Source organism: Veillonella montpellierensis, assembly GCF_947090115.1.
In the GTDB taxonomy this organism is placed as follows: domain Bacteria; phylum Bacillota; class Negativicutes; order Veillonellales; family Veillonellaceae; genus Veillonella; species Veillonella montpellierensis.
On the sequence record NZ_CAMUMS010000001.1, the window covers coordinates 1 to 57,671 of the forward strand.

At 35.4% G+C, this 57,671-nt stretch carries 52 protein-coding genes and 2 riboswitches (1 of these 54 running past the window's edge); of the genes, 48 read left to right on the forward strand and 4 right to left on the reverse strand.

What is annotated here, in order from left to right; all coding sequences use genetic code 11:
• The 28 genes from P6940_RS00005 to P6940_RS00140 form a co-directional block, all read left to right on the forward strand.
• Nucleotides 1-1,439: YadA-like family protein (locus tag P6940_RS00005; protein ID WP_277292810.1), on the forward strand; the 1,439-nt coding region annotated here is incomplete at its 5' end.
• Between the two features lie 36 nt (nucleotides 1,440-1,475).
• On the forward strand, nucleotides 1,476-2,189 hold the full coding sequence (locus tag P6940_RS00010; protein WP_244869377.1) for a YadA C-terminal domain-containing protein: 714 nt from the start codon (nucleotides 1,476-1,478) through the stop codon (nucleotides 2,187-2,189).
• Between the two features lie 230 nt (nucleotides 2,190-2,419).
• Nucleotides 2,420-5,047, forward strand: coding sequence for a DNA mismatch repair protein MutS (mutS, locus tag P6940_RS00015; RefSeq protein ID WP_277292811.1), 2,628 nt, complete (start codon nucleotides 2,420-2,422; stop codon nucleotides 5,045-5,047).
• Nucleotides 5,047-7,104: a DNA mismatch repair endonuclease MutL gene (gene mutL, locus P6940_RS00020; RefSeq protein WP_277292812.1), complete on the forward strand. Its 2,058-nt coding sequence runs from the start codon at nucleotides 5,047-5,049 to the stop codon at nucleotides 7,102-7,104. The genes mutS and mutL overlap by 1 nt, the downstream gene beginning before the upstream one ends.
• A gap of 88 nt (nucleotides 7,105-7,192) precedes the next feature.
• A complete protein-coding gene (locus tag P6940_RS00025) occupies nucleotides 7,193-8,002 on the forward strand; it encodes a protein-L-IsoD(D-D) O-methyltransferase (RefSeq protein ID WP_277292813.1) in 810 nt (269 codons plus the stop codon).
• 122 nt (nucleotides 8,003-8,124) lie between these two features.
• Nucleotides 8,125-9,036 (forward strand): tRNA (adenosine(37)-N6)-dimethylallyltransferase MiaA, encoded by a 912-nt coding sequence (miaA, locus tag P6940_RS00030; RefSeq protein ID WP_277292814.1) that lies wholly within the window; start codon nucleotides 8,125-8,127, stop codon nucleotides 9,034-9,036.
• Between the two features lie 69 nt (nucleotides 9,037-9,105).
• A complete protein-coding gene (locus tag P6940_RS00035; protein WP_038151578.1) occupies nucleotides 9,106-10,350 on the forward strand; it encodes an aminotransferase class I/II-fold pyridoxal phosphate-dependent enzyme in 1,245 nt (414 codons plus the stop codon).
• 232 nt (nucleotides 10,351-10,582) lie between these two features.
• Nucleotides 10,583-11,644, forward strand: coding sequence for a tRNA 2-thiouridine(34) synthase MnmA (mnmA, locus tag P6940_RS00040; RefSeq protein ID WP_038151576.1), 1,062 nt, complete (start codon nucleotides 10,583-10,585; stop codon nucleotides 11,642-11,644).
• A gap of 13 nt (nucleotides 11,645-11,657) precedes the next feature.
• Nucleotides 11,658-13,457 carry a translation elongation factor 4 gene (gene lepA / locus P6940_RS00045; protein WP_028257660.1) on the forward strand — a complete coding sequence of 600 codons (1,800 nt, stop codon included), beginning with the start codon at nucleotides 11,658-11,660 and terminating at the stop codon, nucleotides 13,455-13,457.
• A gap of 1 nt (nucleotide 13,458) precedes the next feature.
• Nucleotides 13,459-14,625: a radical SAM family heme chaperone HemW gene (gene hemW / locus P6940_RS00050; protein WP_277292815.1), complete on the forward strand. Its 1,167-nt coding sequence runs from the start codon at nucleotides 13,459-13,461 to the stop codon at nucleotides 14,623-14,625.
• A gap of 357 nt (nucleotides 14,626-14,982) precedes the next feature.
• Nucleotides 14,983-15,585 carry a nitrate/sulfite reductase gene (locus P6940_RS00055; protein ID WP_028257662.1) on the forward strand — a complete coding sequence of 201 codons (603 nt, stop codon included), beginning with the start codon at nucleotides 14,983-14,985 and terminating at the stop codon, nucleotides 15,583-15,585.
• Between the two features lie 154 nt (nucleotides 15,586-15,739).
• Nucleotides 15,740-16,771: a heat-inducible transcriptional repressor HrcA gene (hrcA, locus tag P6940_RS00060; protein ID WP_277292816.1), complete on the forward strand. Its 1,032-nt coding sequence runs from the start codon at nucleotides 15,740-15,742 to the stop codon at nucleotides 16,769-16,771.
• A 2-nt stretch (nucleotides 16,772-16,773) separates the two neighbouring features.
• Nucleotides 16,774-17,313 (forward strand): nucleotide exchange factor GrpE, encoded by a 540-nt coding sequence (grpE, locus tag P6940_RS00065; RefSeq protein WP_277292817.1) that lies wholly within the window; start codon nucleotides 16,774-16,776, stop codon nucleotides 17,311-17,313.
• An 89-nt stretch (nucleotides 17,314-17,402) separates the two neighbouring features.
• Complete coding sequence (gene dnaK / locus P6940_RS00070; RefSeq protein ID WP_277292818.1) at nucleotides 17,403-19,232, forward strand: molecular chaperone DnaK; 1,830 nt, start codon at nucleotides 17,403-17,405, stop codon at nucleotides 19,230-19,232.
• A gap of 19 nt (nucleotides 19,233-19,251) precedes the next feature.
• On the forward strand, nucleotides 19,252-20,406 hold the full coding sequence (dnaJ, locus tag P6940_RS00075) for a molecular chaperone DnaJ (protein WP_028257666.1): 1,155 nt from the start codon (nucleotides 19,252-19,254) through the stop codon (nucleotides 20,404-20,406).
• Nucleotides 20,407-20,491: 85 nt separating this feature from the next.
• Nucleotides 20,492-21,349, forward strand: coding sequence for a 50S ribosomal protein L11 methyltransferase (locus P6940_RS00080; RefSeq protein ID WP_277292819.1), 858 nt, complete (start codon nucleotides 20,492-20,494; stop codon nucleotides 21,347-21,349).
• 11 nt (nucleotides 21,350-21,360) lie between these two features.
• Nucleotides 21,361-22,095, forward strand: coding sequence for an RsmE family RNA methyltransferase (locus P6940_RS00085; protein ID WP_277292820.1), 735 nt, complete (start codon nucleotides 21,361-21,363; stop codon nucleotides 22,093-22,095).
• Nucleotides 22,096-22,143: 48 nt separating this feature from the next.
• Nucleotides 22,144-23,445, forward strand: a complete 1,302-nt coding sequence (gene mtaB, locus P6940_RS00090; protein ID WP_277292821.1) for a tRNA (N(6)-L-threonylcarbamoyladenosine(37)-C(2))-methylthiotransferase MtaB — start codon at nucleotides 22,144-22,146, stop codon at nucleotides 23,443-23,445.
• Nucleotides 23,446-23,459: 14 nt separating this feature from the next.
• On the forward strand, nucleotides 23,460-23,816 hold the full coding sequence (locus P6940_RS00095) for a histidine triad nucleotide-binding protein (protein WP_277292822.1): 357 nt from the start codon (nucleotides 23,460-23,462) through the stop codon (nucleotides 23,814-23,816).
• Nucleotides 23,817-23,947: 131 nt separating this feature from the next.
• Nucleotides 23,948-24,127, forward strand: coding sequence for a 30S ribosomal protein S21 (gene rpsU, locus P6940_RS00100; protein ID WP_004695751.1), 180 nt, complete (start codon nucleotides 23,948-23,950; stop codon nucleotides 24,125-24,127).
• Between the two features lie 13 nt (nucleotides 24,128-24,140).
• Complete coding sequence (locus tag P6940_RS00105) at nucleotides 24,141-24,587, forward strand: GatB/YqeY domain-containing protein (protein WP_028257671.1); 447 nt, start codon at nucleotides 24,141-24,143, stop codon at nucleotides 24,585-24,587.
• Between the two features lie 144 nt (nucleotides 24,588-24,731).
• Nucleotides 24,732-26,633 carry a glutamine synthetase gene (locus P6940_RS00110; protein ID WP_277292823.1) on the forward strand — a complete coding sequence of 634 codons (1,902 nt, stop codon included), beginning with the start codon at nucleotides 24,732-24,734 and terminating at the stop codon, nucleotides 26,631-26,633.
• Nucleotides 26,634-26,823: 190 nt separating this feature from the next.
• Nucleotides 26,824-27,318, forward strand: a complete 495-nt coding sequence (locus tag P6940_RS00115) for an ECF transporter S component (RefSeq protein ID WP_277292824.1) — start codon at nucleotides 26,824-26,826, stop codon at nucleotides 27,316-27,318.
• 104 nt (nucleotides 27,319-27,422) lie between these two features.
• Complete coding sequence (locus P6940_RS00120; protein WP_277292825.1) at nucleotides 27,423-28,166, forward strand: AIR synthase related protein; 744 nt, start codon at nucleotides 27,423-27,425, stop codon at nucleotides 28,164-28,166.
• Nucleotides 28,167-28,525: 359 nt separating this feature from the next.
• Nucleotides 28,526-30,778 (forward strand): formate C-acetyltransferase, encoded by a 2,253-nt coding sequence (gene pflB, locus P6940_RS00125; RefSeq protein WP_277292826.1) that lies wholly within the window; start codon nucleotides 28,526-28,528, stop codon nucleotides 30,776-30,778.
• A gap of 137 nt (nucleotides 30,779-30,915) precedes the next feature.
• Nucleotides 30,916-31,680, forward strand: a complete 765-nt coding sequence (gene pflA / locus P6940_RS00130; protein ID WP_277292827.1) for a pyruvate formate-lyase-activating protein — start codon at nucleotides 30,916-30,918, stop codon at nucleotides 31,678-31,680.
• 77 nt (nucleotides 31,681-31,757) lie between these two features.
• Nucleotides 31,758-31,865, forward strand: a riboswitch (TPP riboswitch).
• A 94-nt stretch (nucleotides 31,866-31,959) separates the two neighbouring features.
• Complete coding sequence (gene thiC / locus P6940_RS00135; RefSeq protein ID WP_277288513.1) at nucleotides 31,960-33,270, forward strand: phosphomethylpyrimidine synthase ThiC; 1,311 nt, start codon at nucleotides 31,960-31,962, stop codon at nucleotides 33,268-33,270.
• Between the two features lie 60 nt (nucleotides 33,271-33,330).
• Nucleotides 33,331-33,837, forward strand: coding sequence for a DUF456 domain-containing protein (locus P6940_RS00140; RefSeq protein ID WP_038151557.1), 507 nt, complete (start codon nucleotides 33,331-33,333; stop codon nucleotides 33,835-33,837).
• Nucleotides 33,838-33,917: 80 nt separating this feature from the next.
• Here P6940_RS00140 and P6940_RS00145 read toward each other — a convergent pair whose 3' ends face one another.
• Complete coding sequence (locus P6940_RS00145; protein WP_052076830.1) at nucleotides 33,918-34,724, reverse strand: basic amino acid ABC transporter substrate-binding protein; 807 nt, start codon at nucleotides 34,722-34,724, stop codon at nucleotides 33,918-33,920.
• A 682-nt stretch (nucleotides 34,725-35,406) separates the two neighbouring features.
• Nucleotides 35,407-35,691 carry a glutaredoxin gene (locus P6940_RS00150; protein ID WP_028257680.1) on the reverse strand — a complete coding sequence of 95 codons (285 nt, stop codon included), beginning with the start codon at nucleotides 35,689-35,691 and terminating at the stop codon, nucleotides 35,407-35,409.
• A gap of 490 nt (nucleotides 35,692-36,181) precedes the next feature.
• On the opposite strand from P6940_RS00150, the gene ilvB reads away from it, so the two are divergent.
• The 3 genes from ilvB (at nucleotide 36,182) to metK (ending at nucleotide 40,131) form a co-directional block, all read left to right on the forward strand.
• Nucleotides 36,182-37,900 (forward strand): biosynthetic-type acetolactate synthase large subunit, encoded by a 1,719-nt coding sequence (ilvB, locus tag P6940_RS00155; protein ID WP_277292828.1) that lies wholly within the window; start codon nucleotides 36,182-36,184, stop codon nucleotides 37,898-37,900.
• Between the two features lie 15 nt (nucleotides 37,901-37,915).
• Entirely contained in the window at nucleotides 37,916-38,422 is a 507-nt protein-coding gene (gene ilvN / locus P6940_RS00160) for an acetolactate synthase small subunit (protein ID WP_028257682.1), read from the forward strand.
• A gap of 366 nt (nucleotides 38,423-38,788) precedes the next feature.
• A riboswitch (SAM riboswitch) is annotated at nucleotides 38,789-38,891 on the forward strand.
• 49 nt (nucleotides 38,892-38,940) lie between these two features.
• Nucleotides 38,941-40,131, forward strand: a complete 1,191-nt coding sequence (gene metK, locus P6940_RS00165; protein WP_277292829.1) for a methionine adenosyltransferase — start codon at nucleotides 38,941-38,943, stop codon at nucleotides 40,129-40,131.
• A 603-nt stretch (nucleotides 40,132-40,734) separates the two neighbouring features.
• Here metK and tpx read toward each other — a convergent pair.
• On the reverse strand, nucleotides 40,735-41,250 hold the full coding sequence (gene tpx / locus P6940_RS00170) for a thiol peroxidase (RefSeq protein WP_277292830.1): 516 nt from the start codon (nucleotides 41,248-41,250) through the stop codon (nucleotides 40,735-40,737).
• A gap of 308 nt (nucleotides 41,251-41,558) precedes the next feature.
• Between tpx and P6940_RS00175 the strand changes: the two genes are divergently transcribed.
• The 13 genes from P6940_RS00175 to P6940_RS00235 all read left to right on the forward strand — a co-directional run bounded on the left by P6940_RS00175 (nucleotide 41,559) and on the right by P6940_RS00235 (nucleotide 53,831).
• Nucleotides 41,559-43,289 carry an ABC transporter ATP-binding protein gene (locus tag P6940_RS00175; protein WP_277292831.1) on the forward strand — a complete coding sequence of 577 codons (1,731 nt, stop codon included), beginning with the start codon at nucleotides 41,559-41,561 and terminating at the stop codon, nucleotides 43,287-43,289.
• The gene (locus P6940_RS00180; RefSeq protein ID WP_277292832.1) at nucleotides 43,282-45,057 is read left to right on the forward strand and encodes an ABC transporter ATP-binding protein; all 1,776 of its coding nucleotides are present in this window, start codon (nucleotides 43,282-43,284) and stop codon (nucleotides 45,055-45,057) included. Before P6940_RS00175 ends, P6940_RS00180 begins: the two co-directional genes overlap by 8 nt.
• Nucleotides 45,058-45,250: 193 nt before the next feature.
• A complete protein-coding gene (locus P6940_RS00185; RefSeq protein WP_277292833.1) occupies nucleotides 45,251-46,066 on the forward strand; it encodes a TrmH family RNA methyltransferase in 816 nt (271 codons plus the stop codon).
• A complete protein-coding gene (larB, locus tag P6940_RS00190; protein ID WP_277292834.1) occupies nucleotides 46,041-46,718 on the forward strand; it encodes a nickel pincer cofactor biosynthesis protein LarB in 678 nt (225 codons plus the stop codon). The genes P6940_RS00185 and larB overlap by 26 nt, the downstream gene beginning before the upstream one ends.
• A gap of 6 nt (nucleotides 46,719-46,724) precedes the next feature.
• A complete protein-coding gene (gene larC / locus P6940_RS00195; RefSeq protein WP_038113618.1) occupies nucleotides 46,725-47,162 on the forward strand; it encodes a nickel insertion protein in 438 nt (145 codons plus the stop codon).
• A 126-nt stretch (nucleotides 47,163-47,288) separates the two neighbouring features.
• Nucleotides 47,289-48,140, forward strand: coding sequence for a ChbG/HpnK family deacetylase (locus P6940_RS00200; protein ID WP_277292835.1), 852 nt, complete (start codon nucleotides 47,289-47,291; stop codon nucleotides 48,138-48,140).
• Nucleotides 48,140-49,141, forward strand: coding sequence for a lysylphosphatidylglycerol synthase transmembrane domain-containing protein (locus P6940_RS00205; protein WP_277292836.1), 1,002 nt, complete (start codon nucleotides 48,140-48,142; stop codon nucleotides 49,139-49,141). The genes P6940_RS00200 and P6940_RS00205 overlap by 1 nt, the downstream gene beginning before the upstream one ends.
• Nucleotides 49,142-49,156: 15 nt before the next feature.
• On the forward strand, nucleotides 49,157-49,606 hold the full coding sequence (locus P6940_RS00210) for an ACT domain-containing protein (protein ID WP_038151539.1): 450 nt from the start codon (nucleotides 49,157-49,159) through the stop codon (nucleotides 49,604-49,606).
• A gap of 40 nt (nucleotides 49,607-49,646) precedes the next feature.
• Nucleotides 49,647-50,936: a homoserine dehydrogenase gene (locus P6940_RS00215; RefSeq protein WP_277292837.1), complete on the forward strand. Its 1,290-nt coding sequence runs from the start codon at nucleotides 49,647-49,649 to the stop codon at nucleotides 50,934-50,936.
• 2 nt (nucleotides 50,937-50,938) lie between these two features.
• A complete protein-coding gene (gene thrB / locus P6940_RS00220) occupies nucleotides 50,939-51,865 on the forward strand; it encodes a homoserine kinase (protein ID WP_277292838.1) in 927 nt (308 codons plus the stop codon).
• 153 nt (nucleotides 51,866-52,018) lie between these two features.
• Nucleotides 52,019-52,873, forward strand: coding sequence for a zinc metalloprotease HtpX (htpX, locus tag P6940_RS00225; protein ID WP_277292839.1), 855 nt, complete (start codon nucleotides 52,019-52,021; stop codon nucleotides 52,871-52,873).
• An 11-nt stretch (nucleotides 52,874-52,884) separates the two neighbouring features.
• On the forward strand, nucleotides 52,885-53,295 hold the full coding sequence (gene ndk, locus P6940_RS00230; protein WP_277292840.1) for a nucleoside-diphosphate kinase: 411 nt from the start codon (nucleotides 52,885-52,887) through the stop codon (nucleotides 53,293-53,295).
• A 35-nt stretch (nucleotides 53,296-53,330) separates the two neighbouring features.
• Entirely contained in the window at nucleotides 53,331-53,831 is a 501-nt protein-coding gene (locus P6940_RS00235; RefSeq protein WP_277292841.1) for a cob(I)yrinic acid a,c-diamide adenosyltransferase, read from the forward strand.
• A 127-nt stretch (nucleotides 53,832-53,958) separates the two neighbouring features.
• Here P6940_RS00235 and P6940_RS00240 read toward each other — a convergent pair whose 3' ends face one another.
• Entirely contained in the window at nucleotides 53,959-54,288 is a 330-nt protein-coding gene (locus tag P6940_RS00240) for a hypothetical protein (RefSeq protein ID WP_277292842.1), read from the reverse strand.
• Nucleotides 54,289-54,356: 68 nt separating this feature from the next.
• Between P6940_RS00240 and cobU the strand changes: the two genes are divergently transcribed.
• The 4 genes in view from cobU to cobS are tightly spaced (each overlapping or abutting the next) and all read left to right on the forward strand, a layout consistent with a single transcriptional unit that may run on beyond the window.
• On the forward strand, nucleotides 54,357-54,932 hold the full coding sequence (gene cobU, locus P6940_RS00245; RefSeq protein ID WP_277292843.1) for a bifunctional adenosylcobinamide kinase/adenosylcobinamide-phosphate guanylyltransferase: 576 nt from the start codon (nucleotides 54,357-54,359) through the stop codon (nucleotides 54,930-54,932).
• A complete protein-coding gene (locus P6940_RS00250) occupies nucleotides 54,925-56,448 on the forward strand; it encodes a cobyric acid synthase (protein ID WP_277292844.1) in 1,524 nt (507 codons plus the stop codon). The genes cobU and P6940_RS00250 overlap by 8 nt, the downstream gene beginning before the upstream one ends.
• Nucleotides 56,448-57,473 (forward strand): adenosylcobinamide-phosphate synthase CbiB, encoded by a 1,026-nt coding sequence (gene cbiB, locus P6940_RS00255; protein ID WP_081658406.1) that lies wholly within the window; start codon nucleotides 56,448-56,450, stop codon nucleotides 57,471-57,473. Before P6940_RS00250 ends, cbiB begins: the two co-directional genes overlap by 1 nt.
• Nucleotides 57,470-57,671 carry the 5' portion of an adenosylcobinamide-GDP ribazoletransferase gene (cobS, locus tag P6940_RS00260; RefSeq protein ID WP_028257702.1) on the forward strand. The gene runs 542 nt beyond the window's last position, so 202 of the gene's 744 nt are visible here — the first part of the coding sequence; it begins with the start codon at nucleotides 57,470-57,472; its stop codon lies beyond the right edge, outside the window. Before cbiB ends, cobS begins: the two co-directional genes overlap by 4 nt.

A 57,671-nucleotide genomic window follows, 5' to 3' on the forward strand; every position in this document is an offset into this window, starting at 1 on the left:
ACGGCACGCACGTAACCATGATCGGTTCTGAAAATACGGCAACCGACAGTGAATCTACTTTGGTCATGGGCGACAAGCAAAAAGTGACTAAGGTCAAACACGGTGTATTGCTAGGTTCGCAAGATGCGGAAAAAGAAACGACCGTAGCCGATATCGTTGCTATCGGTCATAATGCGCATGTGGAAAAAGAAGGCGGCATAGCGTTGGGCAGTTATTCCATAGCTTCGATAGATAAAGGCATAATCGGGTATGATCCGCTTACCGGAAAAGCAAGTACGGAAACTTCCGCAATTTGGAAAGCAACAAAGGCGGCACTTTCTGTCGGAAGTACTGTAGATAAAAATAATTTAATAACTCGCCAGATTACGGGAGTTGCCGCCGGTACGGAAGACACCGATGCGGTCAACGTAGCGCAGCTCAAAGCTTTGGAAAAGAAATTGTCTAAAGGTGGTTCAAATGTAGAAGTTGTCGGCGATCAAAATACGGGTATAGTTGTAGAAAAGGATCCGAAAGAAAATACATCAACACCGTCAACGGGCGGAACGACACCGTCAACGGGTGGAACAACACCGTCAACGGGTGGAACAACACCGTCAACCGGCGGAACGACACCGTCAACGGGTGGAATAACACCATCAACGGGCGGAACGACACCGTCAACGGGTGGAACAACACCGTCAACCGGCGGAACGACACCGTCAACGGGTGGAACGACAACTACTCCGGCAGCTGAAAGCAAGACCGTTTATAAAGTAAAACTCGACAAGAAAGTTGACGTGGGAAATATTTCCATAAACGGTACTGAAAATAAAGAAACCATTACAATCGGTAAAGGCGACAACAATGTTATTGTAAATAATACTGGACTTACAATTGCAAAAGGTCCTTCTGTTACAAATACCGGTATCAATGCCGGAAATAAAAAGATTACGAACGTTGCAGATGCTACCGAAGACAGCGATGCAGTTAACTACAAGCAGTTGAAGCAAGCAACTCAAGGAATGAATGAAATGTTCGGAGAAATCAATCGTGTAGGTGCACACTCTGCAGCACTTGCGGCACTTCAAACGCTCGACTTCGATCCCTACAACAGAAGTCAAATTATGGCAGGAGTTTCAACTTACAAAGGGCAACAGGCGATTGCACTTGGAGTTGCACACTACTCAAATGAAAACACACTTGTGCATGCCGGTTTATCCTATGCAGGAGAAAGCGATCTCATGGCAAATGTAGGTATTTCCTATAAATTCGGTTCAGAAGAAGATAAAAAATATCTTCACGAAAGAAATAAAAAATTGTCGCAATATAAAGATGGTCCGATAAGTTCAGTATACATATTGCAAGACGAAGTAAAACAATTGCTTGAAGAAAATAACGGAATGAGAAAAGAAATAGAAGAACTGAAAGCCGTAATAAAAGAAATACAAAACAAAGCATAGAATCAACCGAATAAAGATAAGACAGAAAAAGAATTCTTGGATAGCTTGAAAGGTAAGGATGGTAAAGGTACGGGGGTATCTGTCGATATACAAGGAGATCCTACAGGTATTCAGGTTACATCTAAGACTAACAACGATAAGACAACATATACGGTGAAACTAGACAAGAAAATCAATGCTGGTAAGATTAGCATTGATGGATCTGACACAAATGGTACTATTACAGGACTTTCCAATACGACATGGGATGTGAAACTAGTACAACAGGATCGTGCTGCGACAGAAGGTCAGTTACAACAAGTATCACAATCTATGCAAAATAGCCTAGCGAATATGGGACAACGTATGAATCGTGCAGGTGCTAGTAATGCGGCACTCGCTGCCTTACATCCATTAGATTTTGATGCGCAGGATAAATGGAATTTTGCGGCCGGCTTTGGCAACTATATGGGGGCCAATGCATTAGCACTTGGTGCTTTCTATCGTCCAAATGAAACAACACAATTCTCGATAGGTGGATCGTTTGGTAACGGAGAAAATATGATTAACGCTGGTGTATCATTGAAAGTGGGTAAAGGGTCTTTACCAATTTCCTCAAAGGTGGAAATGGCACGTCAATTAACGGCGCAAGCACAGGAAATTGAAAGATTGCAACAAAAAGATAAAGAACGTGATATGGAAATGGCGGCTATGAAAGAACGAGAAGCACAATTATGGAAGGAATTGCAAAATTTAAAACATAATCATTAAGCCATACCTATTGATAGAAAAGAAGATATGAACCTAGTCGTTCATATCTTCTTTTTGTGTAGTATATGTGTTATATCATACCATTCATATAGTTCTTTATGATATAATATAAAGTAAACATTAATACTAGTATACAGAATGATATTGTTGGTACGTGAGAAAAATTAGATATATAGTCAGGTGTACTACATAGATTATACTTATTTATGGTAGTTTGTAGAGGTGATATAATGGCTAAAAAAGTGACTCCTATGATGACGCAATACAATGAAATTAAATCTAAGTATTCGGAGGAGTTATTATTTTTTCGTTTAGGCGATTTTTATGAATTATTTTTTGAAGATGCATATATTGCATCACGCGAGCTAAATATTACGTTAACTGGGCGTGGTACGGGAGAGGATACAAAAACACCTATGTGTGGTGTACCCTATCATGCAGCAGAATCATATATTGATACATTGGTGAAAAAAGGCTATAAGGTTGCTATTTGTGAGCAAATGGAAGATCCTAAATTAGTGAAAGGGATTGTTAAACGTGACGTTATCCGTGTTATTACACCAGGCACGGTGATGTCTGAAAGTGGAACTGAGTCCAGTAGTAATAATTTTCTAAGTCTTTTTTATAAAACCTTAACTAGTTGGATTATTTTGTTTTGTGATATCACAACGGGAGAACTTATTTGGGAACGTATGACATTAGAAACGCATCATACTGAGATGTATGATGCGTTATCTATGTATAGACCAAGCGAAATTGTGTTAGCTGATTCTGTAGAATTACCATCGAACGTTTTTAATTTTATACAAAATAATTTTCGTCATGTTACATTATCTCCCTATAAAACGGATAAAAATCATAATGAATTAATTCAAGAGGCTTGCTCACAGTTTACTGATATAGGATTAATGGAAGAAGATGTATTGCAAGCCTTAGGATATTTGTTAGTGTATCTACAAGATGTGATTAAAACAGAAACATCACATATTAACTATGTTCATCGGTTAAGTGTGGGAGATCGATTAATTTTAGATACCGCTTCCTTGCGCCATTTAGAAATTACTCATAATTTACGAGATGGGGGACGTAAAGGAACTTTGTTATCCGTACTGGATAGAACATTGACACCTATGGGGGCTAGATTATTAAAACAATGGTTAGAGACTCCTTTAGTAGATATTTCACATATTAGCCGACGTCAAGCTGCTATTACAGAATTAATTAGTCGCCATGAGGAACGGGAGCAAATTCGTCAGTATTTAACATCTATATTTGATTTCGAACGAATTGCAAGTCGTATTGAAACAGGCAGCGTATCGCCTAGAGATTTTACGTCTCTTAGAGAATCACTTAGCACGTTGCCAACGATTAAACACATCATAAGTAATTGCCAAAGCTTATCGTTACAGATGATTAATGAGCAATTGCATGAACACGATGATATCTTTCAGCTGTTATCTAAGGCCATTGCCGAAGAACCGGCGTTAACGTTAAAAGAGGGTCGTGTAATTAGAGATGGATATAATGTTGAACTGGATGAATTACGATCATTGGCGAATGACAGTCAATCCTGGCTCCTACAACTGGAAGATGAGATTCGGAAAAAAACAGGAATTAAACTTAAAACGGGATATAACAAGGTATTTGGGTATTACTTTGAAGTAACTCATGCACATACATCGAATGTGCCTGATTACTTTATTCGCAAACAAACCTTAACGAATGGAGAACGGTATATTACACCGGAACTTAAAGAGTTTGAAATCAAGGTATTAAGTGCAAAAGAAAAAATGATTGCCTTAGAGCATGAGCTATATCAAGAGTTACGCGTACAGGTGAAAGAGGCCATTAAATCCATTCAAGAAACAGCACGAGCTTTAGCACAACTTGATGTGCTGATTAGTTTGGCTTTGGTAGCTTATGAAGAAAAGTATATTTGCCCATCCTTATCAATGAACGGTCAAATTACGATTCGTGATGGTAGGCATCCCGTCATTGAAAAGTTTTTAAAACAAGAATTGTTTGTCCCTAATGATGTGACATTGAATCATGAAGAAGAAGAGTTTATTTTGATTACTGGTCCTAATATGGCCGGTAAGTCTACGTATATGAGACAAGTTGCTATTTTGATGATTATGGCACAAATGGGATCTTTTATACCAGCACAGGAAGCGTGTATTAGTCCGGTAGACAGAATATTTACGCGTGTTGGTGCTAGTGATGACATTTCTACAGGGCAAAGTACGTTCATGGTGGAAATGAAAGAAGTGGCATATATTTTAGAAAATGCAACGGCGAATAGTTTGATCATTCTTGATGAAATCGGTCGAGGGACGAGTACCTTTGATGGATTGAGTATTGCACAAGCCGTGGTGGAATATATTTCTAAACAAATTCATGGGAAAACATTATTTGCTACACATTATCACGAATTAATTCCCTTAGAAGACCAATATCCTAAATTGAAAAATTATACGGTAGCGGTCAAAGAAAAAGGAAAAGACATCGTCTTTTTACGGCGCATTGTTCGGGGCGGTGCGGATCGTAGTTATGGTATTCATGTAGCTAAATTGGCAGGATTACCATCTTCGGTATTAAAACGGGCAGAAGTTATTTTATCCTCCTTAGAAATAGAATCATCTGAAATAGATCTAATGAACCGCGTTATGGTCTCTGATACAGAAGTGCAGAGTGCCCATAAATCTACGAATACGCATCAAGTGATGAATGACAATTTATTCACCCATTCGGTGGTGGATGATTTATTATCCTTAGATGTAATGAGCATGACACCTATTGAAGCGATTAGTACACTATATCAATTGCAAGAAGCGGCTAAAAAAGGTGGTGGTAAATAATGGCAATGGTTCATATTCTTGATGAAATAACAATTAACAAAATTGCAGCTGGCGAAGTAGTAGAACGACCAGCATCGGTGATTAAAGAATTGGTGGAAAATTCTATTGATGCGGGAGCTAACTCTATTGAGGTTGAGATTTCTGATGGCGGTAGTACATATATGCGAGTCACTGACGATGGGATAGGCATGACGGAAGAAGATGCTAGATTGGCTGTATTGCGTCACGCTACCAGTAAAATACAAGGGGTAGAGGATTTATTTGATATTGCATCGTTAGGCTTTCGTGGTGAAGCATTAGCTAGTATTGCGTCGGTATCAAATTTTGTATTAACGACTAGAAAACAAGACTCTGAATGGGGAACACGCGTTATTATCGATGGAGGTACGTGTATAGATTGTTTGCCTTATGGTACTACACCTGGTACGACGATTGAAGTAAAAAATTTATTTTATAATACGCCAGTACGACGAAAATTTTTAAAAACAGATCGTACAGAAAGTATTAAAATTTCTGATATTGTTGGCAAACTTGCGTTAAGTAATCCACAAATTTCTTTCAAGCTAATCATTAATGATAGAGTTAGCATTATCACACCAGGTAATGGCAATTTATTGGAAACTGTCACTGCCTTATATGGCTATAAGGTGAGGGAAGACGTATTTCCTATTTCTTATGAAGCGGACTCAATTGTAATAGACGGTGTTGTTAGTAAACCATCATTGATTAAAAGTACGCGAACATGGCAGACGATTATTGTGAATAATCGTGTAATTGGCGATAAAACAATTTATAAAGCTATCGATAATGCCTATCATGCGCTATTGCCTAAAAATGGATTTCCCCTAGTGGTGCTTGCCATTACAGTGCCAGCAGATTGCATTGATATTAATGTGCATCCTCGTAAAAGTGAAGTAAAGTTTGCAGATGATAAAGTAATATATCGCGCTGTATATCATGCGATTTTACAAGCTATAGAAAATCCATTAGGCACTATGGACACTAGGTCAGAAGTAATTGATAATCAATGCTCACAGGAAGATGCTATTGCTACGAATGTAGAATTTGATAAAGTATTTGGACATACTAGAAATGGTGGCTATACAATTCTTAGAGATGATACGAATCGATTTGTGCATGATTTGCGAACAAATGGCTTTGTAGCACATCCTCGTTCTTCCTATGAACAAGAATCTTTTATGGGTGACGCTACTTTTTCTAATGTGCCATCAGAATTTACTAGTTATACAGAGGAAGATAAAGAAAAATTTCGTCAATTGCATAGAGAAAGTGCATTTCAGTATCCTTCTAGTGCAGGAGATACATTACAGACTGTTGAAGAAACTACATCAACTATGGCATGTTCTACAGGGGCTAAGGAATGTATAGAACAAAATTGTGAAGGAACTGATAGTATCACGCCTCCTGATAAGGAAGTCTTTAATGGGGATACACCTATTCATAACGCTCCTACGAGAGTGATTCAAAATAGTGGACTATTACCTATGGGGCAAGTGGCCTCTTGTTATATATTAGCGAAAAAGGGCGATGACTTATATATTATTGATCAGCATGCAGCACATGAACGGGTGCGGTATGATACATTGTGTAAATCAGCACAAGCAATTCCTATGCAACAGTTATTGGTACCCATTTATGTAAAAGCCAGTGATGATGATATGCTTATAGTAGAAGAATATCAAACGGAACTAGTTGATGTGGGATTTGCTGTTGAATTGGGAGGACCAACGCAAATTAAAATTACAGGTATGCCGGTAGATATTGTAGAGGCACAGGGTGAAGATATTTTGCAACATGTGTTTTCATGCTTGCATGAGAAACAGATTCCCACAAAAGCACAATTACGTCATAAGATGTTAGCCTATGCATCGTGTCGCGGTGCTATTAAGGCGGGCCATAATTTGAATTTATATCAAATGTCTGTACTGATTGAAGATTTATTTCATACAGATAAACCATTTGTATGTCCCCATGGAAGACCGACAATTATTAAGTTTACACCTAGTGAATTGGGACGCTTATTTTTACGGTCCTAGAGTAAATTACATAGAAATGTTGATATTTTTAGGGTACCGACCGATGTATGAGTCAATGGCGTTCTACTCGTAGTATATGGAGAAAAATATGAATATAGTAACTACATCACAAAAGTCTAGCGCCATTATTCATGCCCAGGCACAAGAGGCTGCAGAGCGATTGCAATTAACCTATGTTAGTCGTAAAAAACTTTCATTACGACAATTACAAGATAGGTATGGTAGTGAATATATTGTCGTGTATAATTCACAGGGACCATCATTGTATATAGGCGAAGGAAAAGAACATCATTTTCATCTTTCTATGGCACAATTGCGAATTTTACATTTGCAACGGACGGGACATGATTATTTGGTAGAAGCTATTGGATTGCCTAGATTATCCTCTTTTTTAGATTGTACGTTAGGATTAGGTAGCGATAGCATTGTTGTTTCCTATGCGTATATGACTGGACAGAATGATATAGGTGCAGTACCACAAAAAACATACATGGTAGGAATAGAGGCTTTTTTACCATTGCATCATATTACACAGTACGGATTGGCACATTTTTGTCATGATGATCCTCATGTTACACAGGCATTACGACAAATTAATACCTATGGCTGTCATTACCAAGAGTATTTAGCAACTTGTGAGACGAATGCTTTTGACGTAGTGTATTTAGATCCTATGTTTGAAGTTCCTATTGTAGAAAGTCCTCAATTCTTAAGTTTGCGAGACCATCTTGTTAAATCCGCTTGTACAGATCTAATTATACGGGAGGCTATGCGCGTGGCTAAGCGAAAAGTAATTATAAAAGAGCGCCCATTTAGTAGAATCTTTCAGATGATAGAACCAGATTATTTTGTTGGTGGTAAGTATAGCAAGATTGTATATGCTGTCTATGAGGTATGAGTATATTTGAGAAAGTAGCACATTGTAATTAAAAATTATCGATAGTTAGTTTTTATACATATAGGATTATTCTTTTTGATTTTCTTAGGAACCTAGGTGTATTTTAGTGAAGGATGTATTTGGTGGAACGATTATTAACGATTTTAGGGCCTACAGCGGTAGGAAAAACAGATTTAACATTGCGACTGGCACAAGAAATGAAAGCCCCTGTTATTTCAGGAGACGCCTATCAAGTATATAAAGGTTTATCCATTGGCACAGCAAAGCCATCGACAGAAGAATTAGCGCATGTGCCACATTATTTAATTGATATTTTAGAGCCTAATGATGTGTATAGTGTAGCGGACTTTCAAAGAAAAGCGCGCGACGTGATAAAAAAATGTAATACACAAGGAGTTATGCCCATTTTATCAGGTGGAACAGGATTGTATGTACAATCACTATTAGAAGGATATCAATTTTCAGACGTGCCACCGAATCAGACATTGCGAGAAGAGTTGAACCAATTATATGAAGTACAGGGCATTGAGGGGTTACGGAGAAAGGCTCGTGAATTAGCAGCACATGGTTCTATTACTATTGAATTACAAGATAAACATAGATTGTATAGAGCTATTGAACTCATGAGTGCAGGCCAGTATAATGTAGTATCACATCATAGTAAAGATGGGTTGATGTATGAAGGCACTGTATTAGGTTTAATGCGTGATCGAGAGTCTTTGTATAAGAGAATTAATAAACGAGTTGACACTATGGTGCAACAAGGTTTGTTTGATGAAGTAGAATGGTTGTTAACGCATGGTGCATCACCAGATAGTCAAGCTTTCAAAGGAATTGGCTATAAAGAGATTGTTTTATATATGACGCATCAAATTTCAAAAGAAGAAGCCATTGATTTAGTCAAAAAAAATACGCGACATTTTGCTAAACGACAGATAACATGGTACAAACGGATGCCGTATATACAATGGATTTACATCGATGATACTATGAGCGAATTAGATGTTTATAAAATGGCTAAAGATTTGCTATAATAAACTGTTAATATATTTAAAATAATGAATACACTGTTGTATCCATATAGAATCAAGGAGTTATTGTTTATGGTGTTAGAAGAGTTGCGTGAGAAGGCATTTTCTTTAGCTAAGGATCAGTTTGAAAAATTTGAGCCCATCGCATTAGCGAATACTAAAAAGGTATTACATGCATTTAAAGAGTGTCAAGTGTCCGACTATCATTTTAATGGTAGTTCTGGATATGGTTATAATGATGTGGGCAGAGAAAAATTAGATGAAGTATTTGCTCATGTATTTAAAGGAGAAAAAGCGTTAGTGCGCCCTCATTTTGTGTCTGGTACACATGCATTGGCTACAACATTGATTGCTTTATTGGGAAATGGTGCACAGGGCAAAGAGTTTGTGTATGCAGTAGGAGCACCCTATGATACTATGCAGTCTGTTATTGGTAGCACTTGTGAGGTACGCGGATCTTTAGTAAGTAAAGGATTTATTTATAAAGAAGTACCATTATTAGCACAGTCTTATGATATAGAAGGTATAAAAAAAGCAATTACAAACGATACAAGAGTTGTCGTTATTCAGCGTTCTCGTGGGTATAGTACACGCAAGCCTTTATCAGTAAAGGATATCGGTACGATATGTAACGCCGTTAAGTCAGTGAATCCAGATACAATTTGCTTTGTAGATAATTGTTATGGGGAGTTTACAGAGTTACAAGAACCTTTAGAGGTTGGGGCGGATATTATGGCAGGTTCACTTATTAAGAATGCTGGCGGTGGTATCGCACCAACAGGTGGTTATGTAGTAGGTAAAAAAGAATTAGTAGAAGATGTAGCCTATCAATTGACAGCACCCGGATTAGGAGATCACATGGGATCGTATGCTGCTGGATATCGCTTGTTTTTTCAAGGCCTATTTTTAGCACCGCATGTGGTATTGCAAGCACTGAAAGGGGCAGTATATACAGCGGCAGTAGCACATGTATTGGGATACGAAGTATTCCCTTCGATTGAAGAACCACGATATGATTTAATTCAAGCTATTAATTTACATAATGCAGAAGAAATGGAATTATTTTGTGCAGGGATGCAAGCCTACTCTCCTGTAGATGCACATGTGAGACCAGTGCCAGGTGATATGCCAGGATATACAGATCAAATTATTATGGCTGGTGGCACATTTGTACAGGGATCTTCTATCGAATTAAGTGCAGATGGGCCAATACGACCACCGTATACCATTTTTATGCAAGGCGGATTGGTATTTGAACATTCGATGTTGGGCATTTTGGGAGCAGCTGAAGCGATTTTAAAAAGTCGGCAATCTTGATGTAGACGTATCATGTATTCCTGTATTGTTTATGAATATAGGAATACATGATAGTAGATAAAATGTATGAATCATAGGTGTAGCAATGGTAGCATACATCGATTCTTACATGTAAATGATTTATAATAGAAATATATAGGTATATAGTTTAATTATACACATTCAGACTTTCACTCTGTATTGATGTATGTTGTTAATTATCACAGTTGATAATTGACCAGAAGGAGAAAGCATGGAACAAGTTTTTGCAGTGGCAATGAGTGGGGGTGTAGATAGCTCCTTAACAGCTAAAATGCTATTAGAACAAGGGCATAAGGTGTTTGGAATCACACTTCGTTTATGGGTAGAAAATACACCAGAAGATGATGTGCCTTTGGCAGTTACGGATGCTAAAAAAATGTGTGATTTTTTAGGCATCAAGCATTATGTTGTTGATGCACGTCATGTGTTTTATGAAAATGTAGTTGACTATTTTGTGAAAGAATATGCAAGGGGAAGAACGCCTAATCCATGCGTGTTTTGCAATAAAAATATAAAGTTTGATTTACTCTTACATCGTGCGTTAGAGCTAGGAGCTACTCATATGGTGACAGGCCATTATGCACAAGTGAAATATAATCAGACGACAGGCTTATATGAATTACATAAGGGTGCGGATCCTACAAAAGATCAAAGTTATGTTATGTATACTATGAATCAACATATTCTAAGTCATATTGTATTTCCCTTAGGGGCTCAATGTAAAACCGAAACGCGGAAAGAGGCAAATCGTTATCAGCTTCCTGTAGCCAATAAACCAGACAGTGAGGATATTTGTTTTTTACCAAATCATAATTACCAAGGATTAGTACAACGTGAATTGAAACAGCCTGTTAAAAAAGGCAAAATCGTTCATGAAAATGGCGAGGTATTAGGCACTCATACGGGCTTGTTTAATTATACAATTGGACAGAGAAAAGGATTGGGTATTGCTTATAGTACGCCATTATATGTAACTAAGCTTGATGCGGAGAAAAATGAAGTTGTTGTAGGCCCGAATGAAAGTTTATTTACGAAGCGTATGATTTGTAAATTTTATAATTTCTTAGATGGTGTTACGCCGAAGGTATTGCATGCAGAAGGTAAAATTCGCTATGCAGCGAATCCAGCTTCCTGTACGGCACATATACTAGAGGATGGTACTATGGAAGTTGTATTTGATGAGCCACAACGAGCGATTACACCAGGCCAATCCGTGGTGTTTTATAAGGGAACCCAAGTTCTTGGCGGTGGAGTTATAGATAAGGTTTGTTAGTAGAGAGGTAATTATGACCACAAATCATATTAGAAATTTTTGTATTATTGCCCATATTGATCATGGTAAATCAACATTAGCCGATCGGTTAATTGAAAAAACTGGGACGTTGACAAAACGTGAAATGGAAGCACAAGTATTAGACTCCATGGAGCTAGAGCGAGAACGAGGTATTACAATTAAAGCACAAGCAGTTCGCATTTTGCATACGGCTAAGGATGGCAATGAATATACCTTGAATCTAATTGATACACCGGGTCATGTGGATTTTAGTTATGAAGTATCACGGTCTTTGGCAGCTTGTGAAGGTTGTTTGCTGGTGGTTGATGCGGCACAAGGCGTAGAAGCTCAAACATTGGCGAATGTGTATTTAGCATTAGAACATGATTTGGAAATTATACCGGTCATCAATAAAATTGATTTGCCAAATGCCGACCCTGAACGAGTTAAAAAGGAAATAGAAGATATTATTGGCCTTGATGGAGACGAAGCAATTTGCTGTAGTGCGAAATCTGGCATGGGCATTGAAGATATTTTAGAGGCTATTGTAGAACGTATTCCAGCACCAGTGGATAAAACGGATAAACCTTTAAAAGCATTAGTTTTTGATTCTCGATTTGATTCCTACAAAGGTGCGATTGCTTATGTGCGCGTGCAAGAGGGTTCTTTGCGCGTGAAGGATACGATTCGCATGATGCATAACAATCATGATTTCGAAGTGACGGAGCTAGGCATATTTACACCCAACTTATTACCTGTTCAAGCATTGACATGTGGGTCTGTAGGATGTATTGCAGCAAGTATTAAAAATGTTCGTGACTGTCGTGTAGGTGATACGATCACATTGGCATCTAATCCAGCGGATGAGCCACTACCAGGGTATCGTAAAGCAGTACCAATGGTATACTGTGGGTTATATCCGACAGATAGCAAGGACTATGAAAATCTCCGAGATGCATTGGAAAAGTTAAATTTGAATGATGCTGCTTTAGAATATGAACCAGAAACATCATTGGCATTAGGGTTTGGATTTCGATGTGGTTTCTTAGGGTTGTTGCATATGGATGTTATCCAGGAACGATTAGAACGTGAATATAACTTATCTTTGATTACAACAGCACCAAGTGTAAATTATCGAGTGTTTAAAACCAATGGAGATATGTTAGAAGTTGATAATCCAGCTAAGCTACCACCTACTACGGAAATTGAATATATACAGGAGCCATATGTAAAAGCGACAACCATTGTTCCAAAAGAATACGTGGGCACGATTATGGAACTGTCTCAAGAAAAACGTGGTGAGTATCAAAGTATGGAATATTTAGATGAATCTCGCGTATCAATCGTGTATCATCTGCCATTAGGTGAAATTATTTATGATTATTTTGATAAATTAAAATCTGCCACGAAAGGATATGCATCTCTTGACTATGAGTTGATTGGGTATCAAACATCGCCTATGGTTAAGATGGATATTTTGTTAAATGGAGAACCAGTCGATGCACTAAGTATTATTGTGCATAAAGAAAGAGCGGCCATGCGTGGTCGTGCATTGGCAGAAAAATTAAAGGAACTAATTCCACGACAAAACTTTGAAATCCCTATACAAGCGGCTGTGGGCACTAAAATTGTAGCTCGTGAAACAGTGAAGGCTTGGCGTAAAGATGTGCTCGCAAAATGCTATGGCGGCGATATTAGTCGTAAGCGTAAATTATTAGAAAAACAAAAAGAAGGTAAGAAGCGAATGAAAGCGGTAGGAAGTGTAGAAATTCCTCAAGAAGCATTTATGGCAATTCTTAAAGTGGAAGATTAGTATGACGGCTCTAGCATCTAATAATAGGGATATGGGGATTTATCTTCATATCCCTTTTTGTAGACAAAAATGCACATATTGTGATTTTGCGGCTTATCAAAATTTAGAAGACTATTATGATGCGTATGTGGCGGCCTTATTAGATGAAGTGCGAATATGGTGTGAGATGTATCCTGAAAGCACTACTATACCGGTAGATACTATTTATTTTGGCGGTGGTACGCCTACTGAGTTGAGCATTGTACAGTTAGAGAGCATTTTGAAAACTTTGGACGTATATTTCCCTTTGCAGAACGTTAGACAAGTCTCTATTGAAGCTAATCCGCACAATTTGGCGACATCTTATTTGTCTGATTTATATGCGTTAGGATGCAATCGCATTAGTTTCGGAGTTCAAACGTTTAATGATCGTTTGCTGCATATGATACATAGAAATCATACAGGGCGTGAAGCAGTTGATACTATTTATCAAGCCTATGAAGCGGGGTTTACTAATATTAATTTAGATCTCATGTATGCATTGCCCTCTCAAACACTTATGGATATAGAAAATAGTGTGCATACAGCAGTGACTTTGCCGATTCATCATATTTCTATATATGGATTACAGGTAGAGCCAACAACACAGCTAGCGTATGCCATCAAACAAGGACAATTAACACTACCTGAAGAAGAGGTGGAAATGGCTATGTACGATTATTTGGTTTCTACATTGCCAGAAGTGGGATTTAATCGGTATGAAGTGGCTAATTTTGCTAAAGAAGGATACGTTAGTTATCATAATTTACGTTATTGGCACTATAAAGAATATTTAGGTTTTGGTGTGGGAGCGCACTCCTTTTATAATCATTATCGCCGTGCAAATCATGCCTATGTCATTCCCTATATTAAATCAGTCGAACAGTCTGTATTGCCTATAAAGACTGAAGAATACATTGATAGACAACGGGATAAAGAAGATTATTGTTTTTTACATTTACGTACAACTACAGGTATTTATGCGCCTGATTTTGAAGATAGGTTTGGACTATCTTTAGAAGAAGAGTATGGAGTGGTTATAAGAGGTCTTATGGACAAGGGACTACTAACGAGTAAGGATAGTCGATATTATATGACAGATGAGGGGTTTGTTCACGGTAACTATGTATTTGCACAATTTATCAAATAGTATTTCTAGTATATTGATAACAAGATATAGTTAGCTGTGATAGTTATCATGAAACATTTTAATAGCAGGCGTAATAACCATAATATATAGATATAAGCTTGTAGTGGACTGGATAAGCTATTATGAATGGGCATTATATCACAGAATTTGAAGTGCTTTTTTGCTATAATAAATATAATCGGTACAACACTTATTAGAGATTAAGTTAGATATAATTCTATAAATGAATCTAGTATATATGGCCGAATTAGATTGAAGGGTGTCTTACTTTATAATAATTGTATGAGTAAGTACATGATAGATTTTTATGTAGTATAGATTTATGATTGAATAGATAGTGTATATGAGGTATATATTGTGAAAACATCTATTATTTTACATGCGCGCCACAATGAGTTTTCTCCGAAACAAATGATGGAAATCGTAGCATTGGGAGAAAAATATGGCGGATACTTTCGACATGTTGTGACAGGAATTCAAATTTATAATATTACAAAAGAAGACAAAGAATGTATCATTCATGAATTGCCTGAAGGCATTGTGCAAGTTAAGCATCGTGGGGTTAATAATTTGTTGGCTTGTGTGGGAAAAGGCAATTGTAAAAATGGCCTTATGGAAACACGTGAGTTAGAGGCTTATATTGATGCACATCACTATGGAAAAGGTACGGCCCACAAATGTAAAATAGGCATTAGTGGTTGTGGTCGTAATTGTGCTGATGTGATGGTCAAAGATATAGGTTTTTATGGAACGGTTAATGGTTTTGTTATGTCTTTAGGCGGAACGACAGGACATAGACCACAAGCAGGACAGATTATTGCTAGAAATTTATCGGTTGAGCAAGCTAAAAAAGCAATAGATATAGTCATTGATTGGTATATTAGTAATGCAGAACCTAAGGAACGCATAGCAAAAGTATTAGCTCGATTAGGTAATCCATTAGAGAATGTTGATTTATAAAAAAGGCAAAGCTTTTACGCTTTGCCTTTTTGACTAAATAGAAAAATACTAAACTTTTTTAGACTTTTGTCTTGACATTTTGATAGACTGTGATAATATTATACATGTAGTTAGCACTCAACTTGAGAGAGTGCTAATAAGTGAGGTGTACTATATGGATGATAGAAAAAAACGCATCTTACAAGCTATTATACAAGATTATATTAAATCTGCTGAGCCAGTTGGATCACGGACATTAGCTAGAAATTATAACTTAGGTATTAGCCCGGCGACGGTTCGTAATGAAATGTATGACTTAGAACAACTTGGTTTTTTAGAACAACCACACACATCAGCAGGACGGGTTCCATCATCAAAAGGGTATCGATATTATATTGATTCTATGAATCGTAATACTATTTCTAGTGAAGATGTAGCATCGATACATGAATTATGGGAACGTCAAGGTATTAATCGCGTTGATTTTTTTCAGAGTGTGGCCAAACTAATATCACAGATTAGTCATAGTATGAGTGTTTTTTTAGCACCAACTCATGACTCATCAGCAGTGCGTCATATTCATGTGTTACCGTTAGATTTACATAAATCAGTTATGGTAGTCATAACTGATACAGGTGCCTTGGATAATGAATTAATGTATTTTGATGAACCTGTAAATGTGGAAGTACTTGAGAGTACGGCAACTCAATTTAGTAATGCTTTACAAGATATATTATTACGGGATATTACAAAAGAAAATCTACTTGCTATCATTTCAACCATTGATGGATCAAGACGTATTTTATTAGTTATGGTTGATACTTTGTATCGTGCCATTTCTAAGCGACGATTGTTTTATACAGTGGGGACGACCGAATTATTACAGCAACCAGAATTTAGAAATATTGACAAAGTACAACCAATTTTGTCATTAGTGGAAGAACAAGAACAATTGAGTAAATTGCTTTCTAATCGTGATAATGCAGAATCGTCGCCTGTTAATATAAAGATTGGTAGTGAAAATAGCAATGAGTCCTTACGAGATATGAGTGTTATACAGGCTGACTTTAATTCGCCTAAAGAACACGTGGGAACATTAGCCATTTTAGGCCCTACACGTATGGAATACAGACGAATTATAGGTATCCTTACTTATATGCAACAATTAATAGATTCAATTGTGAAAGATGATCAAACAAAGAGGTGATGATGGTGACGGAACAAGAAAATTTAACTCATGATGAAACAGTACATATGGAAGAAAAACCTCAAGAAGAGGTAGTGGAAGAAACACCGACTACATTGGAAGAAGATATTGAAAGTTTAAAAGCTGACTTTGATAATCGGTATAAACGTTTACAAGCTGATTTTGAAAACTTTAAACGACGTACTAACCAAGAGAAAGAACAACTTTCTGGATTCATAAAAGGCGAAGTGTTAAAAGATATATTACCTATTTTAGATAATTTTGAACGAGCTATTGCAGTGCCTGCTAATGGAGATGTAAAAGTATTTTTGGATGGGTTTATTATGATCCATCAGAATTTGATGGATATATTATCTAAGCAAGGGTTAGAGGCAATCGAAGCGGTGGGTAAACCGTTTGACCCTAATTTGCATGAAGCTGTTATGCGAGTAGATTCTGAAGAATATGAAAATGATACAGTTTGTGAAGTGTTACAAACTGGCTATACGGTAGATGGCCGTTGTATTCGACCAGCAATGGTAAAAGTTGTTAATAATGCTTAACTAAGTGCGTATTTATGATATAAATACAGACTTATAGAATATAATTTACTTCATTTAGGAGAATAGATAATCATAGGAGGTCATGTAACATGGCAAAAGTAATTGGTATTGATTTAGGTACAACAAATTCGTGTGTAGCAGTAATGGAAGGCGGCGAACCAGTCGTTATTGCTAATCAGGAAGGGGCTCGTACAACTCCTTCTGTAGTTGGTTTTACTAAAAATGGAGAACGTTTAGTAGGTCAATTAGCTAAACGTCAGGCGGTTTCTAACCCTGAAAACACAATTTCTTCTATTAAACGTCATATGGGTAGTGATTACAAAGTAACTGTAGAAGGTAAATCATATACACCTCAAGAAATTTCAGCTATGGTGCTTCAAAAAATTAAAGCCGATGCTGAAGCATACTTAGGAGAAACTGTATCACAGGCTGTTATTACAGTTCCTGCTTATTTTACAGATGCACAACGCCAAGCGACTAAAGATGCTGGTGCCATCGCTGGCTTAGAAGTATTGCGTATTATTAATGAACCAACAGCAGCTGCATTAGCATATGGTGTTGATAAAGATGAAGATGGTAAAGTTTTGGTATTTGACCTTGGTGGCGGTACATTTGACGTATCTATCCTTGAATTAGGTGATGGCGTATTTGAAGTAAAAGCTACTAGCGGTAACAACCATTTAGGTGGTGACGATTTTGATAATCGTATTATGGAATGGTTAATTTCTGAATTCAAAAAAGAATCTGGTATTGACTTATCCAATGATAAAATGGCAGACCAACGTTTAAAAGAAGCAGCAGAAAAAGCTAAAATTGAGTTATCTGGTACATTGAGTACTCAAATTAACTTACCATTTATCACAGCTGATGCAACTGGTCCAAAACATTTAGATTTAACCTTAACTCGTGCTAAATTTGAAGAATTAACTGCTGATTTAGTAGAAGCAACTATTGAACCAACTAAAAAAGCGTTAGCCGATTCTGGATTATCAGTTAATGAAATCGATAAAGTATTGCTTGTAGGCGGATCTTCTCGTATTCCAGCAGTTCAAGAAGCTATTAAACGTGTACTTGGTAAAGAACCTACTAAGAATGTTAATCCTGATGAATGTGTTGCTGTAGGCGCAGCTATTCAAGGTGGTGTTCTTGTAGGGGAAGTTAAAGATGTATTGCTACTTGATGTAACACCATTGTCTTTGGGGATTGAAACATTAGGTGGTGTATTTACTCGTATTATTGATAGAAATACAACCATTCCAACTTCTAAATCGCAAGTATTTTCTACAGCAGCTGACAACCAACCATCAGTTGATATTCATGTGTTGCAAGGGGAACGTGAATTTGCTAATGATAACAAAACATTAGGCCGTTTTGAATTAACCGGCATTCCTGCAGCACCACGTGGAGTACCTAAAATTGAAGTAACTTTTGATATTGATGCGAATGGTATCGTTCATGTAAAAGCAAAAGATTTAGGCACTCAAAAAGAACAAAAAATTACTATTACATCTTCTAGCGGATTACAACAAGAAGAAATCGATCGTATGGTTAAAGAAGCGGAAGCGCATGCTACTGAAGATAAAGCTAAAAAAGAAGAATTAGAAGTTAAAAATAATGCAGATTCTCTAGTATATCAAGCAGAAAAAGCTTTGAAAGACTTTGAAGGTAAAGGCGATGCAGCTATTATGGAACAAGTAAAGACTGCAAAAGACAAATTAAAAGCATCTATCGAAGCAGGTAATGTTGAACAAATTAAAAAAGATAGCGAAGAATTAACAAAACCTTTATACGAATTGTCTACAAAAATGTATGAACAAGCACAAGCTGCAGGAGATGGCGCTGCACAAGAAGAAACTAAAAAAGAAGACGATAATGTAGTTGACGCAGATTATACTGTAGTCGATGATGATAAAAAATAATAAGAAGGGTCGGTACTAGATGGCAAGAGACTATTATGAAATCTTGGGTGTCAGCAAGGATGCTAGTCAAGATGAAATAAAGAAAGCGTTTCGAAAAAAAGCGCGCCAATACCATCCTGATGTAAATAAAGATAACCCAGAAGCCGCCGATAAATTTAAGGAATGTAATGAAGCTTATGAAGTGTTATCCGATGATACTAAAAAGGCTCAATACGACCAATTTGGACATGATGCTTTTACGCAAGGAGGTGGAGCATCAGCTGGTGGGTTCCAAGGCGGATTTGGACAAGGCTTTGGTGGCTTCGGCGGACAAGCTGGTGGCTTTGGTGATATTTTTGATATGTTCTTTGGCGGTGGTGGTCAACAACAGCGTGGACCAGAAAAAGGGGCTGATTTACGTCAAGATGTAGATATTAGCTTTGAAGACGCTGCCTTTGGCAAAGAAATGGCTATTGAAGTTAATCGCCATGAAGAATGTGATCATTGCCATGGAACAGGTGGTGAACCAGGCACAAAAGTAACTACTTGTTCACGTTGTCATGGTACAGGTCAAGAAACAGTGATTAAAAATACGCCGTTTGGACAAATGAGAACGGCACGCACATGTAGTGCTTGTCATGGTAGTGGTAAGAATATTGAAAAACGTTGTTCTAAATGTCATGGTAGTGGAGAAGTCGTAGCTAAGCGAAAAATCACTATTAAGATTCCAGCAGGTGTAGATAGTGGATCTAGATTACGTGTTGCTAATGAGGGTGAACCAGGTATACTAGGTGGACCTAAGGGCGATTTATACGTATATATTTATGTTCGACCTCATAAAGAGTTTGAACGTAATGGCAATGATGTTATTAGTCATGCAGATATTACCTTTGCACAGGCTGCATTAGGTGCTACTATTCAAGTAAATACGTTAGATGGTAAAGTAGAATTAAAAATACCAGAAGGAACTCAAACCGGGACAGCATTTAGAATAAAAAACAAAGGTATTCCATATTTACGTAATATGAATCGTCGTGGGGATCAACATATTATTGTGAATGTGAAAACGCCAAAGAAACTAACAGATAAGCAACGCGAGTTGTTATTGCAATTTGCTCATGAAGGACATGAAGACGTTAATGGCTTACAAGTTAGTAAAACATTGATGGATAAAATTAAAGATGTTTTTAAATAAACAAATCTTATTTATAACTATTGATTCATAGAGTGTTATTATAAAGTGCTAATACTCAATGAATCAATGCTATGAAGGAGTAGGTATGAAATGGATTGAAATATCCATTACTGTAAAAAGAGTAGCCACCGATGAGGTGACTACTCTTTTTAGTGACTATACAGATAATGGAATTGTTGAAGAAGAAGTAGCTGATTCTTCTGATTTAATTATGTTAAAATTATATGGTAATATGAGTAAATCGGAAGACGAATGGATCGATGAGATACAAAGCATATTGAAAGACGCGCATATCTCTGTTGAATCAATTATGGTAACTACTATCGATGAACAAGATTGGTATACAAGTTGGCAACAATATATTGAGCCTACAGAAATTTTACCTAATATCATTATTAAACCAGCGTGGAAATCATATGATATAAGGCCTAATGATAAAGTTATAGAAATAGATTCACAATTATCATTCGGCACAGGAGCGCATGAAACAACACGATCATGTGCTAAACTAATGAATATATATGGAAAACATGCTACAACGTGCTTAGATATTGGAACAGGCACAGGAATTTTATTACTCATTGCGCATCAGTTAGGAATTCCTACTTTAGTGGGCATTGATATTGATGCATCGGCAGTGGAGCAAGCACAACATAATTGTAAACAGAATAACGTACTAGCTCATATTATATGTGGAGATTTGGACAGTGATTTTACAGGTACGGCCGATTTAATCATGGCCAATTTGACAGTGGATCCATTAAAATTATTACTACCTGTTATAGGACGTAAATTGTCGACTCATGGTATATTAATTATTAGTGGTATTATTGATGAACGTTATGATGAAATCATGCCGTATATTAAACGACACTGGCGTATCAAAGCAGAGGATGTTAATGGATCTTGGCATACGTTTGTATTAGAACAATTGATGACATAAGAGAAATAATTATGAAAAAAATTTTTATTTCCTCTTTATTAGAGGATACGATCATATTACCTACAGAAACTACACATCATGTATTACATGTATTGCGACATCCCTTTAAGAAACCTATTATCGTTGCAGATAAAAATGGGAATCATGGATTATATCAGTTTTTAGAAGAAGTTGATGGACGTGCAGTCATGCAGATAATCGAATACCAAAAGGTAGAGTCTAGTCAGCATCAAATCGTGTTAGTACAATCCTTTTTGAAAGGCGATAAATTTGATTGGGTTTTGCAAAAAGCAACTGAATTAAATGTAGGTACGATTTATGCAACAAGCACTGCTAATTGTGTAGCTCAGTATGATAGAAAAAAACTACATACTAAAAAACAAAGATGGGAAAAAATTATACAAGAAGCCTCACAACAATGTGGTCGTTATGAAATGCCTAATCTAGTGGTGGATATGTCTGTTGATACTATCTTAGCAGGAGAAACTCATTCAATTTGTTTTGTTGCCTATGAAGATGAAAAAGGAACTACTTTAAAAGAAGCTTTGTCAGAAAAGTTATACAAACAAGAGGATAATCAGCGTATTCTCATATTTATTGGACCAGAAGGTGGGTTTACTAGAAATGAAATCGAACATATAGTAGAATATGGAGTCCAGCCTGTTAGTTTGGGGCATAATATACTTAGAGCAGAAACAGCTGCCATAGCAGCGACGGCAATGATAGCATATGAAGTGAATCTATAATAGTAGAAAGGAGTCTATGATAGTTGGATGAAATGTCATAAAAATACGATGAAAACAGTTGCCTTTACTACCTTAGGATGTCGTGTGAATCAATATGATACAGATGCAATGAAAGGTTTGTTCTTACAAAAAGGATATGAGGTTGTTCCCTTTGATGATGTAGCTGATATTTATGTCATTAATACGTGTTCCGTTACTAATATGGGAGAGCGTAAATCACGTCAGCTAATTCGAAAAGCTAAGAGAACTAATGAGGCAGCCCGCATTATTGTTACTGGTTGCTATGCACAACTCGATCCAGATGCTATTGCAGCTATCGAAGGTGTTAGCTTGGTAATTGGTACAAATAACCGACATCGCATTGTAGAACTGATAGAAGAAATTGATGTAACAGAACAACAAATTAATGCGGTTCGAAATATTATGGAACAAGCTACATTTGAAGAAATGCCATTATTAGGGGACGAGTCTAATAAATCGAGAGCATTTATGAAAATACAAGAAGGGTGTAATAATTATTGCGCCTTTTGTATTATTCCCTATACACGGGGAAAGTTAAAATCAAGACGGATTGATGATATTGTACAAGAAGCTAAGCGATTGGTAAATCATGGGTATCATGAAATTGTTTTGACCGGTATTCACTTGGGAAATTATGGCATAGAATTACCTGATAGACCAACATTGGCGGATGTGGTTAAAGCATTACTAGATATTCCAGAATTGAGACGTATTCGCTTTGGATCTATTGAATCTGTTGAAGTATCCGATGAGTTGGTTCATTTGATGGCTACCAATAAAAGAGTGTGTCCTAATTTACATTTACCATTACAAGCAGGGTCGGATCATGTATTACAATTGATGAAACGTCACTATACATTGAATGAATATAAGAAATTAATTAGTTGGTTGCGCTCTAAAATTCCTGATATATCAATTACAACAGATATTATTGCAGGGTTTCCACAAGAAACTGATGAGGACTTTGAAGAAACGATAAAAACAGTAAAAGAAATTGGATTTACTCATATTCACGCTTTTCCGTATTCGATTAGAAAAGGAACACCTGCTGCGGATATGCCATATCAAGTACCTGAAGCTGTAAAAAAAACGAGAGTGGCTATTTTAAATCATTTAAGTGAAGAAGGCTTTCAAAAATATGCATCATCTCGAATTGGTAAAAAAGCAGAAATTCTCATTGAAAAAGAAGAAGATGGTTGGTATAAAGGCTTAACGAATGAGTATATTCATGGTAAAATAAAAAAAGGTTCCACACCGTATACAATAGGTGACCTTGTTGGTGGAACTGTGGTATCAATTGATGATAATTATGTTGTTATTGAATCGTAATATAGGAGGCATATATGCTTCATAGTAAAGAAGATTGCATTTTTTGCAAAATTATTAATGGCGAAATTCCAACTAAAAAGGTGTTAGAAAATGATAAATTTTTATCATTTTATGATTTAAATCCCGTAGCTAAAGTTCATGTGTTAATTGTCCCTAAAAATCACATTTCTAATATAGCTCATTTAAATGAAAATAATGCTGACTATATAGCAGGAATTTTATCATTTGCCAAAGAAGTAGCTAAAAAATTAGGAATTTCTAAGGATGGCTATCGTCTAATTTTTAATACTGGTGAAAAGGCAGGTCAAACAGTATTTCATATGCATGCACACATGCTTGGTGGAGAAGAGTTATCATGGCCTAACCCTTGATGAGTCTAGTAAATTACCCTATTTATCATTAGATGGATATTGACAAATATTAATAAAGTCATTATAATAATCTTATGTGCGTATATAAAATACCTGCACTTCCCTAGTAAAATTTGGAGGGAGGGATATAGATGTCTGAAATCAAAGTCGGTAAAAATGAAACGCTTGAAAGTGCTCTTCGCCGTTTCAAACGCTCCTGCCAAAAAGCGGGTGTTTTGTCTGAAGTAAGAAAACGTGAACACTACGAAAAACCAAGCGTAAAAAGAAAGAAAAAATCTGAAGCAGCACGTAAACGCAAATTCAGAGCATAATCTTGGAGGAAGTATGTCCTTAAAAGATCAATTAAAAACTGATATGAAGGAAGCTATGAAAGCTCGTGAAGCTGGCAAAGTAGCTCTTTCTGTTATCCGAATGGTTAACAGTGCCATTAGAAATACAGAAATCAATGAAAAAATAGAATTAGATGATGACGGTGTTATCACTATACTTGCTAAAGAAATGAAAAGTCGTCATGACTCGTTAGCAGAGTTTAAAAAAGGTGGCCGTGAGGATTTAGTTTTACAAACACAAGCAGAGATGGATGTATTAGCTAACTATTTACCTAAACAATTAGAGGAAGAAGAAATCCGTAAAATTGTAGCTGAAGCAATACTAGCATGTGGTGATGATGTCAATATGGGCAATGTTATGCGTCATGTTATGCCAAGCACAAAAGGTAAAGCTGATGGTAAGTTGGTAAGTGATATTGTAAAAGAAATGCTTGCCAAATAAATTTGTTGACAAAGAATGTAATTTGTGATATTCTTTCTACAAAGATAATAATAGTCAATGAAGACTTCTCGATACAGTATATATTACTGTATGGGAAGTCTTTTTTGTCATATTAGAAAAAAGCGTTGTTAGTATAAGGAGGATATGGTTATGTCTACAGAATTATTATATTATATTCCTGCTGGTCAATATGGAAAAGAAGGTGTATTGGCTTTATTGGAACAACACCCAGAAATTAAATTTGTGTCATTAGTAGGAATTGACTTAGCAGGAAATGATACAGATGAAAAGATTCCTATAAGTGCATTCTTTAAAGATTATGAATCTTTTTTTGAAGGGACAGCGGTTCAAACTGATGGATCATCTGTAGTATTAACTAATATTGCAACTTTAAATAATGCTCGTGTTGATATGTGGGGAGACCCAAGTGTTAATTGGTTTATTGACTACAATTATGAACATATGGATGAAGAAACAGGCTTACCTGTAGGAACACTTCGTATTCCAGCATTTTTGATGCATTGTAACCGATATGTTGATTCTCGTGCTATTTTAAAAAATAGCTGTGACTATGTAAAAGCCGAAATGTTAAAGCTCTTTCAAAAACATGATATTCCAGGGCTAGATCATTTTAAAGCGGCTGATGTAGAAGATATTATATTCACATCAGCTACAGAATTAGAGTTTTGGGTAAAAACACCATCTATTGGTATTGCGAAAAAAGAGCTATCTACATCACAAAAACTACAAGAACAATATTGGCAACGAACACATGGTGCTGTTAGAACTGCCTTAGAACAAGCTGTAGAACGTCTTGATCAATATGGCATGAAAGCTGAAATGGGACATAAAGAAGTTGGTGGCGTTAAAGGTAAAATTGGTGATGATGGACATATTGATTATGTATTAGAACAATTAGAAATTGACTGGAAATTTACGAATCATCCATTGCAAACTGCAGATAATGAATTACAGGCTCGTATTATTGTTCGCGAAGTATTCCGGGAAAACGGATTGGATATTACCTTTAATGCTAAGCCAATTATTGGAGTAGCTGGATCTGGGGAACATACTCATTTTGGCTTAATGGCTAAATTAAAAAATGGTAAAGTCATTAACTTGTTTTCTCCAAAAAATATGAGAGAAGAGGCTGTATCAGTTCCTGGCTTAGGGGCTATTATGGGCCTATTGAAAAATTATGAAGCAATTAATCCATTCATTAGCTCTACCACTGATTCATTAAATCGGTTAAAACCAGGTTTTGAAGCACCTATCTGTATTGTTACTTCTTTAGGTACTAGACCAGATGTTCCAAGTCGCAATAGAACAATTCTTTGTGGGTTAATTCGCGATTTAGATAATCCTATGGCAACTCGTTATGAGCTACGTTCTCCTAACCCATATACTAATACATATACCGCATTAGCGCTTATTTTCTTGGCAGCTTTCGATGGTATTAAATATGCGTTAGAATCAGGAAAAACAAGGGCTCAATTGGAAGCAGAATTATCAAAAGCACCAGGTGACGTAGCTGATTATTTAGAAACAGATAGAGCGTATCGCACTGAAAAGGATGTTTTTGAAGATTATACCGCAGAAGAAAGAAATCAAATGTTTGGTGTTCCACCAGCTACTGTATGGGAAAATGTGAAGGGCTATACAGACCATCCTGATAAAGTGGCGGCCTTATCATTAGGTGGAGGATTCCCAAAAGATTTGATGGATTCCTTTATCGCTTCTATTTTAAAACGTTGGAGATTAGTGTTAGCTAACCGTTTGATTCCTACTAATTTAGAGATAGTGCGTAAATGTGTGAAATTGCATAATGAATCGAATGCTATTGATGATGCAGCATGGCATGAAGTTAATGAGTTACGATACTATTTAGCAAAAGATACGGAAACAAATCAATCCTTATTTACTCGCTTAACAGATGCATTAGGCACTGGGAAGTATGATATAGCTTCTGATCTTCAAGTGGAAATGAATGCATGCATGGAAAAATTAGAAGCTAAGTATGCTAATTATAGTAAAAATATTTTTTGATCTACTACCATACTAGTAGGTAGGAACATATTAATTAAGACTTAAGTATATGTACACAAAATAAATTGCCATATGGTCTTTGTACTGTATGGCAGTTTATTTTTTAGTGGTCAATTAGTTAGATTAATGGTAGTATAAAATATACATTGATGCACTATACAATAATCGATTAGAAAGGGATTGATATAGTATGAAGGAAAGTATTACTACAAAAAAAATAGCATTAGCAGGATTGCTATTAGCGTTAGCTGTTATTGGGGCTAATATAAAAATTATGGGATCCATCGCGTTAGATTCCGCACCAGCATTTATTGGTGCGATTTTATTAGGGCCTTGGATAGGCTCTTTACTTGGTGGCATCGCACATATGATATCTGCTCTATTAGTGGGTTTTCCATTATCAATACCGGTTCATTGTACAGTAGCTTGTATTATGATTGTAAGTTGTGCTATTTATAGCATTATAGGAAATTACTTTAAAGATAGGTATCGCTTTTTGGGAATTTTTCTTGCCTCTGTGGTCGCCTATTTCATTAATGTAGTTATTGGTTTAGCTATTATGGATGAAGTATTTCATGTATCACTATGGATTTTATTCGTACCACTTTCTATAGCTGCAATTACCAATTTATGCATTGCCGCCATAGCATTGTGTATTATTCTGTCAAAGAAATTATATAAATAGTTCTACTGAGAAATCGATTGATTTAGTATATATCACTTATACTATCAGATATAATGTATAGTATAAGTGTGAATATATAGTCAAATACATGAAAGTGATTGCATATGAAATATAGAGATTTAACAATTATACCTGTTGGAACAAATCAATCTATGGTGATAGCTTGTGATATGTCAGCAGGAATTGGAGAAGCGGTGCATGATTTATTGAAGGTGCCATACACTATGGTAGGCGCCTATGCGGCTCGCGTTGTATTAATTGAATTACTAGCATTTGGGGCGACGCCCATTCTATTAACTAATTTAGTGGGGAATCATTTTGAGACGGTAGGGCAGGCTGTTTTACAGGGAATACGGGAGGAAATAACATTAGCTAAACTTTCTAATGTTGAAATTAATGGTAGTTCAGAAGAAAATATGGTACCTACATCGACTAGCGTAGGTGTTACCGGCATGGGCATTATTAATTCTACTGAGTATTCTACGTCTACCATACGTGCAAGTGATTGTATATATTGTGTGGGTAAGCCCTTAGTGGGACAAGCGGTTATTGATGAATTAGAGTCTATTGTTACCTATGATGATATATATGCTTTGCAAAAAATTGATTTTGTGAAAGAAATTATACCAGTAGGATCGCAAGGGATTCGAGAAGAATGTTTCTCGTTAACAAAGGCTACAAAAAAATGCTCTCATGAAACATTCCTATTTAATGAGGCATTGAGTGATACATTCTTGTCAACTAGTGCAGGACCAGCTACATGTGTATTGGTAGTAGTGCCACATAAAAATAAAAATAATTTTTTAAAATTTTTTCCTAATGCATATTATATTGCTACAGTAAAATGAGAATACATAGTATTATATAGATACGTATAAAAATATTTTATATATACTGAATATATCAAAACGCATAGTTAATAATAATTATTATTTACCATGCGTTTTTTATCTACTTATTGTTCCTATTTTATATAATCCTTGATATTCCAATAGATATAAGGATTATTTGATATATCTATGGGAATATACCCGTTAAATCGCAGTAACTATATTGACAGTAATTATCATATAAATATATAATCAAAGTAAGAAGTCTGACAATATGATTATTGCTAATCATATACTGTGAATCGGATAAGTACCGGAAATTTTATAATTTGTTTTTCTAATAGTTATTATATATCCGATATGGAGGAACGAATCATATGTTACAACACAAAGCATGGAATAATTTCAATGGTCGTTTATGGAAAGAAGAATGTAATGTTCGAGACTTTATCCAAACAAACTATACACAGTATGATGGGGATGAATCATTTTTAGCAGGTCCTACAGAAGCTACTAATATATTATGGACAAAAGTACAAGAATTACAAAAACAAGAACGGTTAAATGGTGGCGTATTAAAACAAGATGCTAATACAGTATCTAGTATTACCTCTCATGCACCAGGATATATTGATCCTGTTCATAAAGAATTAGAAAAAGTAGTGGGTTTGCAAACAGATGAACCATTAAAACGTGCATTTATGCCATATGGTGGTATTAAAATGGCAGAAGAAGCATTAGAAATGTACGGAGATAAGCCAAACCCTGAATTTCATAAAATTTTTAATGAATATCATAAAACACATAATCAAGCTGTATTTGATGCATATACTCCAGAAATGCGTGCAGCTCGTAGTAGTCATATTGTAACAGGCTTGCCAGATACATATGGCCGTGGTCGTATTGTTGGCGATTATCGTCGAGTTGCTTTATATGGTATTGATCAATTAATTGCATGGAAAGAAGAAGATAAAGCTAATTGTGGCTGTGGCGTTATGCTTGATTCTGTTATTCGCTTGCGTGAAGAATTAGCAGATCAAATTAAAGCATTAAAACAAATGAAAGAAATGGCAGCTTCCTATGGGTATGATATTTCTAAGCCAGCAGAAAATGCACGTGAAGCAGTACAATGGTTGTATTTTGGTTATTTAGCAGCTATAAAAACACAAAATGGTGCGGCTATGTCTGTAGGTCGTATTTCTACATTCTTGGATATTTATATTCAACGTGATTTAGAAGCAGGCACGTTAACAGAAGAAGAAGCACAAGAATTAATTGACCATATCGTATTAAAATTCCGTATGGTAAAATTCGCCCGCATTAAATCATACAACGAACTATTCTCTGGTGATCCTATTTGGGCAACATTGGAAATGGCTGGTATCGGTATGGATGGACGTTCCATGGTTACTAAGAATGACTTCCGATTCTTGCATACATTGGAAAATATGGGACCTTCTCCAGAACCAAACTTGACTGTATTATATTCCTCTAAATTACCTGAACCATTTAAAAAGTATGCAGCTTATATTTCTGTATCTACTAGCTCAATTCAATATGAAAATGATGATGTTATGAAACCTGTTTGGGGCGATGACTATTCTATTTGCTGTTGCGTATCGGCCACACAAACAGGCAAGGAAATTCAATTCTTTGGAGCTCGTGCTAACCTTGCGAAAGCATTGTTATATGCTATTAATGGCGGTATTGATGAAAAATCTAAAAAACAAGTTGGCCCTAAATACGTGCCAATTACCTCTGAATATTTGGATTATAATGAAGTAATGGCTAAATTTGTACCGATGCTAGATTGGTTAGCAGATATTTATGTAAATGTATTGAACTTGATTCACTATATGCATGATAAATATTATTATGAAGCAGCTGAAATGGCATTGATTGATACTGATGTACGTCGTACATTCGCTACGGGGATTGCAGGGTTCTCCCATGTCATCGATTCCTTATCGGCTATTAAATATGCGAAAGTAAAAGTGGTTCGTGGAGCAGATGGCATTGCAGAAAGCTTTGAAATTGATGGGGACTTCCCTAAATATGGTAATGATGATGATCGCGCTGATGAAATTGGTGTATGGTTGTTACGTACATTCTTAGCTATGATTAAACGTCGTCACACATATCGTGAATCTGAACCAACTACTTCTATTTTGACCATTACTTCTAATGTAGTTTATGGTAAATATACAGGCATGCTACCAGATGGACGTCCTGCATGGACTCCATTTGCACCAGGCGCTAACCCTAGCTATAATGCTGACGCTAATGGCTTGTTGGCATCTTTGAACTCTGTAGCTAAATTACCATATGAATGGGCATTAGATGGTATTTCTAATACACAAAGTATGACACCATCTGCATTAGGTCATGATAACAAAGAACGCTCTGTAAATCTTGTACATGTTATGGATGGCTATTTTGATCAAGGGGCGCATCATTTGAATGTAAATGTATTTGGCAAAGAAACATTACTTGATATTATGGAACATCCAGATAAACCAGAATATGCAAACTTTACAATTCGCGTATCTGGATATGCCGTTAAATTTATCAATTTAACTCGCGAACAACAGTTGGATGTTATTTCCAGAACATTCCATGAAAGAATGTAATGAATGAAGGCACATTTGACTAGGACTATGTGATTTTGATTTCTATAGGATACTAGCATATAGTGTGTAGTATAATTACATAGTAGCCCTGTGCTTTGCGCCAGGGCTATTTATGTATTGTAAAAGGAGGTGGTTCTATGGGAGATACACAAAGAGAAATAGAAGGGTTAGTAAATGCTACAGAATCATTTGGCGCTGTAGACGGGCCAGGATTACGATTTATTGTATTTTTACAAGGTTGTGCCATGCGTTGCCGATATTGCCACAATCCAGAAACGTGGCAATTTGATAATAGAAATGCACAATGGAGAACGCCAGAGGATGTATTTCAACAAGCATTACGGTATAAAGCGTACTGGCAAAATGGCGGCGGGATTACTGTGAGTGGTGGAGAGGCTTTATTGCAAATTGATTTTGTCATTGCATTATTTACATTGGCTAAAAAGAAAGGCATTCATACTTGTCTTGATACATCGGGAAATCCCTTTACGTGGGATGAGCCATTTTTTTCCAAGTTTGAAACATTATGTGACTTAACAGATTTGTTCTTATTAGATATAAAAGAAATAGATAATGAACGCCATAAGAAATTGACAGCACAAGCGAACACAAATATTTTAGAAATGGCTACGTATTTGTCAGATAAAGGTAAAGCCATGTGGATTCGTCATGTGCTGGTGCCAGGCATAACGACCGACATTGAGGGATTAACACGGTTAGCAGAATTTATAGATACATTACATACAGTGGAACGAGTAGAAGTCTTGCCATATCATGCTATGGCAATTCATGAATGGGAACGATTAGGAATACCATATACGTTAGAAAATGTTGAACCACCAACACAAGAACAGATTGATACAGCGGAACGTATATTAAAAGTAAGCAGATATAAGAAGTAACCTGAAAAGATAGTAAGTGTTCATTGTTGTTATAAAAAACTATTAAAATTTTATAAAGTGTGGTATACTGAAAAAAATAATAAAGATGGGGAGCTGACTGAAGTCGGCTGAGAGTAAACTGATTGGTTTAGACCCTTGACCTGATTTGGATAATGCCAACGTAGGAAAAGCTTCTAGTTATAAATAATGCGAGATACCTATAGATGGTATCTCGTTTTTATTTAGATTAACTAATCGTTACCCATGTGATAACAAGTGTAAATTTTAGGAGGTAATGAAATGAATTCATACACAACACAGATGGATGCAGCACGTAAAGGGATTATTACAGAACAAATGAAAATAGTAGCCCGTAAAGAATTTCGTCCTGTAGAAGAAATTCGTCAATTAGTAGCAGAAGGCAAAGTTGTTATCTGTGCTAATAAGAATCATACTTCGTTGGATCCAGAAGGTATTGGTAGTATGCTTCGCACTAAAATTAATGTTAATCTAGGTGTATCTCGCGATTGCAAAGATTATGATATTGAAATGCAAAAAGTAATGAAAGCCGTAGAGTTAGGGGCAGAATCCATTATGGATCTATCTAGTCATGGTAATACAGAGCCTTTTCGTGTTAAATTAACAACAGAATGCCCTGCCATGATTGGTACAGTGCCTATTTATGATAGTGTCATTCATCATCAAAAAGATTTGGCTGAATTAACCGCAAAAGATTTTATTGATGTAGTACGACTTCATGCAGAAAATGGTGTAGATTTTGTTACATTGCACTGTGGAATCACGCGTAAAACAATTGAACAAATTCGCAAGCACAAACGCAAAATGAATATTGTAAGTCGTGGTGGTAGTTTAGTGTTTGCTTGGATGAGTATGACGGGAAAAGAAAATCCATTTTATGAATACTTTGATGATATTTTAGATATTTGTGAAGAATATGATATGACAATATCCTTAGGTGATGCATGTCGTCCTGGATGCTTGGCAGATGCCACTGATGTGTGTCAAATTGAAGAATTGGTAAGACTAGGGGAATTGACAAAACGTGCTTGGGCACATAATGTACAAGTTATTGTTGAAGGACCAGGACATGTGCCATTGAATCAAGTAGCGGCAAATATGCAAGTTCAACAAACTATTTGTATGGGGGCTCCATTTTATGTATTAGGGCCATTAGTTACTGATATTGCACCTGGCTATGACCATATTACAGCGGCTATCGGAGGTGCAGTAGCTGCTATGAATGGAGCTGCATTTTTATGTTATGTAACGCCAGCAGAACATTTAGCATTACCTAATGTAGACGATGTAAAACAAGGTATCATTGCTTCTAAAATTGCAGCCCATGCAGCAGATATTGCAAAAGGCGTTCCTCATGCACGTGATATTGATGATAAAATGGGAGAAGCTCGCCAAAAACTAGATTGGGAAGCACAATATGCATGCGCTTTAGATCCTAATACGGCTCGTGCGATTCGTGATAGTAGAGCACCTGAAAGTGATCATGCAGATACTTGCAGTATGTGTGGTAAATTCTGTGCTGTACGCAGTATGAATAAAGCATTAAACGATGAATATATTGACATTTTATAGAATGATTAGGCGCATCTATATTTTCTTGCTATAATAGACTTATAGGGAGGAGAATGTAATATGAATATCATTTTAGGCCTACTATTAGCAGTGTTGTTTTTTATATCCTTAATGGCTACATTGATAGGGTTACCAGGAAACTGGTGTATCATTATTTTGACAGTGTTAATGGCTTTCTTTACGCATTGGCAAATTATATCTATCACTACAACAGTTATAGTAGTATTGGTCTTATTAGCGGGAGAACTGCTTGAAACTGTATCAGCTTTTCTAGGTATGAAAAAATATAAACCATCAAAATGGACTTATATAGCTACTTTCATAGGTGGCATAGTTGGCGGCCTTATCGGTACGAGTGTGTTCCCCTTGGTCGGCTCAATCATAGGCGCTGCTATTGGTGTATTTATTTGTACCTATGTTTGTGAAAGTTATATATCTCCTGGTAATGTGGCTGATAAAGTGGCAAAGCGTGCTATGATTGGCACATTAGTGGGTATATCCATTAAATTTATTATAGCTGTAGGCGTCATTGTTTACATCCTAGGACAGATTTTTTTCGCTTCTTAACTATAATATATAGATGGTTATAGAGTTGATATGAAAAAGGAACTAACATATAATGTTAGTTCCTTTTTTGTGTGAATTATTTATTCTACAGGCATATCAGTAGGGGCGTTTTGATTAAACCATTTTTGGTAAATTTTATCGAATTCGCCACTTGCTTTTAAGTCAGCAATTGCTTTATTGATTTCCTTTTGTAATTGACTATTATCCTGACTCATCGCAATACCAAAGTATTCTTTCGCATTGTTATTAAGAGGTATGATTTTTAAATTTTCTTCTGGATGCTTGGACATATAATATTGGGCTACGGGTAAATCAAGTACAGCAGCTTCTACATTGCCAATTTTTAATTCTAGCAAGGCTTCATTACTGTGATCAAATTCTTTTATAGTAGCTCCATTAATGGCGTGAGCCGCTTTGGCACCAGTAGTACCTAACTGAACAGATACAGTATGATTGGATAAGTCATTTATGGAATTAATAGTAGTAGTTGATGATTTAGTAACAATGGCTAGTCCCGATTCATAATATGGTGTTGCAAATAATACTTTACTTTTTCTTTCTGGTGTAATGGTCATACCCGATACAGCAATATCTATATCTTTGCTCATTAAAGCTGGTATTAAAGCATCGAAAGAAACATTTTTAAATTCTACTTTAGCACCCATTTTATTGGCAATGGCATTAATCATATCGATATCATAACCATCATAGCCTTGCGTTTTTTCATCTTTAAACTCAAATGGTACAAAAGTAGGATTAGTGCCAACTATGATCTTTTTCTCGTTAGTACTTGAAGTATTGTTAGACGATCCACAACCTGTGAATGCGGCCATGACAGACATGGCGACCATACCGATGGTTACTATTTTTTTGAAATTCATATACATGCACTCCTTTTGAATATCTATTAACGAAATATTTTTTGTATGTTGTTATTATAACTTTCTAATTTTAATAAGTCAATAAAAAATGAATAAAAAATACATAAAATAAGAATAAATATAAATCTAAGGAAAATAAATAAGTATGAAAAGTATGATGCTATAATGATTTTCTTATTTCGTGAATTTCATACATTATAATGAGACTACATAGATTGTTTTAGATAATATAATATTGGGAAAGCGAATCAAGTTTATATTTTGTCGGTAATAATATCTTATTTGATTTATTATAAGACGTAAAATCCATCTTGCCATTGTAGTGATCTGAATTGTATTTATATTCTAAATTGGGATAGTTATAGTATGTATTGAATATAGTTGCACGGATGACTATTATATAAGTGTGTATAATTATTATGTTTAATTACATGCATACAACATCATATAGTATTTAGAAGCTACGAATTGAAATCGATATGACTTGTTGATACAAGAGATATAGTTAGGGGGCTTTCATAGTCGGTGTTTTCCTAGGTGATTTATGAGTGCTATATAATCATAGATTCGTACAAGACATGAATAGAAATAAAGACACAAAAAAGCACCATCCTTATTTATGATATAAATGTTTACATGTCATCATAAATAAAGAAGGTGCTGCATTTGGGGTAGTGTATATACAATTTTATATTGCTTTTAGTGCATTTTCTAAGACGGTTTTAATTTTGCTCTTTGTTTCTTCGTAGGTTTCACCTGGATGTGCCTCATATTGTTTATTTGTATCAAACCACATATTAGGGACATATGTATAGGGATGTGTTTTAAATAACTCACCAGCATTAGCATCATCGACCCATTGGATAGAAATTGATTTGAATGTAGGATTTTCATTAATAAGTTCTTGAATTGCTTTATGTGCATTAGCACAATAAGGACAACCTACCATATCAAAGGCAATAATTGATTTCATAATATAGACTCCTTTCATTGGAAAGTAATATCATTCTATATATAGTATAGCAAATTATCATAATATATTCAATGTTATCAATATATTGTCTGTGTTTTCTGTTAAGACAGAAATGATAGTAAGGATTTTCTTTAATCAGGCTGTTTGCTAATTTTTTTATAAGTACATCTTATTATGTATGTATGGGTACCAATATGTATTCTTTCTATATAGTATATATTAATCGATATAATAGTACAGTCAAAAATATTAGTATATAAGTTGCTTCATTAAAATATCACAAAATATAATGTTTATATTTTTATCATACTGAACTATTAATTTTGATATATAAAGAAGTTTATTATATGAGTTCATTCTATTCCTTGACATACAGTGTATAAACGGAGTAATATGTATAACACATATGTATGAATATCATTATATAATGTTATATTAATAACTATATATATGATATATAAATATTGTTTTGTAAGAAAGTGTGAAATATATGATAACAGGTGCAGCATATTTAGTACGTGCTTTACAATATGAAGGTGTAGATACATTATTTAATTATCCAGGTGCAGCTACTATAGATATTATGGATGAACTATATAAACAGGATTGTATTCGTGTTATATTACCACGTCATGAACAAGCATTAGCACATGAGGCTGATGGATATGCTAGGAGTACGGGAAAAGTAGGGGTATGTTTAGTAACGAGTGGACCGGGAGCTACAAACTTGGTAACAGGTATCGCAACGGCTAATGCCGACAGCGTTCCATTAGTATGTATTACAGGACAAGTACCATTAGAATTAATGGGCAATGATGCCTTTCAGGAAGTCGATATGGTGGGAATTTGTCGAAATATTTGTAAATATGCTATTACCGTTCGAAACCGTGAAGAGTTAGGGCGTATTCTTAAAGAAGCTTTTTATATTGCCCGTACGGGTAGACCAGGTCCTGTTGTCGTTGATATACCTAGAAATATTCAGATTGCTTTAGGAAGCGATGAGTACCCTCATGATATTTCTATTAGAGGATATAAACCAAATTCTATAGCGCATGTGGGGCAAATTAAAAAGGCTATACATGAGTTAGAAAGTGCTAATAAGCCAGTGTTTTTATTGGGTGGTGGCGTTAATATTTCTGGCGCTAACGAGGTAATGACTCAATTGGTTGATATGACAGGAATACCTGTGGTAACAACCTTAATGGGAAAAGGGGCTATTCCTTCGGACCATCCTTTGTACTTAGGAAATGTAGGAATTCATGGTGGATATGCTTCCAATATTGCGATAGGTGAGTGTGATTTATTATTTTCTATAGGAACTCGATTTAATGATCGTATTACTGGGAAATTAGATACCTTTTGTCAGCATGGAAAAATTATACATATTGATATAGATGCGGCATCAATTTCTAAAAATATTAAAGTGGATATACCCATTGTGGCAGATGCAAAAAGTGCGATTGAAACGCTAGTATCATATATGAAACCGATTGATGTATCTGATTGGACACGTCAATTGCCATTATTAAAATCCAAGTATCCGGTTACACAAGATAGTATTAAGGGATTAACACCAGAAAAGGTTATTTCTTATATTAATACACATTATACAGAACATATTGTTGTTACTGATGTAGGACAGAATCAATTATGGACAACGCAGTTTTTAGCGGTGAAACGAGCTAAACAGCTATTGACTTCTGGTGGACTTGGAACAATGGGGTATGGCTTTCCTGCAGCTATAGGTGCGCAATTGGGAAATTCAGGGAAACGAGTATTTGCTATTACTGGAGATGGCGGATTTCAGATGAATTTACAGGAATTGGCAACGGCGGTCATGTTGAAATTGCCAATTACGATTGTTTTATTTAATAATGGATATTTAGGTAATGTGCGTCAGTGGCAACAGCTATTTTATGATAAGCGATATGCATGTACAAATTTGTTGCCAGTAGATGAAATTATTACAGAAAATACGGATAAAGAAAGGTTGCCATATATACCTGATTTTATATCCTTAGTAAAAGCGTATAAAGCACAAGGTATGAGAATTACAAAAGAGGAAGATATAGAGCAAGCTTTTCAATATGCAGAGTCATATCGAGAAGGACCTACTTTGTTAGAATTCATTATTGATACAGAAATAAATGTATTACCAATGGTTCCAGCAGGACAATCATTACAGGAAATGGTATTAGTTGATGCGTAGGAAGAGGTAAGTCATATGATTTTAAAAAAACGATGTATATCTGCGTATGTAGAAAATCAAATTGGAGTTTTGGCTAAAATATCAGGGTTGTTTGCAGGAAAAAATTATAATTTAGACACATTAACAGTTGGAGTAACAGAAGATGCTACTATGTCGCGTATGACTATTGGACTAACTTGTGATGACTTAACATTTGAGCAGATTATAAAACAATTAAATCGGAGTGTAGAAGTTATTAAAGTTATTGACTTTACGGATATCGCTATTCACAAGAAAGAATTGTTATTTATAAAGGTAAGTAATTGTAAGGAAACCGACACACAGGAGATTTTTAGAATTGCTCAAACGTTTGATTTGTTGGTAGTAGACTATAATAAAAAAGCGGTGCTTTTACAGTCTGTTAAAACGGAACAAAAAAATAATGATATGATTCGTTTGTTTAAAAATATATTTGTGAATCGAGTAGAAGTCGTGCGTGGTGGAAGTGTGGCTATTGAAGCATTGTCCGTGCCTGATTCGTAACTATATATAATTTTAATCCATAAGACCATTAATGTAGATATAGTATAGGTGACCTATAGCACCTTTTATTAGATCTATAGTTTTCTTGTGAGCAAGATAATGATTTATCAGTGTTGTTATGATGTTGATGAATAGAAGACTAGAAAAGTGACAAATTAGAAAGTATTGAGTAATAATTGATGTTTATAGACGACCCTATGATAACTCAATAGATATGTATCATTTGTAGAAATTTATTATACTTTATCATGTATATAAGAGAGTTATCATTATTAGTGAAGAGTGACCATAGTATTATTCATAAATGAACTAAAGGGTATATGCTTGATTTTTATAAAAAAATAGAATAAAATAAGTAAAGACGTAAACTCATCGAGAGTAGTGGAGGGATAGGCCCTGTGAAGCTACAGCAACCTTTCAATGTTGAAAACGGTGCTAAATCCGACAGCGAGATGCTGACAGATGGGGAATTTCCCCTCATGAGTATATGAGGGCTTTTTTTATTATAGGAGGAAATAATGTCTGAAAAACATATGTTTTTTACATCTGAATCTGTTACAGAAGGACATCCTGATAAAATTGCGGACCAAATTTCTGATGCAGTATTAGATGCAATTATTGAAAAGGATCCTAATGCACATGTAGCATGTGAAACATTAGTTACAACTGGTTTAGTTCATGTAGTTGGTGAAATTTCTACTAAATGCTATGTAGACATTCCACGCATTGTGCGTGATACAATACGTGAAATTGGCTATACTCGTGCTAAGTATGGATTTGACTGTGATACTTGTGGTGTATTAGTATCTATTGACGAACAATCTAGTGATATAGCTATGGGGGTTGATGAAGCATTAGAAGTTAAAACAGGTGAATCGGAACAATTTGATAAAATTGGTGCAGGGGACCAAGGTATGATGTTTGGTTATGCTACCAATGAAACACCTGAATTTATGCCAATGCCTATTTCGTTAGCCCATCGGTTATCAAGAAAATTATCGGAAGTACGTAAAGATGGAATTTTATCTTACTTGCGTCCAGATGGAAAAACACAGGTAACAGTTGAATATGTTGATGGAAAGCCTAAACGTATTGATACAATTGTTATTTCTACACAACATAGTCCAGAAGTGCTTAGAGAACAAATTGAAAAAGATTTGAAAAAATATGTCATTGAAGCGGCAATTCCTAGTGAATTGATGGATGAAAAGACTAAATTTTTCATTAATCCAACAGGTCGTTTTGTTATCGGTGGACCTCATGGTGATGCAGGTTTAACAGGTCGTAAAATTATTGTTGATACATATGGTGGTATGGCTCGTCATGGAGGCGGCGCATTTTCTGGGAAAGATCCTACAAAAGTTGACCGTTCTGCTGCCTATGCAGCTCGCTATGTGGCTAAGAATGTAGTAGCGGCAGGGTTAGCTGACAAATGTGAAGTTCAAATTGCCTATGCTATTGGGGTAGCACGTCCTGTATCTGTATTAGTAGAAACTTTTGGTACGTCTAAAGTTCCTGAAGAAGTTATTGAAAAATTGGTTAATACACATTTCGACTTACGTCCAGCAGGTATTATCGATATGCTTGATTTATTAAAACCGCATTATAGAAAAACTGCTGCTTATGGACACTTTGGCCGCAATGACGTTGATCTTCCTTGGGAACGTACGGATAAAGCTGATGTACTTCGTAAAGAAGCAGGTTTATAATTAACACATTAGTCAATCATAGTTGTATTTTGGTATGCAGCGATTGAAAGAAGATAGTAAGAAGCTGTTATAAGATATATGTTCTTATAACAGCTTTTTTATATACACTGAGATTTTTAAGCCTTATATGAGTTAAGTTTCTGTCATGCATGTATATTACAAATTTGTTAGTATATGGGTAGAAGGCAATTTGTCTATGAAACATCATTTTATTTATCTATAAGAAAGAAATTCAATTTGTATTATACATAAAGAAGATGGTTTATATGTTTATGATTCACTATACAAAGTACGGTTCATCATAAATAGACATCCTATATTTTCTATGAAGTGACAATGGATATCTTTATATTTTAGGAGATACTATATCTATCATTAATAGACATATACGTATAGGTGGGAATCAGAGGCTTTTCATTAGTATAAAAAATGAGAAAATTTGTTACCTAGTAAGTATAAGATTGAATGATATAATGGGAAACTAAGTTTGGATGGATTCATTTATATAGCACTCGTTGCTTTATGAAAAAAAATAGGACTGTAGGTATGTATGCCTACAGTCCTAATTCTGTATAATTTAGAAATGATTAGATGTTAAGTATTTTAGATTAAAGAAGCTACTGCATCTTTTACAGCGTCGAAGTTTACTGCATTTGTTACTTCTGGCACATATTCAACATAAGAAACAGTGTTGTTTTTATCAATTACTACAACACCACGAGTCAATAAGCGAAGTTCTTCGATTAAGAACCCGTAAGCAGTACCGAAAGAAGCATCTTTGTGGTCAGATAGAGTTACCACACGATCAACACCTGCTGCACCACACCAACGTTTTTGAGCAAATGGTAGGTCCATAGAGATAGTTAATACAACTACATCGTCGGACAAATTAGTAACATCTTGGTTGAACCAACGAGTTTGGGCATCACAAACGCCTGTATCTAGTGATGGTACAACGCTAATTACTTTAATTTTATTAGCATAGTCGGCTAATGTTTTAGGTGCTAGGTTATTGTCTAATACAGTGAATTCTGGAGCTTTTTGACCAACTTTTACTTCAGGACCCACTAATGTCATAGGATTATTTACAAAAGTGATTACATTTTTTCTCTTTTCCATGATTATATTCCTCCAAAGTATGATTAATACTCACAAATAACTTACTATTTGTTTTTAGTATATCATGGAATAATTAATAAGTAAACTAAATTTTTCGATATAGAATTAAGATAGGAATCGATTATTCATAGACACATAGTATGTATAATATACAAAAGATAGCATATAATATAATATACAGGATAGAAGTATTTGTTTGATTAATACATATATTTATAGGACTGTTTGACATATGTATGTTCAGGATTTATATTTTTCGTGTATATTTTATATAGATAATCAAGTATTGCTAGTATGGGAGCTATAACATGAGTGCTAATGATTTATTTCTTAAGTTTTTTAAAGAAGAAGGAAGGACCTATCTATTGGGTGTTGCCTTATTAATTATTATTAATCTTATCTTTTTAGAAATGCCTAAATTAATTGGTGAAGCAGTAGACACATTATCTCATGGTAAAGAAGGATTAAGTGAATATATACTTCTTTTTGTGGCTATTATGATTGCAGTTACTCTTTTGAAAAGCATATCGAGACGGATGCTTCTGGGATCTATTCGTAAAATGGAATATGTATTTCGCAGTAATTTGTGCAATCATGCATTAGCCATACCCGTTAGCTATTATGAAGAACATGGACCTGGTAAGGTTATGACTTTGATGACGAGTGATGTTACATCATTGCGCGTATCTCTTGGGTTAGGTGTTATGATCGTTGTGGATGCTATTTTTTTTGGACTATGTTCTTTTTATCATTTAGTAGATAATGTATCTCTCCCCTTAGCATGCATTATTATGAGCCCCATGCCATTTATTATAATTGGTGTGTTACTAGTTGGGCAGACTATGCGAAAAAAACAACGACAAGCACAGTCCACTTATAGTCGACTTACTGAATTCTCTCAAGAAATTCTACTGGGGATTAACGTGATTCGTGCCTTTAATAAAGAGTATATGGGAGCATTGCGATTTTCTACTATTAATCAAGATAATTATGAAAAGAACTTAGAAGTGTCTTTTTTAGATGCTTTGTTAAAGCCTTTAACTTTCATTGCTCCTTTGAGTTGTTTAGGTATTAGCATATATGTGTGTGGCACCATGGTAATTCATGAATCTATGACTGTAGGGAAATTTGTTAGTGTCAATGCATATATTATGCTGATGATTGGACCGTTAATGGGGTTAGGGTCCTTAGCATCTGTTATGCAAAAAGGATTGGCTTCGTTTGATCGGATTAGTAAATTTTTATCCATTCCTAAGGAAGTTATTACAGGCCATGATAAACCATTGTTACCACTTGATACAGTACGTCTAGATAATCTTACATTTTCTTATGGACATAATACACATCCAGCACTTACTAATGTATCTATGGAAATACCAGCAGGTGCATTTATTGGAATTGTTGGAGGACCAGGGTCCGGAAAAACAACATTGTTTAAATTACTGACTCGTATTCAAGAACCTATGGAAGGACATATTTTTATCGGTAATCAAGACATTGTGGATATTCCATTAGCTGTGTTAAGGCGTAGCATTGCCTATGTGGAACAAGAAGGAAATGTTCTTGGTACAACGATTCGTGACAATATTGCGTTTGGAGAAGTCGGAAAAAATCACATATCGGTAGAAGAAGCAGCTCGTCGTGCCAGTTTATATAGGGATTTAGGGGAAAGAATTTCTAATCATAAGAAGGGGGCATTAAAGGAAAGAGGAAACAATTTATCTGGAGGACAGAAACAACGAGTGACCATAGCGAGAGGGCTATATAAAAATGCTCCTTATGTATTACTTGATGATAGTTTTTCTGCATTAGATACGATGAGCGCAGCTACTATTATAGAAACATTAAGGACTACACAACAACAAACAATTATATTTATTTCGCAACGGATAGAGGCGATTCGACAGGCAGATATGATTTATGTGATGGATGCAGGACGGATAGTAGAGCGTGGTACACATCAAGAATTAATGAATCAAAAAGGATTATATTATCAGTTGTATGCTAAACAAGAAGAAAGTGAGGTGTATCATGCCTAGACCATCAGCGACGCAATTTGATGTCACTACAAGACGAATCAGTCAAAAAAATGATATGCTCCTTTTATCTTCTTTACTTACATATATTAAGCCTCATATGGGCAAGCTAGCTATGGGTGTGATGGCCCTTATTATAACGCTAGGAGTAGAATTAATTCGTCCTATTATTATTCGATATGTTATTGATGAGGGGTTTGTTCATAAAGATTTTCACATTATATTATTATGTGCTATGGCGTATATCATATCAATTGCTTTAAGCTTTATCTTTATGTTTTTACAAAATTATTTATTAGAGCGATTTGGTCAAACGATTATTTTAGAGCTTAGAAATATTGTATTTTCTAAAATTTTACATAAGCGCGTAAACGATTTTGAAAGTATTCCTACAGGGAATTGGGTGACACGGATAACGAATGATATTGAGTCATTGCGGACTTTATACACGGATGTTTTAATTAAGCTCGGTAGTAATATAGTGTTTATTTTTGGAATATTAGGCGCTATGTATTATTTGAACGTCTATCTAGCACTTGTAATGACGGCAATAGTACCAATTATGGGAGTCATTATTTTTGTATACCAAAAGTTTTCAAGAAAGGCATTTCGTGGTGTTCGCCTTGAACTTGCTGCCTCCAACTCATCGGTACAAGAAATTTTAAATTTTATTGTGACGATTAAAACATATGTGGCTGAAAATTATATTAGTCATTACTATGATGAAGTAAGTAAGCGATACTTACAAGCTGGATTACAAGAGGTTAAGACATTTGCCATTTTTCGACCTATTGTAGATGGATTGTTTTTTGTAGCAATTATTGCTGTATTTTCATTTACTAATTATTTCGATTCTGTTACAGATGCAGGCGTGGTATTTGCATTTATTCAATATATGGATAAATTTTTCCAGCCTTTAAAAGAAATAGCTGAAAAGTATAATTCCTTACAGAGCTCCTTAGCAGGCGGAGAACGATTAGTGCCATTATTACAAGAAACTAGTACCAGCCGAAACGATGTCATAGAAGTGCCTAAAGAGTTAGCGTCGGTTCATAGTATTGAATTAGAGCATGTATATTTCTCGTATGACGACTCTGAAAATTATGTACTAGAGGATGTTTCCATGACAATTCAAGGCGGTGAGTTTATTGGTATTGTTGGCGTATCTGGAGCAGGAAAATCAACATTGCTTTCATTGCTGATGGGATTATATCAACCTACGAAAGGGCGTATTCTGATTAATCATATAGATATTAAGAATTATGATGGAGCGGTTCTTCGAGAAGTAATTGGCTATGTATTTCAAAGTGCTCATTTGTTTAAGGGAACGATTAGAGAAAACATATCTTTATATGACGATGCTATTACCGATGATAAGATTATAGCTGCTACAGATAAGGTGGGGCTACATTCGATGATAATAAAGTTGCCAGAAGGATATGATACACCAGTAGGATATTTGGGGTCATTGTTATCAAGCGGTGAAAAGCAATTGTTAGCTTTTGCAAGGACATTATTAAAAGAAAAGCCAGTCTTATTGCTGGATGAAGCTACATCAAATATCGATAGTCAAACGGAACAAAAGATTCAGGACTCTATCGCATCTATTCGTGGTGACAAGACGGTGATTAGCATTGCACATAGAATATCGACTATTCAAGATGCTGATTGTATATATGTGTTAGAAAAAGGTAAGCTCGTTGAATCTGGTAGCTATCAATCCTTAATCCAACAAAAGGGACTATTTTATGATTTATGGGCACACAGATGATGAAAGTGCAAGTAGTTGATGTAAGAATATGATAAATAATGTATATTGACTTGCTACGATGAGGAGTATACACGGTAAGAATATTGACGTGGTGACCATATTTTTTAGCGCTTAAATTACATTTGTCTTTATATGATGGACAATAATGTGTTATAATGAAACGTATGTTAGTAATAGAAATATAGGGTGTAATATGGAAGTTATTAAATCAAAAGAAAATAATACAGTTAAGCATATTCGCTCTTTATATAAAAGAAAGTATAGAGAAAAATATGGAGAATATGTAGTAGAAGGTGTTAGAGCTGTTAGGGATTTGCTAAGAAAAAAGAAAATACATACTATTTGTATTGCCGTATCTCAAGTTTCATCTAGTGCCATTATAGAAATTATTGAATTGGCAAATGCACACGATTGTATAGTGCATCTTATAGAAGATAGAATATTCTCAGCAATCGAGCAGACTGTGCAAGGACAGGGTATATTAGCAATTGCTAATAAAGATGAATATGCATTACATACAGTTGTACCAGAGAAGGGAATATACTTGGTGTTAGATCGTATACAAGATCCTGGCAACTTAGGCACTATAATACGAACAGCTGTTTCTGCTGATGTAAAGGGCGTTATTTTAACTAAAGGAAGCGTTGATCCCTATAATGAAAAGTGCATTCGTAGTACTATGAGTGCCATTAGTGAAATTCCTATTTACGATAATATAGATGAACAAGAGGTAATTCAGTTTATACAGAAGTTTTCACTACATTCTTATGTAACAGCATTAGAACGAGCTGTAACATATGACTCACTGACATATACAGTGCCGGCGGTGTTAATTATGGGTAATGAAGCTAATGGTGTTTCACAGAAATTACAAGATGCATGTGATCATAGCATTGTGATTCCTATTATAGGTAATATTGAATCATTAAATTTAGCAGTTGCTACGGGTATATGTTTATATAAAATGAGGGAGTCTTTTTATCATGAATCGCCAAAAGAAAGCATCTAATGAATATATGGCTACGATTGACTGGAATCGTCAGGAACGTCAAGGCTTCCCAGAAGTGGTGTATTGTGAAGGAAAGACTGATGAACAATGTTGTTCTATTTTATCATCGTTAGCGAATACTTATGATGTGTGTATGGGTACTCGTGCGAGACCTAGTATATATAATCAGTTACTACCTTATATAAGTGACATACAGTATGATGAGTTAAGTCGTATAATCTATGTAAATCGAGTGCCTCTACATATCAATGGAGATCGAACCATTGCTGTAGTTACAGCAGGTACTAGTGATATGCCTGTAGCGGAAGAAGCCGCGCTAACGGCAGAATTAATGGGCAATCAAGTAAATCGTATTTATGATGTAGGTGTAGCTGGTATTCATCGCTTATTTTCTCGCCTTGATGAAATTCAAGAAGCTAATGTGGTCATTGCTGTAGCTGGCATGGAGGGCGCTTTAGTAAGTGTTTTAGGAGGTTTAATCAAAAAACCGTTGATTGCTGTGCCAACTTCAATTGGATACGGTGCTAATTTTCAAGGAGTGGCAGCTTTATTAGCAATGCTTAACTCATGTGCTGCAGGCGTAGGTGTGGTGAATATTGACAATGGCTTTGGCGCAGGTAGATTGGCACATATTATTAATAGTCAACGGTAGGTGAATATGGAAGAAACAATTGTTAAAGTAGAAACCAATATTGATGATATGAACCCTGAACAATATGAATATATTATTGATTTATTATTAAAAGCTGGTGCGAATGATGTGTGGTTAACACCTATTATTATGAAAAAAGGGAGACCGGCTATTTTAATCTCAGTTTTATGTAAAGATAGTTTACTTACTGCTGTTGCACATATTTTATTCACTCATACAACAACGATTGGTCTTCGATGTATAGATTATCACCGTATTATTTGTGAACGACAATATAGGGTTTTTTATTATGAAGGCATGCCTGTAGGCATAAAAGAGGCATATTATCAAGGACAGCGTGTTAATATTTCGTTGGAATATGAAGATATGAAACGCATTGCGCAGGTGAAGAAGGTTTCTATACAGGATATTGAACATAGTATATGGAAACAAATCAAGTTATAAGTAGTTCTTTTTTACTAGGCGCGGTTTTATTGCTATTGTAGCATGTATTTGTTAAAATAACGTATATCTTTTTGGAAGAGATAATCAATAACTAATAATTTAATTAAAATGTAAAAGAAGGATTATATGATTAAACTGATTGTTAATGCGGATGATTTTGGTATTCATACATCTGTTAACAAGGGCATTGTGAAGGGGCATTGTGAGGGAATTATTACAAGCACCTCTTTGTTGGCTAATGGAAGCGAATTTGAATCTGCTGTGGACTTGGGGTTTACTTATCCTAATTTAGGGATTGGTATTCATACTTGTTTAGTGGGAGGATTGCCACCTGTGTGTAATCCTGATGAGGTATCATCATTATTAACGAGTGAAGGTGTATTGCCTACTACATATTTGGATTTTATCAAACGATGTATGATGAGAACGATTCGTTATGATGAGTTATATAAAGAATTAGCAGCGCAATTTAAAAAAATAATAGATACGGGACTTCCTATTACACATGTAGATGGACACCAACATATGCATATATTGCCACAGGTGTTGCCGACTGTTGTGGATTTGATGAAACAATACGGTATTAAAAAAATTCGCATACCACGAGAATATAAGACTTTTGTTAATGGCGTGTACAATCCTATTCGCTTTTTAGGAAAGGTAGGCTTATCGACGGTAGCTGATATGGCAAAGCGAACAGTAGCACAAGAAGATATTAAGAGTCCCGATTATTTTTGGGGGATGATTAATGGGGGCCAGCTTATTGAACCAGCATTAGCGGCAATTTTATCATCCATATCTAAAAAAGTAGGTGTTCATGAAATTATGACACACCCTGGCCTATCAGATAATGTGCTAAATCAAGCATTTGATTGGCATTATCATTGGGAAGAAGAATTAAAGAGTATGATGTCAATTTCTATCAGCGAATATATTCGTCGTCACAATATAGCATTGATTAATTATGGTGAGTTATAATGAATAAATTATTGAAGCGAGGCCTCATATTAGGAAGTGTGCTGATAGTAATTTCTTGTATCACAATATATTGCACAGTCGATATTAAGGCGCTTACAATGTTATCAACATTTAATATGGAATCGATTTTATTAGCGGTCATAGCCTTATCCATAGGTATGTATTTTGACGGACTTCGATTGCAGAGACTTGTCAGAATCGGTGGGTATCATTTACCCATTAAAGCGGTGTTGCGTGTTATTTTTGGCAATTATTTTATGGCCTTATTAACGCCTGGCGCTAGTGGTGGGGCAGTGGCACAAGTGCTTATTTTGAAAAGCTATGGCGTGCCTATTGCAAAAGCAACACCCATAGTGCTTATTCGCACCATATTTTCTATTTTGTTTTTAATTATTATGATGCCATTTATTTTTTTACATGATACGATGACGATACCTTACATTTCTAAAGATATGTTATGGAAATTATCATTGTTATTGGTTTTATGTGTATGTATGGGGATTTATTTTTTTAAAACAGAGCTTTGCAAACGGTTAGTGTATCGTTTGGCACGATATATAAAAAAGGATAACCCTAATACATGGTTAATTAAATTAGAAGAAATAAACAGTGGATTCGCTTTGCTATATGAGCATCCTATACAATCATTCATTGTATTTATAGAATCAGGGATAAGTTTACTGTGTTTGTATTGCATTGCTCCTGCCTTGATGTGGGCTTTTTCCACTACTACATTACCAGTGGTGACGATTTTAGAAAGAATGATATTACTTAATTTGATATTATATTTTGCACCCACACCAGGAGGAACGGGTATAGCGGAAGGATTATTTGTATTTTTGTTAGCTAGTTTTGTGCCAGATGGAACAATTGGACTTATTGCCGTAGGTTGGCGAGTTATTGCAGAATATATACCTTTTTTTATTGGTATGTATGCAGTATTAACTTTATATGGAAAACAGTTTGTAGCGGGTACTGTTACAACATCGGATAAGTTGTAGATGGGAGGTTCTAGTGTGACTCAGTCAAAAAAAGATAAATTCTACCTTGTACAAGAAGATATTTTACCAGAAGCAATCAAGAAAACGATTAAGGTAAAAGAAATTTTAAAAATGGGTGAAGTTAAGACGATTAATGAAGCGGTAGAACGTATGGATCTAAGTCGCTCTGCGTACTATAAGTATAAGGATTATGTATTCCCTTTTTTTGAAATCGCACAAGGGAAGATCGTATCTATTGCCGTATCGATGTCAAATGATCCTGGTATGTTGTCTAGTGTCTTAAAAGCGATTGCCAGTCATAATGGAAGTATCTTAACAATTAATCAAGACATTCCTCTACAAGGTATTGCTAATGCGAGTATTGCTTTTGAAACAAAAGATATGACCGGATCCTTGGAAGAATTATTGCAAGATATACGCAATATTAAAGGTATGATTAAGGTCGATATATTGGGACAAGCATAATCTATGAAAACAGTGTGAATATAAAGAGAGTAGGTAACATATGAATTCTATAAAAATTGGTATATTGGGCTTTGGTACAGTCAGTCAAGGAACTTGTGAGCTATTAATTGATAATGCAGAATTAATTTCTAAACGAATTAATACAAATATCACTATTGCTAAAATATTTATGAGAAATTCTAAAAAATATGAACATATTCGTTTGCCAGATGATACTAAGGTAGTTAGTGATGCACAAGATATATTGCAAGATCCAGAAATTTCTATCGTTGTAGAGTTGATGGGAGGAACTGATTTTGCTCGTGAGTGTATTGAAAAAGCGTTAGAAAACGGTAAAAATGTAGTGACTGCTAATAAGGATTTAATGGCGGAAGCTGGACCATACTTGTTAGATTTGGCAAAACGTAATCATGTGGATTTACGATTTGAAGCAAGTGTGTTAGGAGGCATTCCTATTATTAGGACTCTATATGAATCGCTAGGAGGCAATAAAATAACTGAGTTAGTGGGAATTATGAATGGCACTACTAATTTTATCTTAACTAAGATGACTGAAGAAGGGACTAGTTATACTGAAACGCTAAAAGAAGCACAAAGCTTAGGCTATGCTGAAGCAGATCCTACTGCGGATGTTGAGGGTTATGATGCGGCACGTAAATTAGCAATTTTATCTTCTATTAGCTTTAATCGTAGAATTTTCTTTGAAGATGTTGAGGTAGAAGGCATTAGCCATATTGATACGGCGGATATTGAATTCGGCAAAGAATTTGGTTATAACATCAAGTTATTAGGTATTGCGAAAGAAACAAAAAAAGGATTATCTCTCAATGTATATCCTGCATTTATTCCACTCACCCATCCATTGGCATCTGTAAGAGGATCGTATAATGCGATTTATGTGAAGGGGAATGGCATTGATGACGCTATGTTTTATGGACGTGGTGCCGGTAGCTTACCTACAGGTAGTTCTGTAGTCAGCGATATTATGGAAATTGCTAAAAATATCAATTTTAATAGTACTGGCCGATTAGCACCATTTTACTTTGAAAAGAAATCAATATATGCACCAGGAAAAATTTCTTCATCCTATTATATTCGTTTAGTGGTAGAAAATAAGACGGGCGTATTAGCAAAAGTTACTACGAAATTAGCAGAGCAACGCATTTCTGTATTGTCGGTATTACAACGCAATGATGATCCAGAAAAAGCGGTAATTGCTATAGTTACTTCTTCTTGTCCACGATCTTATATTTTAAATGTTTTAGACGCCTTTAATAATTTACGAGTGGTGAAGAAAGTTAGTAGTGTTATTAGAATTATGGGTGAATAATCATGAAAACTATTACCGTACAAGTTCCAGCTACGAGTGCTAACTGTGGACCTGGGTTTGATTGTTTAGGATTGGCATTACAATTATATAATGTGTTTACTTTTGAATTGAATGAAGAAGCAACTAGTTATTCATATACATTTAAAGGTTTTGGTGCAGATATATTAGCTCATGAAGATACTAGTCGTAATTTAATTGGACGCGCTATGTATGAATTATTTTATGCTGTGGGAGAAAAACCAAAGTTTGGACACATTATATCCGATAGTAACATTCCTCCTTCACGTGGATTAGGTAGTAGTTCGACTGCGATTGTTGGAGGCTTATTGTTAGCCAATGCGTTAGTAGAAAAACCACTTTCAAAAAAAGAATTACTTACATTAGCCCATCGTATGGAAGGACATCCAGATAATGTAGCTCCTGCTATTTTTGGGAATTTATGTTGTGCTTTAGGCAATGATAGAGAAGTCGCTAATACAGTGATTACTGTGCCAGAAGAGTTGTCATTTGCCGTAGTGGTACCAGAAGTACTGGTGTCGACTGAATATGCACGTACGGCTTTGCCATATACCATTGATTTTAAAGAAGCGGTTGCCAATGTAGGCTATGTGTCATTGCTTATTTCATCTATGGTTACTGGAGATCTTACTAATCTGCAATGGGCCTTACAAGATAATCTACATGTGCCATATAGAAAAAAATTAATACCTTGTTGTGATGAGGTGTTTTCTGTAGCAATAAATAAAGGTGCTTATGGCGCTACTATTAGTGGATCAGGATCTACGCTTATTGCGTATTGTCATCATGAAGTGGCTTTAGATGTAGCAGAGGCAATGGGCGATGTATTTTCTTCACAAGACATCAAACATACAGCGTATGTGTTAAAATCGGATGTAATTGGTGCAAAAGTGATTTCACGTACATTATAAATATTCTTTAATTAGCATGTAGAGTCTTAGAAACTTCGTGTTTAAGTATGCAACATGTTACTATTGTATAGTAAAAATTCATTTATTTTAGATAACATCATGATATAATATGTATATATCATAGTATGATTAACTATTATGACGGGAGGATGTATGAACAATATAAAAACAGCAGCATTAATGGCATTATTATCGGCCTTATTGATGGCTATTGGTCAATATGTAGGCGGCTTACATGGGTTAATGGTGATGTTTATTATTTCTATTGGAATGAATGTGTTTAGTTATTGGAATAGTGATAAATTAGTGCTTAGAGCTTATAATGCGAGAGAAGTACAAATGTCATCAAATCCAGAATTGGTTTCTATTGTGAAACAATTAGCTATGAATGCTCATCTTCCTATGCCGAAAATATATATCATTGATTCTGAAATACCTAATGCTTTTGCTACTGGTCGTAATCCAGAACATGCGGCAGTAGCTGTTACTACAGGTATTATGAATTTATTAACCCATGATGAAATTGAAGGTGTATTAGCTCATGAGTTAACGCATGTACAACATAGAGATACTTTGATTAGTACGATTGCAGCTACGATGGCAGGGGCGATTGCGATGGTTGCGAATGTGTTACAATTTGCCGCTTTATTTGGTAGCCGTGACGATGAGAGAGAGAGTAATCCTATTGCTCTATTAGGCATGATTATTTTGGCACCTCTCGCAGCATCTTTAATACAAATGGCTATATCTAGATCTAGAGAATACTTGGCTGATGAAGGTGGCGCTCGTATTAGTGGGAAACCACTATCATTAGCTTCTGCATTAGCTAAAATTGATCATTATGCTAAATATGGTGCTCTGCCTCATGCAAGTAATGCGACAGCGCATATGTTTATTGTTAATCCATTAAGTGGGGTTAAAGATTTTGCTAGTAATTTATTTAGTACGCATCCTAGTACAGAGGAACGTATTAAACGATTACGCATGTTAGCTTCGACTGTAAAATAGGAGTGGGTATTATGGAACAAACATTAGTGTTGATAAAACCAGATGGAGTGCGACGTAGATTGTGTGGAGAAATCCTAAATCGCTATGAACGTAAGGGACTTAGTATTGTGGCAATGCAGTTGTTGCAGGTGCCTAGGTCATTGGCAGAGGAGCATTATGTAGAACATAAGAATAAACCATTCTTTGGTGAGTTAGTTGATTTTATTACCTCTGGACCTGTACTTGCGTTTGTATTATCTGGCGAGCATGCTATTGCTACCGTACGCACATTAAATGGAGCTACTAATCCACAGGATGCTGTACCTGGTTCTATTCGCGGTGATTATGCATTAACGATGGATGCTAATGTAGTACATGCTTCTGATTCAATAGAGGCTGCTACTAGAGAAATAGCACTTTGGTTTCCTAATATTACATTGTAATATGTATAGTATTAAATAAAGGAGATGGATTATATATGGCAAATGTATATACTAAAACAGGTGACAAAGGTACAACTGGATTATATACAGGCGAGCGTATTAATAAAGCATCATTACGTGTAGAAGCATATGGTACAGTTGATGAAGTACAAGCTTTTTTGGGATTAGCAAGAGCGCATGGAACAAATGAAAGCGTCAAAGAGGCTTTGCTACAAGTTGAAAAAGAATTATGGATGCTTATGGCAGATATTGCTAGCTTACATAAAGAACCTACTATTACAGATGAGTATGTAGTAGGATTAGAAAAAATTATCGATGCTTTTGATGCACAATTATCTCCTCTTAGTGCATTTGTATTGCCAGGTGAAAGTCAATCATCAGCGTATTTGCATGTGGCTAGAACGATTGTACGTCGTGCAGAACGTGATTTGTGGGCTTTATTCGGAGAAGAAGGGGCACATGAATCAAATTTAAAATATTTAAATCGACTATCTGACTTATGTTTTATATTAGCGCGGGTTGAGGAAGAACTATAATTTTTAGATACGTGGCAAGCGTCATATAAAAAGCTATGTTGCTGGTATATAGGACAACATAGCTTTTTATATATTGTTATAGTGAGTAGTGTGGTACAGTATGAATGTAAAATAACTAGTGAAATGCTTAGTGTGGTTTACTTAACATATCTTCAGGGCTAGGGTAGAAAAAGAATACGTTGGGAATTTGATATTGGAATTTTTCTCTCAATAAGGCAGAAAATGTTGTTTCAAAACTAATAATTTCTGAAGAGGGTAAGATAGAATCTTCTACAAGTGCTAATAATTGTGCTTCTACTGAGGGCGCATTTTCAGGTAGTAGTTCTTTATCAAGAGGCAGATTTACGATGACACGCACGGTGGCGATATAATTAGTCTCAGGATCTTCTACCATAACTCTATATGTATTTTCCCATAAAGTGGCCATTAATTTGATTTTCATATTCATTATTTCCATAGCAATACTCCTTTATTTATTCTAGTTACATAATACTGAAATTTACATATATTGTATAGGTGATTTCTATGAATAGTCATATTATATTGTGTTCTGGCGGTGCTAGAAGTGGTAAAAGTGAATTTGCAGAATCTCTGGCACTTTCACAGAATGGTAGAAAAGGTTATATCGCAACAGGACAAGCCTTTGATGAAGAAATGAAGGATAGAATTTCTAAACATAAAGCCAGAAGAGGCACTTTATGGAACAATTACGAGATCCCTTTACATATTACAAAATATTGGGATACAGTGAGTGCTGATTGTGATATTATATTGATTGATTGCTTAACCATGTATACATCTAATTACATCTTTGACTATGGTTCCTTAGAAAACCAAGCTGCTTGCAATGAGGTGGAAGCAATTATTACGAAAGAAGTTGATGCTTTATTGGGGCAGATTAGAAAAGATGGGAAGACAGCAATATTTGTTACAAACGAATTAGGCTTAGGTGTGGTACCAGAAAATAAATTAGCTCGGTATTTTCGTGATATTGCAGGACGTGTTAATCGGCAAGTGGCAACAGCAGCTGATCAGATGTATTTTACAATTAGTGGCATAACGATAGAATTAAAAGCACAGGAGGTTACAGTCCATGGCTAAAAAACTTATGTTTCAAGGAACGAGTTCTAATGTAGGAAAAAGTATTTTGTGTACGGCACTTTGTCGTATTTTTTATCGCAAGGGACTTAAGACAGTTCCTTTTAAAGCTCAAAATATGGCACTCAACTCATATGTAACTAAATGGGGCGATGAAATTGGTCGAGCACAAGTAGCACAAGCTGAGGCAGCTGGAATTGAACCTATTGTGCAAATGAATCCAGTCTTATTAAAGCCTACAGGCAATCAATCTTCACAAGTCGTATTAATGGGCAAGCCAGTTGGCGTATTTAGTGCTAAGGAATACCATACACAATACTCATTAACTGCGCTTGATAAAGTTAAAGAAAGTTTAGCATTTTTAGACGCTAATTACGATATGATTGTCATTGAAGGAGCAGGTAGTCCTGCAGAAGTTAATTTGAAAGCAAATGATATTGTTAATATGCGTATTGCAAAGATTACACAGGCCCCTGTTATGCTTATTGCTGATATTGATCGTGGTGGTGCGATTGCTTCTATTGTAGGCACGTTAGAATTATTAGAACCAGAAGAACGCGATTTAGTTAAGGGTATTATTATCAATAAATTCCGTGGAGATATTAATTTATTAAAGCCCGCTTTAGATTTTATTGAAACAAAAACAGGCAAAAAGGTAGTAGGTGTAATCCCTGCCATTGATAATTTGGATATTGATGAAGAAGATTCAGTAGCTTTAGAGAATAAAAAAGCAGTTGCTAATAATGACATTCAAATTGCTGTATTACAAACGCCAAAAATTTCTAATTTTACTGATTTTGATGCATTAAATTATGAACCAGATGTAACAGTTCGATATATTGGACATGGCGATATGATTGGGCATCCAGATTTGATTATTCTACCAGGCTCTAAGAATACATTGGCTGATTTAGACTATTTGCGCACGACTGGATTAGCAGATGGAATTATTAATCTGGTGAAAGCTGGTACGCCTGTCATAGGGATTTGTGGCGGTAATCAGATGCTTGGTACTATGTTATATGATCCTGAGCATATGGAAAGTGATATTACTGAAATTGAGGGATTAGGATTATTGCCTACAGAAACTACTATGAAACACCATAAGACTACGCATCAAGTTAAGTTTGATGTGGATGCATTGACTTTTTTAGGCCATACATATCATGGAAAAGACTTAAAAGGTTATGAAATCCATATGGGTGATACAGTGATGACGAATGATAGTGCTACACGTTGTTTCTCTATTACATCGCGTAGTGATAAACCTGTAAATGTTATTGATGGATTCATTAGCGGTGATGGCCATGTTATGGGAACTTATATACATGGGATATTTGATAATGATGGTATACGTAGATTTATTATTAATGCCTTACGTATACGGAAAAACCTCTTACCGTTAGATGAAGTATTTCACTATTGGGAACATAAAAATAATGCTTACAATCGGTTGGCGGATATAGTGGAAAGTCATATTGATATGGACTATATAGAATCATTATTGGAGAATGATTAATGGCATCTATAGGAGAATTTTTTACGAATATTACAGGGACTACAGCATTTTTATGGTATATGGAACATACCTATTGTTTTATACCAATGTGGGCATTGCTATTAGATGCACTGATAGGAGATCCTAATAGTAAATATCATCCTGTTGTGGGAATTGGAAAAGTTATTTCGTTTTATGAAAATTTACTATATATGAGATCTGATACACCTAAGAAAAAAGTAATGTATGGTGGTATTGCAGTATGTATGACATTGCTAACAGTAGTTATTATCGCAACTATCCTTATATATATTGCCAGTTTAATTGCAACGTGGGCCTCGTATATTGTTCAAGTTCTATTGGTGTATATATCGATTAGTCCTCGCTCTTTGGCGGAAGCTGGATATCGTATTGCTACATTACTTAAAAACAATGATATTGAACAAGCACGGGTTCGTGTTGGATGGATTGTAGGACGTAGGACCGATGAACTTGATGAAAGTGAAATTACTCGCGCTACCATTGAGACAATTGCTGAGAATACTGTTGATGGGATCGTATCTCCTTTATTGTTCTTTGCTGTATTTGGACCTGTAGGCGCCATTTTTTATAGAGCGGCCAATACATTAGACTCTATGATCGGGTATAAAAATGAACGATATATTTTTTTCGGTCGTATAGCAGCAAAATTTGATGATTTCACTAATTATATTCCAGCACGAATATCTTTTATATTATTAGTGATAGCCGCATACATTTGTGGATTTGACTATAAACAAGCATGGAAATTGGGATTAAGAGATGCTCATAAGCATCCAAGTCCTAATGGTGGTTATGCAGAAGCACCTGTTGCAGGGGCATTACATATTCGATTGGGTGGATATAATCAGTATTTTGATACAGTTACATTTAGAGAGTATATGGGTGAGGCACAAGAAATTATGCGTGGCATTCATATTTATCGTACTATACGATTAATGTACACGGCTTCAATATTAGCAGGTATACTTTCAATAATCATTGCATGTGGGGTGGTATCATTATGAATTCATTTTTTGTAGGACTACAATTTTTAACACGTCTAAAAATTGTGAATCAAACGAATTGGGAAATGCGTGATTTTGGTAAAAGTGTAGTATCTTTTCCATTAGTGGGCTGTATTATTGGTTTATTTACGTATCTTGTGTATGTTTTGTTATATAACTATATTCCTCATCAATTATTAATGGTTTTACTCGTCATTT

Bases quoted from the DNA above. Each gene is read 5' to 3' on its own strand.
- P6940_RS00180 (WP_277292832.1), top strand. From the start codon at position 43,282: ATGCCTAGACCATCAGCGACGCAATTTGATGTCACTACAAGACGAATC.
- larB (WP_277292834.1), top strand. From the start codon at position 46,041: ATGAATCGCCAAAAGAAAGCATCTAATGAATATATGGCTACGATTGAC.
- htpX (WP_277292839.1), top strand. From the start codon at position 52,019: ATGAACAATATAAAAACAGCAGCATTAATGGCATTATTATCGGCCTTA.
- P6940_RS00105 (WP_028257671.1), top strand. From the start codon at position 24,141: ATGTCCTTAAAAGATCAATTAAAAACTGATATGAAGGAAGCTATGAAA.
- mutS (WP_277292811.1), top strand. From the start codon at position 2,420: ATGGCTAAAAAAGTGACTCCTATGATGACGCAATACAATGAAATTAAA.
- P6940_RS00205 (WP_277292836.1), top strand. From the start codon at position 48,140: ATGAATAAATTATTGAAGCGAGGCCTCATATTAGGAAGTGTGCTGATA.
- tpx (WP_277292830.1), bottom strand. From the start codon at position 41,250: ATGGAAAAGAGAAAAAATGTAATCACTTTTGTAAATAATCCTATGACA.
- cbiB (WP_081658406.1), top strand. From the start codon at position 56,448: ATGGCATCTATAGGAGAATTTTTTACGAATATTACAGGGACTACAGCA.
- P6940_RS00200 (WP_277292835.1), top strand. From the start codon at position 47,289: ATGATTAAACTGATTGTTAATGCGGATGATTTTGGTATTCATACATCT.
- P6940_RS00145 (WP_052076830.1), bottom strand. From the start codon at position 34,724: ATGTATATGAATTTCAAAAAAATAGTAACCATCGGTATGGTCGCCATG.
- metK (WP_277292829.1), top strand. From the start codon at position 38,941: ATGTCTGAAAAACATATGTTTTTTACATCTGAATCTGTTACAGAAGGA.
- dnaJ (WP_028257666.1), top strand. From the start codon at position 19,252: ATGGCAAGAGACTATTATGAAATCTTGGGTGTCAGCAAGGATGCTAGT.
- cobU (WP_277292843.1), top strand. From the start codon at position 54,357: ATGAATAGTCATATTATATTGTGTTCTGGCGGTGCTAGAAGTGGTAAA.
- P6940_RS00115 (WP_277292824.1), top strand. From the start codon at position 26,824: ATGAAGGAAAGTATTACTACAAAAAAAATAGCATTAGCAGGATTGCTA.
- P6940_RS00235 (WP_277292841.1), top strand. From the start codon at position 53,331: ATGGCAAATGTATATACTAAAACAGGTGACAAAGGTACAACTGGATTA.
- P6940_RS00140 (WP_038151557.1), top strand. From the start codon at position 33,331: ATGAATATCATTTTAGGCCTACTATTAGCAGTGTTGTTTTTTATATCC.
- dnaK (WP_277292818.1), top strand. From the start codon at position 17,403: ATGGCAAAAGTAATTGGTATTGATTTAGGTACAACAAATTCGTGTGTA.
- P6940_RS00185 (WP_277292833.1), top strand. From the start codon at position 45,251: ATGGAAGTTATTAAATCAAAAGAAAATAATACAGTTAAGCATATTCGC.
- P6940_RS00250 (WP_277292844.1), top strand. From the start codon at position 54,925: ATGGCTAAAAAACTTATGTTTCAAGGAACGAGTTCTAATGTAGGAAAA.
- hemW (WP_277292815.1), top strand. From the start codon at position 13,459: ATGACGGCTCTAGCATCTAATAATAGGGATATGGGGATTTATCTTCAT.
- P6940_RS00035 (WP_038151578.1), top strand. From the start codon at position 9,106: ATGGTGTTAGAAGAGTTGCGTGAGAAGGCATTTTCTTTAGCTAAGGAT.
- hrcA (WP_277292816.1), top strand. From the start codon at position 15,740: ATGGATGATAGAAAAAAACGCATCTTACAAGCTATTATACAAGATTAT.
- thiC (WP_277288513.1), top strand. From the start codon at position 31,960: ATGAATTCATACACAACACAGATGGATGCAGCACGTAAAGGGATTATT.
- mnmA (WP_038151576.1), top strand. From the start codon at position 10,583: ATGGAACAAGTTTTTGCAGTGGCAATGAGTGGGGGTGTAGATAGCTCC.
- ndk (WP_277292840.1), top strand. From the start codon at position 52,885: ATGGAACAAACATTAGTGTTGATAAAACCAGATGGAGTGCGACGTAGA.
- P6940_RS00175 (WP_277292831.1), top strand. From the start codon at position 41,559: ATGAGTGCTAATGATTTATTTCTTAAGTTTTTTAAAGAAGAAGGAAGG.
- mtaB (WP_277292821.1), top strand. From the start codon at position 22,144: ATGAAAACAGTTGCCTTTACTACCTTAGGATGTCGTGTGAATCAATAT.
- P6940_RS00025 (WP_277292813.1), top strand. From the start codon at position 7,193: ATGAATATAGTAACTACATCACAAAAGTCTAGCGCCATTATTCATGCC.
- P6940_RS00110 (WP_277292823.1), top strand. From the start codon at position 24,732: ATGGTTATGTCTACAGAATTATTATATTATATTCCTGCTGGTCAATAT.
- P6940_RS00240 (WP_277292842.1), bottom strand. From the start codon at position 54,288: ATGGAAATAATGAATATGAAAATCAAATTAATGGCCACTTTATGGGAA.
- pflB (WP_277292826.1), top strand. From the start codon at position 28,526: ATGTTACAACACAAAGCATGGAATAATTTCAATGGTCGTTTATGGAAA.
- P6940_RS00085 (WP_277292820.1), top strand. From the start codon at position 21,361: ATGAAAAAAATTTTTATTTCCTCTTTATTAGAGGATACGATCATATTA.
- larC (WP_038113618.1), top strand. From the start codon at position 46,725: ATGGAAGAAACAATTGTTAAAGTAGAAACCAATATTGATGATATGAAC.
- grpE (WP_277292817.1), top strand. From the start codon at position 16,774: ATGGTGACGGAACAAGAAAATTTAACTCATGATGAAACAGTACATATG.
- P6940_RS00120 (WP_277292825.1), top strand. From the start codon at position 27,423: ATGAAATATAGAGATTTAACAATTATACCTGTTGGAACAAATCAATCT.
- ilvB (WP_277292828.1), top strand. From the start codon at position 36,182: ATGATAACAGGTGCAGCATATTTAGTACGTGCTTTACAATATGAAGGT.
- P6940_RS00150 (WP_028257680.1), bottom strand. From the start codon at position 35,691: ATGAAATCAATTATTGCCTTTGATATGGTAGGTTGTCCTTATTGTGCT.
- lepA (WP_028257660.1), top strand. From the start codon at position 11,658: ATGACCACAAATCATATTAGAAATTTTTGTATTATTGCCCATATTGAT.
- thrB (WP_277292838.1), top strand. From the start codon at position 50,939: ATGAAAACTATTACCGTACAAGTTCCAGCTACGAGTGCTAACTGTGGA.
- P6940_RS00080 (WP_277292819.1), top strand. From the start codon at position 20,492: ATGAAATGGATTGAAATATCCATTACTGTAAAAAGAGTAGCCACCGAT.
- P6940_RS00095 (WP_277292822.1), top strand. From the start codon at position 23,460: ATGCTTCATAGTAAAGAAGATTGCATTTTTTGCAAAATTATTAATGGC.
- pflA (WP_277292827.1), top strand. From the start codon at position 30,916: ATGGGAGATACACAAAGAGAAATAGAAGGGTTAGTAAATGCTACAGAA.
- ilvN (WP_028257682.1), top strand. From the start codon at position 37,916: ATGATTTTAAAAAAACGATGTATATCTGCGTATGTAGAAAATCAAATT.
- mutL (WP_277292812.1), top strand. From the start codon at position 5,047: ATGGCAATGGTTCATATTCTTGATGAAATAACAATTAACAAAATTGCA.
- rpsU (WP_004695751.1), top strand. From the start codon at position 23,948: ATGTCTGAAATCAAAGTCGGTAAAAATGAAACGCTTGAAAGTGCTCTT.
- P6940_RS00215 (WP_277292837.1), top strand. From the start codon at position 49,647: ATGAATTCTATAAAAATTGGTATATTGGGCTTTGGTACAGTCAGTCAA.